At 36.5% G+C, this 57,671-nt stretch carries 39 protein-coding genes (1 of these 39 running past the window's edge); 31 read left to right on the forward strand and 8 right to left on the reverse strand.

Annotation, left to right across the window (positions count from 1 at the left end; all coding sequences use genetic code 11):
* The 11 genes from H9632_RS00005 to H9632_RS00055 form a co-directional block, all read left to right on the forward strand.
* Positions 1 to 427 (forward strand): transposase (locus H9632_RS00005; protein ID WP_191702082.1); only part of this gene is annotated, 427 nt, incomplete at its 5' end.
* Positions 428 to 921: 494 nt separating this feature from the next.
* Positions 922 to 3,630, forward strand: a complete 2,709-nt coding sequence (locus H9632_RS00010; RefSeq protein ID WP_191702083.1) for an S-layer homology domain-containing protein — start codon at positions 922 to 924, stop codon at positions 3,628 to 3,630.
* Positions 3,631 to 3,747: 117 nt separating this feature from the next.
* Positions 3,748 to 3,996, forward strand: a complete 249-nt coding sequence (locus tag H9632_RS00015) for a hypothetical protein (protein ID WP_191702084.1) — start codon at positions 3,748 to 3,750, stop codon at positions 3,994 to 3,996.
* Between the two features lie 34 nt (positions 3,997 to 4,030).
* A complete protein-coding gene (locus H9632_RS00020; protein WP_191702085.1) occupies positions 4,031 to 6,805 on the forward strand; it encodes an S-layer homology domain-containing protein in 2,775 nt (924 codons plus the stop codon).
* Between the two features lie 177 nt (positions 6,806 to 6,982).
* A complete protein-coding gene (locus H9632_RS00025; RefSeq protein ID WP_191702086.1) occupies positions 6,983 to 9,892 on the forward strand; it encodes an S-layer homology domain-containing protein in 2,910 nt (969 codons plus the stop codon).
* A gap of 102 nt (positions 9,893 to 9,994) precedes the next feature.
* Positions 9,995 to 10,657 carry an S-layer homology domain-containing protein gene (locus H9632_RS00030; protein WP_191702087.1) on the forward strand — a complete coding sequence of 221 codons (663 nt, stop codon included), beginning with the start codon at positions 9,995 to 9,997 and terminating at the stop codon, positions 10,655 to 10,657.
* A 394-nt stretch (positions 10,658 to 11,051) separates the two neighbouring features.
* Entirely contained in the window at positions 11,052 to 13,613 is a 2,562-nt protein-coding gene (locus tag H9632_RS00035) for an S-layer homology domain-containing protein (protein WP_191702088.1), read from the forward strand.
* Between the two features lie 393 nt (positions 13,614 to 14,006).
* A complete protein-coding gene (locus H9632_RS00040; protein ID WP_191702089.1) occupies positions 14,007 to 18,098 on the forward strand; it encodes a hypothetical protein in 4,092 nt (1,363 codons plus the stop codon).
* A gap of 234 nt (positions 18,099 to 18,332) precedes the next feature.
* Entirely contained in the window at positions 18,333 to 19,394 is a 1,062-nt protein-coding gene (locus tag H9632_RS00045) for a CAP and S-layer homology domain-containing protein (protein ID WP_191702090.1), read from the forward strand.
* Positions 19,395 to 19,676: 282 nt separating this feature from the next.
* The gene (locus H9632_RS00050; protein WP_191702091.1) at positions 19,677 to 20,615 is read left to right on the forward strand and encodes a C40 family peptidase; all 939 of its coding nucleotides are present in this window, start codon (positions 19,677 to 19,679) and stop codon (positions 20,613 to 20,615) included.
* Between the two features lie 250 nt (positions 20,616 to 20,865).
* On the forward strand, positions 20,866 to 22,875 hold the full coding sequence (locus tag H9632_RS00055; RefSeq protein ID WP_191702092.1) for an N-acetylmuramoyl-L-alanine amidase: 2,010 nt from the start codon (positions 20,866 to 20,868) through the stop codon (positions 22,873 to 22,875).
* 292 nt (positions 22,876 to 23,167) lie between these two features.
* On the opposite strand, the gene H9632_RS00060 is transcribed toward H9632_RS00055, so the two are convergent.
* Both H9632_RS00060 and H9632_RS00065 read right to left on the reverse strand, forming a co-directional pair.
* Positions 23,168 to 25,189, reverse strand: coding sequence for an S-layer homology domain-containing protein (locus tag H9632_RS00060; RefSeq protein WP_191702093.1), 2,022 nt, complete (start codon positions 25,187 to 25,189; stop codon positions 23,168 to 23,170).
* Positions 25,190 to 25,485: 296 nt separating this feature from the next.
* Positions 25,486 to 25,752, reverse strand: coding sequence for a multidrug ABC transporter ATPase (locus H9632_RS00065; RefSeq protein ID WP_191702094.1), 267 nt, complete (start codon positions 25,750 to 25,752; stop codon positions 25,486 to 25,488).
* Between the two features lie 333 nt (positions 25,753 to 26,085).
* Between H9632_RS00065 and H9632_RS00070 the strand changes: the two genes are divergently transcribed.
* The 6 genes from H9632_RS00070 to H9632_RS00095 all read left to right on the forward strand — a co-directional run bounded on the left by H9632_RS00070 (position 26,086) and on the right by H9632_RS00095 (position 35,254).
* Positions 26,086 to 27,576, forward strand: coding sequence for an O-antigen ligase family protein (locus H9632_RS00070; protein WP_191702095.1), 1,491 nt, complete (start codon positions 26,086 to 26,088; stop codon positions 27,574 to 27,576).
* Positions 27,577 to 27,786: 210 nt separating this feature from the next.
* Positions 27,787 to 30,057: an S-layer homology domain-containing protein gene (locus H9632_RS00075; protein WP_191702096.1), complete on the forward strand. Its 2,271-nt coding sequence runs from the start codon at positions 27,787 to 27,789 to the stop codon at positions 30,055 to 30,057.
* A 491-nt stretch (positions 30,058 to 30,548) separates the two neighbouring features.
* A complete protein-coding gene (locus H9632_RS00080; protein WP_191702097.1) occupies positions 30,549 to 31,694 on the forward strand; it encodes a polysaccharide pyruvyl transferase family protein in 1,146 nt (381 codons plus the stop codon).
* The gene (locus H9632_RS00085; RefSeq protein ID WP_191702098.1) at positions 31,691 to 32,779 is read left to right on the forward strand and encodes a glycosyltransferase; all 1,089 of its coding nucleotides are present in this window, start codon (positions 31,691 to 31,693) and stop codon (positions 32,777 to 32,779) included. Before H9632_RS00080 ends, H9632_RS00085 begins: the two co-directional genes overlap by 4 nt.
* A gap of 31 nt (positions 32,780 to 32,810) precedes the next feature.
* Entirely contained in the window at positions 32,811 to 34,328 is a 1,518-nt protein-coding gene (gene murJ, locus H9632_RS00090) for a murein biosynthesis integral membrane protein MurJ (RefSeq protein WP_191702099.1), read from the forward strand.
* Between the two features lie 329 nt (positions 34,329 to 34,657).
* Complete coding sequence (locus H9632_RS00095; RefSeq protein WP_191702100.1) at positions 34,658 to 35,254, forward strand: TetR/AcrR family transcriptional regulator; 597 nt, start codon at positions 34,658 to 34,660, stop codon at positions 35,252 to 35,254.
* 60 nt (positions 35,255 to 35,314) lie between these two features.
* Here the strand turns inward: H9632_RS00095 and H9632_RS00100 are convergent, their stop codons facing one another.
* Positions 35,315 to 36,682, reverse strand: a complete 1,368-nt coding sequence (locus H9632_RS00100; RefSeq protein WP_191702101.1) for a S41 family peptidase — start codon at positions 36,680 to 36,682, stop codon at positions 35,315 to 35,317.
* 144 nt (positions 36,683 to 36,826) lie between these two features.
* Positions 36,827 to 38,143 (reverse strand): branched-chain amino acid transport system II carrier protein, encoded by a 1,317-nt coding sequence (gene brnQ / locus H9632_RS00105; RefSeq protein WP_191702102.1) that lies wholly within the window; start codon positions 38,141 to 38,143, stop codon positions 36,827 to 36,829.
* A gap of 312 nt (positions 38,144 to 38,455) precedes the next feature.
* Here brnQ and H9632_RS00110 point away from each other — a divergent pair, with 312 nt between their 5' ends.
* Positions 38,456 to 39,418, forward strand: a complete 963-nt coding sequence (locus tag H9632_RS00110; protein ID WP_191702103.1) for a C40 family peptidase — start codon at positions 38,456 to 38,458, stop codon at positions 39,416 to 39,418.
* A 317-nt stretch (positions 39,419 to 39,735) separates the two neighbouring features.
* The gene (locus tag H9632_RS00115; protein ID WP_191702104.1) at positions 39,736 to 40,287 is read left to right on the forward strand and encodes a C40 family peptidase; all 552 of its coding nucleotides are present in this window, start codon (positions 39,736 to 39,738) and stop codon (positions 40,285 to 40,287) included.
* Positions 40,288 to 40,587: 300 nt separating this feature from the next.
* Here H9632_RS00115 and H9632_RS00120 read toward each other — a convergent pair whose 3' ends face one another.
* Both H9632_RS00120 and secA2 read right to left on the reverse strand, forming a co-directional pair.
* Positions 40,588 to 41,493 carry an accessory Sec system S-layer assembly protein gene (locus H9632_RS00120; protein ID WP_191702105.1) on the reverse strand — a complete coding sequence of 302 codons (906 nt, stop codon included), beginning with the start codon at positions 41,491 to 41,493 and terminating at the stop codon, positions 40,588 to 40,590.
* A gap of 4 nt (positions 41,494 to 41,497) precedes the next feature.
* Entirely contained in the window at positions 41,498 to 43,858 is a 2,361-nt protein-coding gene (gene secA2, locus H9632_RS00125) for an accessory Sec system translocase SecA2 (RefSeq protein ID WP_191702106.1), read from the reverse strand.
* Between the two features lie 369 nt (positions 43,859 to 44,227).
* Here secA2 and H9632_RS00130 point away from each other — a divergent pair, with 369 nt between their 5' ends.
* The gene (locus H9632_RS00130) at positions 44,228 to 45,283 is read left to right on the forward strand and encodes a glycosyltransferase family 4 protein (protein ID WP_191702107.1); all 1,056 of its coding nucleotides are present in this window, start codon (positions 44,228 to 44,230) and stop codon (positions 45,281 to 45,283) included.
* Between the two features lie 131 nt (positions 45,284 to 45,414).
* On the opposite strand, the gene H9632_RS00135 is transcribed toward H9632_RS00130, so the two are convergent.
* Entirely contained in the window at positions 45,415 to 46,464 is a 1,050-nt protein-coding gene (locus tag H9632_RS00135) for an LCP family protein (RefSeq protein WP_191702108.1), read from the reverse strand.
* Positions 46,465 to 46,599: 135 nt separating this feature from the next.
* The gene (locus H9632_RS00140; RefSeq protein ID WP_191702109.1) at positions 46,600 to 47,235 is read right to left on the reverse strand and encodes a YigZ family protein; all 636 of its coding nucleotides are present in this window, start codon (positions 47,233 to 47,235) and stop codon (positions 46,600 to 46,602) included.
* Positions 47,236 to 47,396: 161 nt separating this feature from the next.
* On the opposite strand from H9632_RS00140, the gene H9632_RS00145 reads away from it, so the two are divergent.
* From H9632_RS00145 to flgL, 11 genes are all read left to right on the forward strand, one after another.
* Complete coding sequence (locus H9632_RS00145; RefSeq protein ID WP_191702110.1) at positions 47,397 to 48,560, forward strand: sensor histidine kinase; 1,164 nt, start codon at positions 47,397 to 47,399, stop codon at positions 48,558 to 48,560.
* A 22-nt stretch (positions 48,561 to 48,582) separates the two neighbouring features.
* Positions 48,583 to 49,257, forward strand: coding sequence for a response regulator transcription factor (locus tag H9632_RS00150; RefSeq protein ID WP_191702111.1), 675 nt, complete (start codon positions 48,583 to 48,585; stop codon positions 49,255 to 49,257).
* Between the two features lie 255 nt (positions 49,258 to 49,512).
* Positions 49,513 to 50,028: a nuclear transport factor 2 family protein gene (locus H9632_RS00155; protein WP_191702112.1), complete on the forward strand. Its 516-nt coding sequence runs from the start codon at positions 49,513 to 49,515 to the stop codon at positions 50,026 to 50,028.
* Between the two features lie 167 nt (positions 50,029 to 50,195).
* On the forward strand, positions 50,196 to 51,038 hold the full coding sequence (locus H9632_RS00160) for a DegV family protein (RefSeq protein ID WP_191702113.1): 843 nt from the start codon (positions 50,196 to 50,198) through the stop codon (positions 51,036 to 51,038).
* 653 nt (positions 51,039 to 51,691) lie between these two features.
* A complete protein-coding gene (locus H9632_RS00165; protein ID WP_318247655.1) occupies positions 51,692 to 52,771 on the forward strand; it encodes a DEAD/DEAH box helicase in 1,080 nt (359 codons plus the stop codon).
* Complete coding sequence (locus H9632_RS00170; RefSeq protein ID WP_191702115.1) at positions 52,764 to 53,369, forward strand: ComF family protein; 606 nt, start codon at positions 52,764 to 52,766, stop codon at positions 53,367 to 53,369. The genes H9632_RS00165 and H9632_RS00170 overlap by 8 nt, the downstream gene beginning before the upstream one ends.
* 98 nt (positions 53,370 to 53,467) lie before the next feature.
* Entirely contained in the window at positions 53,468 to 53,878 is a 411-nt protein-coding gene (locus tag H9632_RS00175; RefSeq protein ID WP_191702116.1) for a TIGR03826 family flagellar region protein, read from the forward strand.
* Between the two features lie 167 nt (positions 53,879 to 54,045).
* Positions 54,046 to 54,306, forward strand: a complete 261-nt coding sequence (gene flgM / locus H9632_RS00180) for a flagellar biosynthesis anti-sigma factor FlgM (RefSeq protein ID WP_191702117.1) — start codon at positions 54,046 to 54,048, stop codon at positions 54,304 to 54,306.
* A gap of 35 nt (positions 54,307 to 54,341) precedes the next feature.
* Complete coding sequence (locus H9632_RS00185; protein ID WP_191702118.1) at positions 54,342 to 54,845, forward strand: flagellar protein FlgN; 504 nt, start codon at positions 54,342 to 54,344, stop codon at positions 54,843 to 54,845.
* A 98-nt stretch (positions 54,846 to 54,943) separates the two neighbouring features.
* The gene (gene flgK, locus H9632_RS00190; protein ID WP_191702119.1) at positions 54,944 to 56,692 is read left to right on the forward strand and encodes a flagellar hook-associated protein FlgK; all 1,749 of its coding nucleotides are present in this window, start codon (positions 54,944 to 54,946) and stop codon (positions 56,690 to 56,692) included.
* A gap of 33 nt (positions 56,693 to 56,725) precedes the next feature.
* On the forward strand, positions 56,726 to 57,671 hold the 5' portion of the coding sequence (gene flgL / locus H9632_RS00195; protein ID WP_191702120.1) for a flagellar hook-associated protein FlgL. Its footprint extends 14 nt past the window's final position; only the first 946 of its 960 coding nucleotides appear in the window; it begins with the start codon at positions 56,726 to 56,728; its stop codon lies beyond the right edge, outside the window.

The raw sequence follows: 57,671 nt of genomic DNA on the forward strand, positions 1-57,671 counted from the left end.
CCGTAAACATGAGTATGTCTATGATGAACATTATGATTGCTATATTTGCCCGAATGACCAGATGTTGCGCTATACAACGACGACGAAAGAAGGCTATCGCCAATACAAATCGAATCCAGCGGTTTGTGCGGATTGCCCATTTTTAGCACGATGTACAGAAAGTAAAAATCATACGAAAATGATTCAGCGACATATTTGGGCAGATTATCTGGAAGAAGCCGAACATCTTCGTCATCATCATGAAATTAAATCCATTTATGCAAAACGGAAAGAGACGGTTGAACGTGTCTTTGCGGATGCGAAAGAGAAGCATGGTATGCGATGGACAACGCTAAGAGGCCTTAAAAAATTGTCCATGCAGGCGATGCTTACTTTTGCTGCCATGAACTTGAAGAAACTTGCCACATGGACTTGGCAAGGGGCTTAATAGAGGGCATATTCCCTCGAAGAGGAGAACTTTTACAGAACTTCGGGACCTAATTTGATAAAAGAAATGACAAAAGGCATCGAGAGACGAGCTCTCGATGCCTTTTGTCGACAATCTGAGCTGTCTCTAATTTTATAGAGACAGCTTTTTTGTGATTCAAATTCTCAATAATAAAGTAAGGAGGGACTAATTTTCCCAATTAACCCCTTTAAAGGAAATCAAAAAAATGACATAATTATATAAATTGAATATTTTATATAATTATACTAAGAAACTAATTATTACCACAAGAAATAATTAATGGTAAATAATATTACTCGCAAGTTATAAATGTTAGCCCTTGTTTTTCCAATGTTTATTAGGAATTGTTGATATTTAGTAAAATAGCATTGACATAAAAAAAACTTACTAATATACTTAAAATTGTTATCGTAATATACGAGACAACATTTTTAAAATGATAAAAAATTGTTTTTATTGGAGGAAATCATTCTATGGCTAACCAACCAAAGAAATATACAAAATTCGTAGCAGCTGCTGCTACAGCTACTCTAGTAGCATCTGCAATCGTTCCTGTAGCTTCTGCTGCATCATTCAAGGACGTTGCTGACACTAACTCACATGCTGTAAACATTGAAGCATTAGTTGAAGCAGGTATCATTAAAGGATTTGAAGATGGCACATTCAAGCCAGGTCAAGAATTAACTCGTGGCCATGTTGTTAAAATGTTAGGTAAATGGGTAGAAAATCAAGGTATTGAAATCCCAGCTGACTTCGCTACTAAAGCTCGTTTCACTGACGTAGCTGTAGATGCTAAAGACCAAGAATTAGTAAAGTATGCTGCATTAGTAGCTGATACTGGCGTATTCAACGGTTCTAACGGTGCATTAAATGCTTCAGGCAAAATCACTCGTGAAAACATGGCTTTAGTTTTAGACCGTGCTTTCAAAGCAATCAACGACACTACTTTAGTAGAATTAGCTACTAAAATCGAAGACGTTAAAGTTGCTGACTTAGCTACTGCTAAAGCAGAAGCTCGTGAAGCAATCCAAGCTTTACGTGACTTAGGTATTTCTGTAGTTGAAAACTTCAACCCAAAAAACACTGTAACTCGCGGTCAATTCGCTTCATTCTTAAACAAAACAATCAACACTTCTGTTGAGTTAACTGTTAAAGAAGTAGTAGCTGTAGATACAAAAACTTTAAATGTAACTTTATCTGATGATTCTACTCATGTAGTAACTTTAGAAAAAGCTTTAGAAGCTAACGAAGCAACTGAAGTAACTTTCACTATTGACGGTAAAGAATATACTGCTACAGTAACATTCAAAGTTGAAGCTCCAAAAGTAATGTCAGTTAACATTGTTGACGGCGTAACTGTAGAAGTTAAATTCAGCGAAGCAGTATTAAAAACTGATATTAACAACAAAGTATCGATCCAAGGTACAACTTTAGATACAGCTTCTTTATCTGAAGATGGCAAAACTTTAACATTAAACTCAGATTCAGCAATCAACGTTAAAGATGCTGCTGTAGTAGTTGAACCAATCCGTACTGCTAAAGATCGTTTAGTAAAAACTGCTAAATTCGTTTCTGTAGTAACTTACAAAGATGAAGTTGCTCCATCAATCGTTTCAGTTAAAGCTGTAACAAAAGGTAAAGCTACTGAAACTGTAGTAGTTACTTTATCTGAAAAAGCAACAATCGGTTCTGCAAAAATTAATGGTACAAATGTAGCTGCTGATAAAATTAAAGTAGAAGGTAAAACTGTTACTTTAGAAGGCGTTACTGTTGAAGCTGGTAAAGCTCACACTGTTGAATTATTTAATGTAGTAGATACTGCTGGTAACAAATCAGTTAAAGCTTCAAAAGCATTTGAAGTAACTGTAGATACTGTAGCTCCAACAGCAACAATTGAAGCTGCTGGCGACAACGCTATTTTAGTAACTTTCGACAAAGCAATGAACGTTGATTCTGTAAAAGCTGCATTAGTTAACGGTATTGTTAAAGATGAATTACTAGGTGCTGTAACAAGTGATACTGCAACAGTTGTAGAAAAATCTGACAACAAACAATTCTTAGTAGAATTAAAAGACAACGCAGTTTTTGCTAACAAAGACTCTCGTACATTCACTGTAGTATTAGGTGGTACAATGACTGATGCTTTAGGCAACAAGTTTGCTGCTACTACAAAATCTGTAACATTAACAAAAGACGCTGTTAAACCAGTTGCTACTGGCTATGACATCATTGTTGATGAAAACGGTAAAGTAGAAGAAATCGTTGTAGAATTCAACGAAGCATTAGCTGCTAAATCTGCTATTAACTTCGGTACAATCGCAACTGTTGTTAACGCTGAAGGTAAAGTAGATTCTACATTAGACACTTTAACTGGTTCAGTTGAAAAGGGTTCTAAGAAAGTATCATTCAAGTTTGCTGCTCCAGTATTAGTTGAAGGTAAATTAGCTGTAACATTCAACAAAGATTTAGTAACAGACTTAGCATTAGCTGCTAACAAATCAGAAGCATTCAACATGACATTTGACTTCGGTACTGCTAAAACTTCAACTGAATTTAAAATGGCTGCAGGTGCATTTGATACAACTTCTGCTGACACAATTAAAGTTACTTTCCCAGAAGCAGTTAAAGGTGGCGCAGTAGCAGGTTCTGCAACTGATTTAGCTAACTACACATTAGACGGTAAAGCATTAACAGGTGCTACTATTACTATCTCTGCTGACAATAAAGTAGCGACAATCAAATTAGCTGAAGGTACAATTACTGCTGATAACAACACAGCTGTTATGAAAGTATCTAATGTTCAAAACTTAGCAGGTACAAAAACAGTTAAAGCTTATGAGGAAACAATTGCTGTACAAGATACTAAAGCTCCAGAATTAACTTCTGCAGTAATTATCGATAACCAAACAATTGAATTAACTTATAATGAAGCAGTTCAATTTGGCGGTACTTTCGCTTCTGACTTCTCATTAATCGTTGATGGTGAAGCTTCAACTGTAGCATTATCTAATGCTGCTGTAGTAGCAGGCAAAGACAACACATTACGTGTAACTCTTTCTGCTCCAGTAAACTTCTCATTAGTAGATACTGTAGCTGTAAAAGTTATCGGTAACGCATCTGTTACAGATAAAGGCGCACGCGCTAACGCTCAAAAATTAAACATCGAAGTAAAAGCTAAGTAATATTAGCAGTTTCGATTTTCGGCTCCCTCTATTTTTAATAGAGGGAGCTTTTTTTATGTGAGAAAATTTGTAAAATATAGTATAATTCTATACAATATTTACTATGGAGGGATTAGTATGCATTTTTTTAGTCAATTGAAAATAAATGGGCTGTTACTGGAAGTTCAAGGTTATTTTCAAACAAAAATGAATGTGCTAGAAATTCATTGTAAAGAAGTAATATCACTGTTTAAAAATTGGAAATATGAAGAAGTCGTTGTGGTAGAGTTTGCTTTAATCGACAAAGATCGAACTGTTTATTTGGACAATTCAAATCTAGTAATAAGTGAAGTTAGTCATAATCAAATAAAGTTACTACATATATAAAACTATAAACTAAATTAAATTGGAGGAGTTACATATGAAAAAAAATACTAGATTTCTAGCATCTGCAACAGCTGTTGTACTAGCATCCACTGCAATTGTTCCAGTAGCTAGTGCAGCTTCATTTACAGATATTAAAGGCAGTGGACATGAAAATGCGATTACCTCATTGGCAGAACAAGGGATTATTGGTGGTTATCCGGATGGGACATTCAAGCCGAATCAAAATCTAACACGCTCGGATGTTGTGAAGCTTTTAGGTAAATATTTGGTATCTTTAGGACATAAGGTTCCAACTGATTATAAAACGAAAATGCGTTTTACCGATTTAACAGCAAATTCTCAGGATGAATTGCTGCAATATGCTGCATTAGTAAAGGATGTAGGTGTATTCCAGGGTAGTAATGGTGCGCTTATGCATCGTGATCAATTGCGTCGTGACCAAATGGCGACTGTTTTAGTGCGTGCTTTTAAAGTTATTAATGAATATGACTATGTAAAACCAATGATTGATTCAGAATATAGATCAAATATTAGTGATTTAACACGTACATCAGATGAGCATCAGGAATCGATTAAAACGCTTGCTTATCATGGTGTGACGAAACAATCAACGTTTAATCCGAAAGATCCAACAAAGCGCGGGCAATTTGCTTCCTTCCTATATAATATGTTGTTAGTGGAAGTACCTCAGCCAGAGCCGGAAAAGCCTGTATTAACGATTAAGACAGTAGAAGTGCAGGCAGCCGATAAGCTGCGTGTTGTATTATCGGATGATAAAGCTTATATTGTAACGTTAAAAACACCATTAGTAGAAAATGTTGAAACTGAAGTAACATTTGAAGTTGGGGAACAAAGCTTTACAGCAAAAGTGAAATTTGAGGTACCTGATTTAAAAATATCTTCTGTTACAAATCCGAATGGCGGGCAAATCGCGATAGCGTTTAATCAGCCGGTGAAGCTGGATGCGGAGTTAAATACAGCGGCTATTAATAAGCTTGTTGCAGTAACAGGCGTTGACCGACTTGGACAAGTTCAATTATTAAAAGGACAGTTAAGTGAAGACAAACGTACATTAACTGTGACAATTAATGCGACGACAGGGCTTGAAGGTCGCTATCGTGTAGTAGTGGATGGGATAGAGTCTGCAACAGCGAAAAAGCTGAGTAAATATGATGATATTGCGACGTTTGTAGCGGATAAAACAGCTCCTGCAGTATTAAAAGTAGAAAATGTAGCTGCTACTAAGGTAAAAGTAATTTTTACAGAGCCGGTTACAAATCCGATTGGTATTACACAATTTAAATTAGCAGATGGTTCGGTTGTTTCCGGAATTCAGGGAACAATTGAAAAAAATGCAACGGAAGTTATTTATGATTTATCTGCAGCTACAGCTCGTGGCCAGCTGTTGGCGCCTGGTACTTCAATTACGGTTACATTTGGAACAATTGTTGATATTGCGAATAATTTGTCGTCGCCAAACCCTTTAACAACGTACATTACAAAAGGGGATAAAGACGGTGTTGTACCAAATTTAGTGAATGTTACACAACTTGGAGCGAAAAAGTTTAAGTTAACATTCTCAGAGGAAGTTCGCACAATCGTACCAGCAGATATTTCAATTGCCCAGAATACTTACTCACCAGGGATTTCAAGTATCGTTTTAGATAAAGAAGATCCGAAATCATTTATTGTAACGACGAATGGTTCTTTAAATGGCTATACGACAATTTCGACTACACCTGGACGTAACATTACAGATTTATCTGGTGAAGTGAACGTATTTTCAACAGCATATAATTTTGTAGCGGATACGACTGTACCTTCTATTGTAAGTACAAATGTAGTAAAAGATAAAGGGATTGAATATTTGGAGTTTGTATTTGACCGAAATGTAGAGACAGCGGCTTTCGCTCAAGTCAATCTAACAGGCAGCTATATTTTGAATGGCTATACGTATCCGCTCGCAGCGCCTTTAGTAGGTCAGCTGGAAAAATCAACTACTAATGATAAAGTTGTCCGTGTACGTTTAAGTACGCTAACAGGAGTTACAACAAATGCAGGCTACACATATTCGGTAGGCGCTACATTTACAGGTGTGATGAGTGAGTATGGGCAGGCGGTAAACCCTGCATACCAAGTGAACTTTACGCGAGGCGCGGACTTTGCACAAACAGAAGAAAAACTTTCTTTATTAAGTGTTGAAACTGCGTATAATGCAAGACAGGGATCAAGTATTGACAATAAAACTATTGTCCTTACATTTTCTACACATGTGGATGGTGTATCAGCTTCAAACCTTCAAAACTATGCGTTAGATGGGGTAACGATTCAGCGAGCAGTCGTCAATCACAATGAGCCGTATAAAGTGTATTTAACACTTAAAGAAGGCGATATTATTTATGACCGTGGGACAAATTTAACTGTTAGTAACTTACGGGCTTTAAATTCTATTGTGGCGATGGATCCGCAAACAGTACTTGTTTATTTAAAAGAAAATATCGCACCGCAATATTTAAATACGAATGTTTCTGGCTTTGATACAATTACACTGACATTTAATGAAGCAGTGAAAAATGCATTAAACAATTCGTTTGAAGTGAAAGTAAATGGAACTGTAGCTCCAATAGCGCAAGTGTATATGACAGGACAGTCAAGCAATCAGGTTTCCGTACGTCTAGCGCAGGCCTTAACAGCAAATCAAACAGTAGAAGTTACGCAAACTGCAACATCAACAATTAGTGATCTGTCGAATAATAAACTAAATCTCTCACCAGTAAAGTTTACGGTTCCTCAAAATATAAACTTCTAAAATTTGGAGCATATCTATTTCAATAGATATGCTCTTTTTCCTATCATATAATACTTTCGGATTAACTTATTTAAAAATAGTTTATTTTCTAACAATTAGTGGAATCGCATACTTTGTAAGCGTTTTAGGAAATTTACAGTAATTTTACTGTGTTAGAATACTAGGAGGTTAATTACTATGAAGAATAAGTACAAGAAATTTGTAGCATCAGCCGCAACGGCCACTTTAGTTGCCTCAGCAATTGTTCCCGCAGTAAGTGCAGCAAGTTTTTCCGATACAGCAGGAAATACTCATGAATTAGCCATTGAATCCCTTGTCAGTCAAGGAATTATTTCAGGATATCCAGACGGGTCATTTAAGCCTAATCGTACATTAACTAGATCAGATGTAGTGAAATTATTAGGGAAATACTTAGTATCGCAAGGGTATAAGGTACCTACGGATTATAAAACAAATATGCGTTTTACCGATTTACGCAGCACATCACAGGATGAACTCTTACAGTATGCTGCATTAGTAAAAGATAATGGTGTATTCAATGGAAGTAACGGTAATTTACTGCCAAACGACTCTATTACACGTGAAAATATGGCCGTTGTTTTAGTGCGTGCCTATACGAATATTAATGGTTTTGACTATGTAGGTCATGTACAAAAGCAAAATTTCAAAGAGGATGTTGTCGATTATAATGCGGCAAAAGCAGAGGCTCGTTCAGCGATTAGAGTTTTGGATTACTATAATGTGACGGGTGTACCAAACTTTAATCCAAAAGGCTCCACTACGCGTGGACAATTTTCTTCATTCTTATTTAAATTACTGCAGGTGGAAGCACCAGGAGCAAATTTCAAAGCGGTTGAAGTAGTAGATGCCTCGACATTAAGAGTTACACTAGAAGATGATACTGTTCATACAGTGAAATTGGATACGGCTCTAGAGGAAGGAAAGGAGACATCCGTTACTTTTGATATTGGAGGAAAAAAATATACAGCCACTGTAACTTACAAAGCAAACCTTACAGTAAAAACTGCTGAAGTGACAGGTGCCAACATATTAAAAGTAACATTAAGTGACAATTCCGAGCATAACGTTACGCTAGAAAATAACCTCCCTGAAAATGAGGAAACAACAGTCTCGTTTAAAATTGATGGAAAAGATTATACAGCAAAAGTAACATATAACGTGACAGAAGTAAAAGTAGCTTCAGCCAAAGCGCTAAATGGCGGTCAGGTTGAAATAAAATTTAATCAAAGAGTAAATCTTCCAGCAAACTTAACACAAGCACAAATAGCAAACTACATCACTATAACAGGTGTCGATAATTCAACTCCGATATCATTTACACAGGGCCAATTAAGTGAGGATGGCAGGACCTTAACGATTTCAACAAATGGAATAGCAGCATTATCGGGTCGCTATGTCGTAAAAGTAAAAGATGTGAAAAATTCAGCAGGTACATCGGTTACACCGTATGATCAAATAATCAACTTCGGAACAGATACGGTTGCACCTACATTGTTAAGCACGGTCAATAGAGATGCAAAAACGGTTCGGGTAACATTCTCGGAACCACTACGTTCATTTAGTAACAGCAGTATTACATTTAGACTGGCTAATGGAACGAATGTAACGGGTATTACGGGAGAGATTGGAACAGGAAACTGGTATGCAGATTTTGATTTATCAAATGCAACTGTTAACGGTCAACCATTAGCAGCTAACACTCCGATTACTGTAACATTTGCAGGTTTGCGTGATATTGCAGGAAACTTTAGTTCACCAAACCCATTAACAACAAGCTTTACAATGGGTGGTGCAGATGGTGTAAAGCCGACACTTACAAGCATTTCACAAACAGGACCAAGAACGTTCAAGCTGACATTTTCTGAGCGTATACAAAAGCCGGCAATTGCAGATTTAGAATTACGCTTAGGTACTTCAGTTAATCCGATTACTGCTATTGAAGAAGTGTCGGGTGACAATCGTTCATTTATGATTACTGCGACAAATGATTTGAATGGTGTATACAATATTGGAACAGCTCCTGGAAGAACAATTACGGATATCTCAGGAGAAACGAATACATTTGCCAATACACATTCCTTTACAATTGATAATGCTGCACCGGAAGTAACAGCTACCACGGTTACTCGGGATGGAAATTTTGAATATCTGGATATAACATTGACTAAGGATGTGAGTTTAGTTGCAGCATCACGTGTAACTGCTTCAGGTAACTACGTAAAAGGTGGCGTTACACATACATTCAACGGAACAGCAACAAACCTTGCATATAGGGACAATAATAATCGTTCAGTATTGCGTGTAAAGTTAGATGATTTATTAGGGACAGGCGATGTAGATAATGCTACTTATAATGTGACGTTATCCTTTACAGAATTAAAAAGTGCGTACGGGGTCAATGCAGGAAATAAAGCTGTATCCTTCCAACGTACTACGGATTACGCAAACAATAATAATGTACTTGAAACACCAGACGTCACAACATCAACGTCTGATCCGTCATTAACAAACGATCAAGTAAGGTTAGTGTTTAATCACGAGCTTGATGCGACAACTGCAGCTGTAGCAAGTAATTATTCTATTCCAAATGCGAGAGTAACACATGCTCAAGTATCAAGCGGGGCATTAAATACGGTCACTTTAACATTAGCGCCTAATGAGACAACAGCAACAGGTCCACGTAATTTACTTATTACAGGTGTCAAAGCAAAGGATTCTATCGCAACACAACAAAACTTAACAGCAGAAGTGAACTTAAAAGAAAATATTCGCCCAGTGTTAAATGCGGCAACATTCCGATCTGCCAATGAAATTGAGCTGACATTTAGCGAAAATGTAAGTGGGCTTGGTACCGATTCATTTGTAATTGGAAACGCTGCGGGAACACCACTCTCCATTGCATCAGTGCTTTCATCAACAACAGGCAATAAAGTTACACTCACGCTCACAGATCCCCTTACAGCAGGTGAGACTGTATTTATTAAAAAGGGTGCAGGTATAGAGGGAGTAAAGGATGAAGCGGGCAATCCGTTAGTGGATACTTTTAATTTACAAACATCTTTATAAAGACTGTCTATATTTAGTAGTAATGAGTATTACAAATATACATTTGCAGGAAAATGTATTGTATAATTGCGCTAATGTCTTAATGGAAAGGAATTAATTGAGATGAAAAAACTTTTGTATACTTCCTTTATTATTTTAGCGCTCTTCGTTACTGCAATGTTGCCGGTAAATGATTTATCTGTAGAAGCGGCGGCTGTAAATCCCTTTACTGATGTAAAAGATTCAAACTCGCATGCGAAAGCTATTTTATCATTATATAATGATGGGATTATTACAGGTACCTCGACTACTACCTATGAACCTGGAAAATCAGCAACTCGTGGAGAAGCGGCTTTGTTTCTGGCAAATGCACTGGGGTTACAAGAAAATACCGAAAAGAATGGAACGTTTAAAGATGTCCCTTCATCCAGCATATATTATCAAGCCGTGACTGCATTAACAAAAGCTGGGATTGTCAATGGATATGGCGATGAATTTAAGCCAAATACGACATTAACACGTGCCCAGCTATCTAAGATGTTAACAATTGGTTTTGAACTGCATCAATCAACTCAGACAAAAACGAAATTTACGGATGTCAACAAATTGACTGATGGAGCGACAAAACAATATATTCAAACTTTAGTAGATTACGGGATTACAAAAGGCACGACAGCAACAACTTTTAGCCCGAATATGAAACTGACGCGCGGTCAATTGGCAACATTTTTATTTAATGCTATCAATGTTGCATCAGATGAATTAACTGTAATCAGTGTTGAATAGATTTTGAAAAATACACTTGAGAGAAAATAGACTCAAGTGTATTTTATATTTTGGAAAACATTATTTAGGGTAGAGGGAATTAAAAACTCTGCGCAAAAGGTAGAAATTATGCTTGGAAATGGAACTTTTATGGATAAAAGGAGAAACAAAAATAGTGGAAAGTAGAACCAATATTCCTTAAGTAGAATTCCCCCCGGAAATTAGTCCCGCATGGTTCAAACTAAGAAAATCATAGAAATCGATTCAACTATTACCATCGCACTATATTAGCCTTCATGCTACACTTAAAATGAAATATTACTATTCTATTAAAAGTTGTATTTTTCAATGAAATAAGAGGAAAAATTCGGTATAATTTATAACGTTATTGAAAAAAAGGAGGGAATTCGTTCTAATGTCAAAAATAAAATCAGCACTGTTAGCCTCGCTGTTATTTTTTTCTACTGCATTACCAGGTGCAACCTTTGCAAACGTAGAAGGAACAGCCGAAGCTGAAAATCCAACAGTACAAATTCCACAAACTACTACAAATCAAACGACAAGTTCCGTTGAAAATACTGTAGAGCAACCGGGAACAGTGACGGCTGAAAAAGATCCAACATCAAATTCCGGTGAAGTACAGGCTGAACCATCGAACAGTACAGCACCGGCTCAGCCAGAAGCAACACCTGAAAAAACAGAAATAACGGAAGAAGAGCAGGGTACTTCCGAAGATACTGAATTAACACCAGAGGCAGAGCAAGACAATACAACAGAACAACCTGTTAAAGAACAACAAACAGGCTCTCATTTAACGGTTAAGCAAAAACTTGCAGATGTCCCGAATAGCTTTTGGGCAAAAAATGAAGTAATGCAACTTGTTGAAATGGGTGTTATCGGCGGTTATCCAGATGCAGAGTTCCGACCGAACTTAAATATAAACCGTGGTCAGGCTGCGAACCTTTTTAAAGGCGCACTAAAGCTTCCTGACGCAAAATATCAAAATAAGTTTTCGGATGTTAGTAATAAATCGAGTTTTTTGCAAGGGGTATTCTCTACATATAATGCAGGAATTTTCGGTGGTAAACCAGATGGTCGCTTCGGTGTATCGGATGCGTTAACACGTGAACAGATGGCCACTACTTTAGTAAGGGCATTTGACTTAAAAGATACTGGAACAACTCTAACATTCAAAGACTGGAACAAAATTAGTGAATCACATCGTGAAAATGTAAAAATCCTTGCCCAACATGGTATTACTACAGGCCGTGAAGACGGTTCATTCGATCCGAAGGCAACTGTAAACCGCGTGACATTTTCTGTTATGCTTCACCGCGCACTAGTTGCAACAAATAAAATAACTAAAAATGAATATACAGTACAAGCTGCTGATGTTTCAAAGAACTTTAAAATCAACCGTACAGAAATGAATTTTGTGCAAGTAACTTCTGATACAAATCCTCTATATCTACGTTCAACAGCACCGATTGCGTTTAAAGGCACAACGACTGAAACATACGGTGTTGCAAAAGATACGATTTATAATTATGCTGTCGGCAATCAAGGAGCGACTGTGAAGGTAACAGTACGTGCGCTGGAAAACGGGGATGACTTTGTATTTACAACATTAACAAACAAAGGGACTTCAAAGTTAACAGTAGACTTGTTCCATAAAGCGTCGAATGTAACCAATTATCGATTATATCGATATGATCGTTTCCCGATTGAGAAGAATATAAATGATGTATTTGGTTATGATTCATCATCGTACCCAACAGGTTTATTACGTATTATGTCGAATGAAAAGCTCGCAACAGATCGTATGGTTGGACAAGCTTATCGTTCAAAGCAATTGACACAAAGCTATAAAGATACAGGCGGCACGAGCTATATGCGTGATCTGCAATCAGAGTATGAGGCATACTCACACGCGTTGCTAGGTGAAGAGTTATTTAACTTCTATACATTAGTATCAAACGGAAATGACATTGTTGATACGTGGTATATGGATTCAAATGAGCGATTATTTAAAACAGATGAAAATATGAATGGTTGGATGCTTGAAACAGCCCTAAACTATAAAAAGCGTAATAGCTGGTATACTGCAGAAGGTCCATTCAATAAAATGGCTACAACAACAGAGCCAATGCCAAAATCATATCAAGGTTTTGGACGTAATCTATTACTAGTAAAAGAGGATCGAGCGCTCGTATTATTTAAAGAGCAAGGCGATCGTTATTTTGCAAACGTAGTGAAAAACTCGTTCATTAGCTTAGATAAATTTAAAGGCGATGCACCTTATTGGAAAACAGAAGTAACAAGTACGTATTTGAAAAATTTATACGATATAACGGCACCATTTATCGATACTCGCTTCAATGAGCAAATTGCGTTATTCTATTATAATTCTGGTGCAGAGTTTAATATTCCTAACTATAAAGAACCGTTACGCAATTACGCTGACCTTTTAGCATCTCGTAAAGCAGCAGGTCATGTAATAAATATTGCTAATGATGCTTATTATATTTCGGATTACTTCCCGGTTAATCAGCAAGTAACAACACATGCTTCCATGAACCATTTACTTGGTGGAATGAATATTTTACTATTAGCTTATCAGGAATTCCAAGATGTAAAATATTTAGAAGCTGCAACAGCAGTTAGCCGTGCTTTACAAATCGAGAAAAATAAATGGATCCGTGCAAACGGTGATATTTGGTATCGGGTAAATGCAAAAGGCGAATTTGCAGGTGACGATTATCAGCATTTAACACTTGAGGATTTAATTAACTCGTACAAATATTGGAAAGATGTGGATCCTTCACAATTACCATTATTTGAAGAAATGATTATTTCAAAAGCTAATTATTTATCGGTTAACCGATACGGCTATACGATGAAAATCAAAAATGGTCTTGAAGAAATTGGCATGTCTGATTATTTACCAGAAGGCCAATTATATACAGACGCATTATAAAGAAGGATCACCTATTCTTAATTGAATAGGTGATTTTTTTGTTTATAAGTGCTTATCTGCTTTAAATTGGCGATTATGTTCTAGAAGGCGACGAATAAAATTTTAAATTATCGATTAAATGTTAAATTGTCGAATATAGCATGTGGAGTGGCGATTAAGGAGATCAGATTGACTAATATGTAAGTAAAGTTGACTATTAAGTGACATCCATTGGCGAATAAAGCAAATTAAGTGTCGAATATATTATCATCCTCATAATTCGTTACCGAAAGTCCCTTCTCTTAACCCCTATTTCCGTCTATATTAACTAAAAAAATGTGAAAATTTGCCGATAGTTAAACTAGGATTATGAACAAGTATCGGAGAAATACCTGAGAAGGAAGGGATTACACGATGAAGAAAAATTTAAAAGTGGGATTAATGGCAGGTCTACTAATCACACCGGCAATCGTCGCGCAAACTGGTGAAGTACAGGCAAGTGAAACTTCAACACCATTTAATGTAGTAGCTTCCATTACTGCAGAAGGTTTATTAAATAGTTTTAAGGAATCGAATGAAGGATTGCCAAGTGAAAATATTGAACAGATTGAACAGGTTATTAAAGCGGAGAGAACTAAATTTAATACGATGTCTGATAATGAAAGAACTATTTTAGGTGATTCTAATGTTAAATTAATTGATTCAAAAATTAAGTATTTAGAAGGTTATATAGTAGCTAGAAAAGACGCCGTATCTTTATCTAATTTAGTAGGAAAATTAACAACGACAAACAAGAATTTAGTTGCAGATACAAATCAAGCTTTAGTAGAACTTCAAGACTTAAAGGATAAATTTAGTGAATTATCAATAGATTTAAGTACGGCAGCCTCTGGAGCTGGGATTACTTCTACTGATTTTCTTTCTACCCTTAAATATTACGATGGTAATGGAGAGGACAAATTTATTGAACAATTTGTTACTCAAGAATTGATTGGGAAATTAGATGATAAAAAAGAAGATGTAGAAAAGATCGATACTTTTATCAAGGATTCAATTACGCCAATAATAATTGCTTCACAAGCAAACATTATAATTAAGGATACGTATGTGAGCGCTGTTGAAGTTGCACGAAAAGCATTTAGTGAAATACCGGATACAGATATATTTAAAGAAACCTTAAAAATTCAAATAGTAAAAGACACTGTAGGAATCGAGCAGTTTATTAAGGATGCAGAATTAGATATTACAAAAGCCAAATCTGTAGAAGATAAAATAGAGGATATTAAAGTAAATCCACCAACTTCAACAACATTTAATTCAAAAGTAACGGCGATTGTTACGGAATATGGAAAATTGTCGGACTTACAAAAAGCGCTTGTTACCAATTACGATGCAATGGAAAGTTACAATAAAGCACTAAATATTGTAACTGATATTACAAAATTAACGAAACTTACACCAAACTCTGAGAAATTCCGCGAAGATATACATACTATTTGGGAAAGTTATGTAAAGTTAAATACTATTGAAAAAACGTTTGTAACAAATGCTTTAAAATTAGAAGAAATGAAAAGTGCAGTAGATAATGCAACTGGGGTAGAAGTGCAAATTACGGGAATTAATATAGCAAATGCAGGAATGAAAGTAGCTGAAGCACGAAAAGCATACAACGATTTATTTGGAAATCGCAAATATGTATTAAAAGAAGCATTGGAATTACTCAATTCATGGGAAAAATCTTCTTCAACTGCAGCAAACGTTATAAAATTAATTGATGGAATTAAAACAGATGTCCTCGTGAATCTGGATGATAAGAATTTAGCGGATACGAAGAAGTTATCGAGTGTAACAGGCTTTGTAACGAAAGTGCGTTCAGCTGAATCTTCATATATGAAAGTTAAAGCAGGAGAAGGAGAACCTGAAACAAACGAACAAAAGCTTATCACAAACCGAGCACGTCTCGAAGCGTTAATGCCAATTGCCAATATTGCTGATCAAGTAGCAAAATTAAAAGTAACAAGTGCAACATATGCGGATGATTTAATTACAGCACAAAATGCATTGAACGGATGGGATACATTTAAAAGTGCAATTCCATCAAATGATGCACAAAATATCGAAAAGCTTCACGGATTTTTGAAGACATACTTACAAGCACTACAAGATGAGCAAGCATTAGCAGTTAAAATGGATGCCGATATTTTAACATTAAAAAATGCGACTTCTATTGATTTACAACAAATTGTTATAACACGCGAAACGTATAATTCTTTATCATCAAATGGTAAACGCTTAGTAAAAAATGTGAAAATATTAAATGATTTAGAGCGAGCGAACAAAGCTGCCCTAGATACAATTAAAGCAATAGATGCAATTGATGTAAAAGCCAAAGATTTTGCCCGTAAAACAACTACAGTTGAAACGTCTTACAGTAAATTAACAGAGCCGATGAAAGCAGTTGTCTACAACTATGCAAAACTAGAAGAGTTATTACCAATCGCAAAATTAATGCAAGAAATCGATGTAATTCGTCCAACGGCAAAGGATTTCAAAGAAAAGTTATCAACTGCTAAAAATAAGTTCGATGAATTATTGAGAGGATATACAGAACTTACAAATCCATCAACGAATTTAGATATTATTAAAGCAAAACTTCATACAGACTATGGCTATAAATTAACAAAATTCCAAGCGGTAGTCACATCTGCTTCTATAATTGAGCAAAGAATTGATGCTTTGCAAACGAAGTCTGGGGAAGGGTTTATAACAGATTTAGCAGAAGTATCTGCTTTGTATAAGGGGCTTGATTCGACAACAAAACGCAATGTAAGTAATGCAAAGCAGCTAACAGACCTAGAGCGCGATTATAAAGCGTCACTACGAGTAATTGAGCAAATTAACAAACTTCCTGTTCACACAGATCGCTCATACTCAAATAAGGTTTCGGCTGCTCAAAAAGCTTATGACCGTTTAACCGACAAGCAAAAGAGAGATGTATTTAACTATGATTCAAAGTTGAAAAATATTTTAAAAGCAGCTGATTTGATTGCCCGCATTGAAAAATTACGTGTAGGCTCTAAAACATATGAAACAGATGTAGCTGCAATACGTGGAGAATACTCAGTGCTATCAACGACAGAGCAGGGATTAGTGCATAATATTACAAAACTCGCAACGGCTGAATCTGGTGTTTCAAGTGCAAAAGAAGTCATGGCATTAATCGAGATCGCGATTCCAACAGCAGAAAACTATATTCAAAAGTTAATCGATGCACGAAATAGTTATGATAGTTTATCAAAATCAGATCAAAAGCTCGTTATGAACTATAAAGATTTAACAACTCGCGAACGTACAGTGAAGCCTGTATTAAAATTAGATGCCGATATTTTAGCTTTAGACCCATCTAATGCGCGTACCTTTATATCAAAATATAATGCGATTGGTAAAGCGTATGAAAAATTGTCTATGTCAGAGCGTGCATTGCTTTTAAATACCGAGAAGTTTTTAGGCGATTTCACTTCAATATTTAAAGTAATGAATGCTATTAACTCGATTAAACCTTCAAGCAAAACATTTGTTGAAGAAACTCAGGCTGCAAGAGCTTTATTTAATGCATTACCAGTGAATTTGGCAGCCCAAATTTCGAATTTGGCAACATTGCAAGAGCATGAATTGAACGTTGAAGGCGGCGCCAGAGTAGACGCGATGATTCGTGCGTTAAATACCGTATCACCAAATGAGTTTATCTCAAAAGTAAAAGAAGCACGCGAAGCCTTTAAATCGTTAAACTCTGCAAACAAAAAAGGTGTTACTTTAGAATCGGAATTAAAAGAGCAAGAAAAGTATATTAAGCCAATTGAAGCGGCGATTAAGGCTATCGACGGTCTAAGCAATCCAAGAAATGATTTAAGCCGTCAATTTAATACGGTAAATAATGCATTGAAAAAATTGGATGACAAACAAAAGCAATATGTCACTAACATGGACCAGTATTCAAATTTATCAAATGTTATTCATGTTTACACATTAATTGAAGGATTAAAGCCGAATGATAAGTACTTCCAAGGAAATATGGAGGCCGCTAAGCTGGCGTATGACAGACTATCGGAAGAAGAAAAACTAAAGGTTACAAACTATTATAAGTTACAGCAGTCCGTACTTGATATGACAGAAGTCCAAAAAGTGACGACAATCATTGCGTCATTAAATTCTTCTTCAAGTAACTTCGAAACAGATGTAACAAATGCATTAGCAGCATATAAAGCTCTTCCTGCTGGATCAAAGCGACAAGTATTGAACTATTCGAACCTTCAGCAAGCTGAAAGAGATTTAAAGGCAGCGCAACGCGTCATAAAACAAATTGATGAGTTGGATGCAACATTAAGAACTTATGCCTCAAGAGCAAACTCAGCAAAAACGGCTTACGAACGCTTAACAGTCGATCAAAAAGCATTAGTGAAAAATTATAATAAACTTCAGGCGGCAATTTTTGAATTAGGATTATAGGAAGTTTTCTGGAATTGATCACTTGTAATTTTAAAAAAAATTGATAATATAAAAAAGAACTATATTCTGTTTGGCAATTTTTAAAAATACCTTTTGCGTTATTCGTAAAAGGTATATTTTTTATTCTTTGAGGATGAAAAGTAATAATATAATTGCATTGCGAATAATTGTGAGTCTAGCAAATTTATCATAGTATAATTGTAAGAAATGACACATTAAGGGGGCTTTTTTGGGTTGAAACGATTTTTAGTAGTGGGGTTTATTATCGCTTGTCTATTACAAATACAAACTCCAGCGTCTTATGCACAAACAGCTCCAAACTTTACTGATGTGAAAAGTAGTTATTGGGCAGCACCGGTAATTTACGAACTAGCTGGAAAAGGCTATATGGAAGGATATGCAGATGGCACTTTCAAGCCGAATAGTATGACTACTCGTGCGGAGGCGGCTAGTATAATAGCACGGACTATGGGGATAGATTTGACAACCGATTTTGTTCCAAACTTTAGCGACGTTCCGAGCAATCATTCATATTATAAGGAAATTACTAAGCTCGCTGAATTAGGGATTATTCAAAATGAAAGCAAATTTAATCCTGAAGCGCCTTTAAAGCGCGCACATATTTCGAAAATGATTGCCCTTGCCTATTCGGTTGAAGTTGATTCAAAAAATAAAGCGAAATTTAAAGATTTACCGAAAGTCTATTGGGCAAAGGACTATATCGAATCATTGGCGGATGTAGGAATTGTAAAAGGGAAGACAGCTACAACTTTTGAACCAAACGAATTTGTGACACGTGCCCATGTGGCCGCATTAACAAAGCGCGGTATGAAATTTAGGCAAGATGTCGTAAGTTTAGAAGTAGTGTATGACCTTTTACAGAAAGACTATATTGATACAGTCAATCACTATAAGCAATGGGAAAAGAAAATACTGGATCTAGTTAATAAGGAACGTATAAATGCGGGGTATTCATCGGTCAATCAAGATTTAAAGTTAACACAAATCGCCATTATAAAGGCTAAGGATATGGTGAAGCGAAATTACTTCGAGCATTACTCGACGTTTTACGGCAACCCATGGGATTTGGCAACATTGTTTGATTATGAATATACAAGCTATGGAGAAAATTTAGCCCGTAATTTCAAAACACCTGAAACGACTGTTGCGGGATGGATGTCTTCGCCGAAACATCGGGAAAATATATTAAAGAGTACTTTTACTCATATGGGCATTGGTATCGAGAAAGATAAAAAAGGAAAATATTATGTAGTTCAGCATTTTTCTAGTAAATAATATGGTAAATTCTAGTGTTCTACATTACAGTAATATTACAATAGGAGTTTAGTATTAATAGATTTTCTATTTAAAACACGTAATTCTCGCTTAAACGCAGGGATTACGTGTTTTTTGTTTTTATATTAAAAATGCTAGAACTGTTACACAAGTGAAAAATAATATCACAACAATATATGTTACCCTGTTATTAGGTTAAATAAACATGAACTAAAAGATTTTCTGTTATGTTATACCTCGAATTTTAGTATCGAGGCCTAGTTGAAGGGAGTTTCAAGTTAAGTGAAAAAGAAAATTTTATTACCGATCTTTGCAACTTTCATGATTTTTTCAGGTGTAGGGACGGGTTCGAATACAGTACAAGCATCATCAGTTTCAGAATTAACAGCAACAGCTTCTAAATATATCGGTGTACCATACGTTTATGGAGGAACAACAGCAAGCGGGTTAGATTGTTCTGGCTTTACTAAATTAGTGTTCAGTCAATTAGGACATGATTTAAGCCGTACAGCAGCTGCTCAATATAAACAAGGGAAAGCCATTTCAAAATCAGATTTACAACCAGGCGATTTAGTATTTTTCAATACAAGCGGTGGCGTTTCCCATGTGGGTATTTCATTAGGTGGTAACAAGTTTATCCATGCTGGTACAAGCACAGGCGTAACTGAATCTAGTTTAACTTCTTCTTATTGGGGGAAAAGATATGTTGGCGCAAAACGTGTAGCGAGCTTTGGAGAAAGTGAAAAAGTAGTTGCAGCAGCATCTTCTATTGAAAAAGAAGAAGTAAAGAACTCAGCAATCGATTTCACTGTTTATGCATCTCGTGGTGAAGTAGCAATTCAATTAGCAGAAACTTTAGGCTTAGACACATCTGATACAAATTCATCGTTTACGGATATTAAATCATCATCAAAATATGCAGGTGCAACAACAGCACTTTATAAACTAGGCATTTTCACAGGTGATGAAAATGGTAAATTCAATGCTGGTTCACCATTAACTCGTGCTCAAATGGCAAAAGTATTAGTAAAAGCATTTGATTTAACAATGTCAACAGACAATTTAAAGTTTACAGATGTCCCAGCATCACATTGGGCACATGACGACATTTCGATTTTAGCATCAAACGGCATCACAGTTGGTAAAGGTGATGGCACATTCGGTACAAACGATAATGTTATGTTAAAACATTTAACGGCTTTCATTAACCGTTTACAGTAATTTTATATAAAATTTAGTAACTTCTACATATATCAACAGATATACCTTGCAGGGAAGTACTTACTTATGAGAAACACAAACGAAAATTGTTTGTGTTTCTTTTTTATTTGCCTTAATTAGAACCCGGCCTTTATCGTGTATAAGAGTAACATAAAGTAGAAAAATATCAATTTACTAACTTTACTGCATATTAATTTTATGAATTATTTGGTAAAATGGTAAATATCTAATAGAAGGGAGGATTTAAACATTGTCTATACGTAGTTTCATCATGACGGTGACAATCATCTTCATGTCAATGTTCCCATTAAATATGGTAGATGCCAGCACAAGCTTTGCCGATGTCCCTTCTACAAACGGGGCATACGGAGAGATTTCTTATTTAGTAAATGCAGGTGTCATCAAGGGGTACACTGAAAAGGGGAAAACCCTGTACAAGCCAAATGCACAAGTAACGCGTGGACAGGCGGCGAAAATGGTGGTTGTTGCAACGAAGAACAAACCGTTAACTGTACAAAATTCTTCGTTTTCTGATGTGACAATAGGAACAGAGCTTTCAGGATATGTAGAAAGTGCAGTAAAATTAGGATTTTTCTCAGAGCAATCAAAAGGGAAATTCGCACCAAATACACCTTTAACACGTGAAGAAATGAGTAAAGTTTTAGCGATTGCTTTTAACTTAAATACGAACGAAACAGGTAAGCTGGAAGTACCTTTTAAAGATATAAATCCAACCTACAGCTATTATCCGTATGTAGCGGCAATTTACTTTAATGGAATTACAGTCGATGCAGAAAAGTATAATCCAAAAAATTCAGTAACTCGTGCACAGTTTGCTTCATTTATCGCACGTGCATCTTCAGAAAAGTATCGTCTACCTCTGCCTATTCAAGGAGTTAGCGTACCTGATGCTTCCGCTGCGATTGCATCTGCTAAAGCAAAAGTTGATAACCTGAATGTACGATTATCTGCTTCTTCTGCTAATACCTCGAATGTTTTAACAAAGGTAAACTCAGGAACTTCATTTAAAGTATTTGAAGTACAGCAGGATGGTTGGCTGAAAGTTTCACATGAAGGGCGATATGCCTATGTTTATAAAGATTATGTTGATTTTACTGATGAATCAGGGCAGCTAATAAATAAAGTACAAAAAAATGTTTACGCACTAAACGATATTCAAGTCTATCAAAAGCGTGATGTGAGTTCAGATATTGTTAGTTCCGTAGCAGATAAAGAAAAAATTGCCGTTTATGGCACGGTTGGTAATTGGTATGTCACTTTAATTAATGGTTTACCAGGCTATGTCCGTATTTCGCAAACACAGGATACGTTGCCGGTAGAAGAGGTTGTGACACCACCTGTAGTAGAGCAGGACAAGCCAGCTACTGAAGCTCCTCCAACAGTAGTGGAAGAGGAACAAAATACACCAGAATCTCCTACTGAAATTGAAGGGGATATTGGCGAACAGGAAATACCAGTGACACCTCCACAACTGCTTTTAACGAATACGATTGGTAAAGCGACAGTTGATGCATTACATATTCGTGAATCAGCTTTAGGCACATCTCGTTCACTTGGCCAAATTAAACGAGGAACACTTGTAGAAGTACATTCGTTATCGGGAAATTGGGCGGAAATATCTTATAACGGTATTAATGGCTATATTAATAAAACTTATTTACAGCTGCTTAACCAAAAAGGTACCGCTGTAAAAGACCGTATTATCGTGCTAGACCCGGGGCATGGCGGGAAAGATCCTGGAGCAGTTAAAAAAAATGCACGTGAAAAGGAAATCGTTTTAAAAGTTGCCAACTTAGTTAAGCAAAAGCTAGAAAAAGACGGTGCAACGGTAAAAATGACTCGTATAGGTGATACGTACCCGAGCTTGGAAGAACGTGTTAAATATGCGAAAAATGAAAACGGTGAGATTTTCGTCAGTCTACATGCAAATGCAGCTTCAAAAGAAACGGCAAAAGGGACAGAAACATTTTACAGTGTCACATCTAATGCAAATGAAAAAGAAGATTTCGCATTAGCAACTGCCATCAATAATGAAATTGTTAAAAATGCTAAAATGTACAATCGTGGTGTAAAGCGTGCAGATTATGTTGTCATTAAGGGACAAGTCATGCCGGCTGTATTAGTAGAACTAGGTTTCTTAACAAATGACGATGATTACAATAAATTAGTATCTGATGACTACATCGAAATTTTCGCTCAATCTATATACAACGGAATTGTCGAATATTACACGAAATAGTTTTTAAAATCTGAGTTGCTTTCTTTATTATAAGGGAAGGGGCTCGGATTTTTTTTATTAGGAGATCCTTTTGCTTGAAGTGGCGATTAAATTTGGAAAATGGACATTATAAAATGAAATTGGCGAATATCTACTTGAAAATGTCTAATATAGGATAGAAAGTAGATATTAAGTAAAGGTAAATGGCGATTATCTTTAAATTTTTGTCTATTAAAAGTCGTGAAGTGGCGAATATAATATTTATACAAAAAATCCAGTACCTCGATTAAAACCGAGGCACTGGATTTTTAAGTTAATTTCCTGGAATTAGCTGAACTAAATCGGCACGTACCCAACCATGTTTGGCAGGTGGGTTATTATCAGAAAGAATTTTGTACCATACATAGCCGTCTGAACCTGTTGTTTCTTCAACGATCACGACTGGGTAACCGAATACCCCGGTTTCACCTACATATTTTGCTTTATAAGTGAATTGAACTGGTGCGTTTGTTGTTGGCTCAGTACGGATATTTACTAAATGACCGTTTTCATATGATACAAACCCTAATTTAGCTTGTTTGTAATCCTTTTTACCGAATCGATTGTCCATACGATACATATGACCGGCAATTTTACTGCCCCAGAATGGATCGGATGCGTAGTGAACGTTCATACCTGACGTTTTATTGCCAGGTGCTGCTCCTTTTGCATAACCGCCTGATTGTGGTGCATAGTTTAAGTTCACATAGCGATTTATAAAGGCCAACACACTATCATCACGAGATGCATAAGTTTCGCCTAATGTAGGGTCAGTGTCAAAAACTTTTATACCGAAAATATTATTTTTTGATAAGGCATTTTTACTTACCCCGTAATCACCTTCGTGCATTGATGCCGCTAAAATAAATAATGCATTTACATTATACTGTGCTTCCACCTGCTTCAATAACTGGCCCATACCGATTAAACGAGATTCAATCGGTGCTTTAGCGTATTGAGGAGAAGTTGGAATCGCCTGACGCTCCAATAATAGTGTCATAATCATATTATCTAACTCTTCAGCAGTATAGTTGGAAGGCTGACGAATTGATTGGAATTGGAAGTAAGGATAATGTGTCCCTACTTTTTTCGTTAAGAATACATCAGAATAGAAGTTTACACCATCCTGGCTGTAATATTGCATGCCGCGTTGCATAAATGCTGGTGCTTCACTAATTACATAATCCCAATTATATTTTTGCAAAATATGATTGTACGTACGATGTGTTAAGTAACCGCCATCAACAAAATAGAAGTCTTGTCCCTTAATCAGACTTGTAGGTGTTAATGTTACTTCATCGATTTTCACATAGCCTTTTGTGTCGGCTAATTGAACGATTGCGTATTGATCATTACTGCCGATATACTTAAATTGCGAGCCCTCAACAGCATAGGATAAGGACTTTTTGAAATCTTTATCTGCATAAACTGTTGTCGTATTCGCTTTGGTATCAGCTGCAGAAGCAATACCTGCAGACATTTTAATAATTTTGTCGCCTTTTAATATAAGGTTTGAACCAGAAGTAGTTAATGCTGCTTCTGCTTGGTCATAGTTAAAGTAAACAGTAGAATTTTTGTCAATAACACCTTTTGAAATTTTACCTACATAATAAACATTCGGATTTGGAGCAGGTGGTGTTACAACAGGACCTGCATTACTGTCATCTTCTTTTACAGCAAAACTTTCAATAGTGCTATTCATCCGGAATAAAAACGCAGCGGCATGACCAATTGTCGCATTTCCTTGTGGGTCAAAAAATACACCATTTTTTGTATGTGATCCGCGGATAATGTTGTAATAAACATTTGTAGCTACTGCAGGTTTGAACTGGTCGCTTATTTTGTTATTGTCTTTAAATGTTAAAGGTTGTCCATCAAGCGGAACGTTAGAATAGCGAAGCGCTTTTTGTAAAAAGCCTGCCATATGCTGGCGCGTAATCTTTTCATTTGGACGGAATGTGCCATCAGGATAACCACTTAAAATATTTGCCCCCGCAGCAGCCTGAATATCAAGTGTAAGTCCATTGCCAGCTTTTAAATCTTTAAAAGTATATGTAGAAGAAGCTGGTAACTGAAGTGCACGCGTTATATATGAAGCGAATTCTCCACGAGTAACAGCGCGGTTCGGGTTATAGTTACCTTTACTGTCAGGTTGTATAACACCTAGATTTGACCAATATGTTAATTCATTCACCATTTGGTGGCCTTTAATATCATTTGCATGAGATGTTGACTGTGTTGTAAAAGACAAAGCTACGACAAAAGCGAGTGCTAGTCCAATTATTTTTTTAAACACATATTCACGCTCCTTTCCCTATTTGGTTATTTTAACAATTTATGAGAGTGAATAATAGATAAATAGTAATTCTTTATTCGTTTGTAATATAATTGTAATTAAATTGTTTAATGGTGTGTGATAGAGAAAAATGAAGTAGATTTAACAAATATGAAACTAAAAGCTAAATCTACTTAGTAAATGAAGGGAATCGAGCTTAACAATAAAAGGCGCGTAGAAGTAAATGGGAGACATGGAGACAAAGTGTGGAGGATACGATTCATATGAAAGGTGACTTACATATGAAAGATGAATCTTTAAATATTTAAAGCCTTGGAAATTTTTTTCACTTCTTTAGTTAAATAATTTAGCTGTTCTTGAATGCTTTTTATCTCGACGTTATTGTTCGTATTATTAATTGTCAGTTGCTGCGCTTCTTGTATAGCCAGTGCAGTCGCAAACGTAGAAATCCCTTCAGAAAGCGTAGCTAATAAACCTGCTATAACCTCAAGTGAAGCTGCCTGAAGGACTGGTGAGTTCTCCGGTATTGCTTCATTATTTTTTTTGCGGTTATTGTTTTGCATTGCTATGACCTCCAAACTATTGTTATTTACATCTTATGGATATAATTAGCAAATATGAATATAGCTATAAAAATCGGTAGGTACTCCAGTCAAAGAATAGTTGGTGGGCAAGCTCTAAATGGTGGCGTCCTTCGTAAAAAGACCCAATATATTAGGCGCTTCTATTAAACTTCAATCATTTTTTAAATCGGCATTCCTATAATATTAATATGTGTTTTGTACGAACATTGTATTATAATTGTAACCATATTATACTTAAGTTCGTCTTAATCCACATGAGCAAAACTCATCTAAAATAGTGAACTACATAATAAGAAAGGGTTTGGGACATCTATGAAGGACATTTCTGTCAAAATGAATAAAAATGAGTGGCTCGAAATCTTGGGAGCAATGATAGTACTCTGTGCGGCGACACTGCTGCCACCAGCTATAGCACAAATCAGTACTGCTGTATTTTTTGTGTTGTTTGCATTTTTCAAGCCATTTCAAAGTTTAGTGATCTTAGTACCGTACGTTATTTTCCGTACACTTTTTATTGAACTAAACCCTGGACTTAAACTAATAGGAGATTTAATAACAATCGTAGTATTATTGCGAATGTTCCTGCTGAATACAAAGAAATTTAAAACATGGTTTCACTTTAAGCCATTTGAATATTTCTTTTTTGCCTTTTTAATTTTTGGGGCGGTTATCGGTTATAAAAACGGTGTATCACTTGGAGCGATTGTGTTCCAATTACGTACATTTGGCGTAATGTATCTATTGTATTATATTATTAGCCGCAGTGAGTTGCCGAAAAATTTCCTTGTGAAACTTGCATGGGTTACTGTATTTTCAGGTGCGATTATTTTTGTACAAGGTATTGTTGAAAAATTATCAATGCGCCAATTATTAATGCCGGAAGATTGGACACAAAAGATACTTTCATCTACTAACTTTGTGCGGATTTATGGAATGCTTAACAATCCAAACTCATTGGCTTTAGTAATGTTCTTTGCAATCAGCGCAGTATTTTTCCTGCGTTGGGTATATAAAGATACTGAATTTAAATGGAGTCTTCGTATCGCGCAAGTGGCCTTCTTTGGTATGTTATTACTGACATTATCCCGCGGTACTTGGATCGCAGCATTCGTATTCGTCATTTTCTTTATGATAATTGCACGAAATTGGCAGTTGCTGAAAAAAATTGGTGTCACGTTGATTGTATCCATTGTATTAATCTATTTACCAGTCAACTGGGGAGTAACATTATTACAGAATTTTGGTGTGGAAAGCTCAGTAGCACCAGACGACCTTACAGGTGGTATTAGTAACCGATTCACTGAAACATTTTCAGATGATACACTGGAATTAATGCAGGAAAGCGGCCGAATGTTCTATATTAAAAAGGGCATTGAAGTATTAAAAGATTATCCTATTACGGGTGCTGGCTTTGGTACATTTGGTGGCTCTGCAACGTTATCGTATGATTCACCAATTTATGAGGAGTACGGAATTCGTTCTGATATTTATGGCGGGAAGAACTTCTACTCAGATAACCAATATATCCAAGTTATTGCAGAAACAGGCGCTGTAGGTGTTCTTTTATTTGCAGGCTTCCTGCTTGCAATGGTGTGGATGTACTGGAAGGAACGTAAAACAGTATTCGGCCAATATTTATTTGGACTATGGTTTGCAACAGGCGTTGCCGGATTCTTCTATAATATTTGGGAGTTAAAAGTATATGTACTCTTTTACTTTATCCTATTCGGCATATTTGCAAGTACACGTACGATGTATCCGATGCTTAAACTCAGTGATTATGAAAAACAAAAAGCAGAATGATATGATAGAACTACCTTTTGTAAGGTAGTTCTTTTTTTATGAATTTCTACTATTTTTTCTTAAATCATGTATTTTTATGTTGAAAAGGAACATTTTTTGTAAATTGTAACAAAAGATTAATAGTTTCTTTGGCGAAAATTTGTTATGGTAAGATATAGGTTATAAAGAGAGGAAGGTGACTTGCTTCAAATTACACAGGAAGCGCATACTATGAAAACAAAAAAAACCCTAATTTTGGCAATGATGATGGTGTTTGCATTAATTTTCAGTACACCACAATTTGCTAGTGCAGCACAATCGACAAATGACACATATCCGCTATCACCAGGGGTAAAATATTCAAACTACACGCATAAAGGATCAAAAACAAATATAGTAAATCATCTAGAAGTAGATTTAGCTGATTCTTTTACTAAAATAAGTTTAGGTTTACCAACTCCTGTTAATACGTTAATGACGACAACGCAACATGCGAATAGTCATACAAAGGAAGGGAACCGGGTAGTTGGGGCAATCAATTCTAATTTCTATAATATGGGTGATGGCTATCCGTTATATTTAATTTCTCAATATAACACAATCGTAACACCAAGCGTTATATCAAGCTCAAGTTCAAATTATGTAAGTCAACCAATTGCTTTTGGAATTACGAAGGATGGTAATGGTGAAATTGCATATTACAACAGCAAAATTAACGTTACATACAATGGTGAGACAAACGAAGTAAATGGGTTAAACGTTAAGCGCGGAGATAATGAAGCAGTTATTTATACACCACAAAACCATAGTTCAATGACGCCAAATGGTGGAAAAGGTATGGAATTTATTGTGGAGACAGGCAATACAATTGGTTCAACGAAATTCGGCCAAACGTTAACTGGGAAAGTTACAGCAATTCGTGGTTATGATGATGAAGCGAAGGCAAAAATTCCACGTAACGGTTTTGTACTTTCATTTAATGGCTCGACTTGGGGTGATAAGTACAGAGGTATTAAGATTGGTGATGAAATTTCGGTAAATTTCTCAATTGATAACCGCTGGATGGATGCACAGTTTATGATGGCGAGCGGCCCATTACTTGTACTGGATGGCAAGAAGAATGTATCTATGAACGAATCGAGTTCACGTGCAAGAGAGACTGCACCACGTACTGCAATTGCAATTAGTAAAGATAAAAAGAAAGTACATTTAATTACAGTTGATGGTCGTATCAATTCAAGTGCAGGGATGACCTTAACTCAGTTTGCAGATTATTTAGTAAGCCTTGGTGTGGATCGTGCAATCAATTTAGATGGCGGCGGTTCAACGACGATGGGTATACGGAAATATGGAAGTAATACGGTCGTATTAGCGAATACACCGTCTGGGGGCACACAACGTCGCGTCTCAGCAATTATTGAAGCGATTAGTACAGCACCAACAACAAATGCACCAAAACATATTCAAGTAACTCGTGATAAAGTTGGTACATTATTAGTAGGTGCAACAGTAAAACTTACACCAAATTATGTGTTGGATGAGTATTACAATCCACTGCCTATGAATGCAAGTGATTTTACTATAACGTCGCAAAATAACACAGTTTCAGTTAATGGGTTAAGCTATACAGCCGTTTCACCTGGTTCTGAACGTTTAACTGTGACGAATCAAGGTGCCGCACAATCAATTAGCTTCAATGTAGTTGATGCACCAGCTGGACTTACTATTTCAGGAGTATCAGGATCGGTTGAACCAAATGCATCGATTCAATTAAAAGCAAATATTACGGGTGCAAATAATGAACCGTTAATCTATAATGATTCGCAAATTCAATGGTCAATAGATGGAGATATTGGTTCGGTATTTAGTTCGGGCGTATTCAAATCAAATGGTAAAGAAGGTACTGCCCGTGTAACGGCAACATTAGGAACGAAATCAGTTTCTAAAGAAATCGTTGTAAAGGCAGCAGAAAAAGCATTGTTCAAAGATATTTCCGTGAACAATCGATATAAAACTGAAATAAATTATTTAGTTGAAAATAAATTAATCAGTGGTTATCCGGACGGTACTTTTAAGCCGGAATTAGCGTTAAATCGTGGTCAAGCAGCTGTATTATTAACACGTGCATTAGGCTTATCAACAAAAGATGTTGCTAACCCTGGATTTAGTGATTTATCAACTAACAACACATATTATGGTGCAGTTGCTGCCATTGTCCAAGCAGGCATTATGAGTGGTACAGGTAATGGTAAGTTCGAGCCAGGTAAACCATTGACTCGTGCACAAATGTCAAAAATTCTTGTTGAAGCATATGGTTTAACAGGAACAACTGCTGCGAAATTTAAAGATGTAAGCACAAAGCATTGGGCGTATGATTATATTCATACTTTAGCGGCAAACGAAATTACAACAGGTTATGAAGACAATACATTCAAACCAGGTGTAGAAGTATCACGTATGCACTTCAGTTTATTCTTATATCGCACAATCACACAGCAATAAATTTGAGAACCTTTGTAAAGCTGCAGCGAGGAATCGCAGCTTTTACAAAGGTTTTTTTTTTGTGGGGAAACGGAGGACGGTGGGGAGAGAGATGGACTATTGATATGAGCTTAAAGCGAAGAAGGTAGGACGGGGATGTATATAAAAATAAGAGAAGCGAATATTGTCTATAATTGCAATTTATAGTAAAAATATATTTCCTGCAAATAGGGTTATATAGACAATTTACTAAGAAAAAACGACTGAAATCACCAAGTCGCAACCAATACTCATCACAAACCGTCAATTAAACGAAAAAACACATTTTTTTGTATTGAAAAAAGTAATCTCACTTTCGGGAATATCGTTTCAAACGAACATTATGCTATACTTGATATATAAATTATTAAGTGGAAGGGGGTTCCTAAGTGAGTTTTGCACCCCCTTTTTTCAAATGAAAATGAAATAAACCAGGCATACATAAATGCTTGATTCAAAGGATGATTGTATAGATGAAAATTGGAATTGTCGGAAATTACGGAAATGATAACAATGGTGATGAGGCGATTTTATTAAGTATAATTCGCCAACTGCAAAAGGTATTTCAAATAGATACACAAAATATAACGGTGTTTAGTAATAATCCGAAACAAACAGCAGAACGTTATAGTGTACAAAGCGCTCCTTTATATTACAAAAATGGAAATGCAGTAAAAACGTTTGCTAAAACATATAAAGAGAATTCTAAAGTGGTGAAAAACCTTGATTTCGTTGTCATCGGCGGCGGGGGGATTTTAATGGATCTTTATAAACGTGAAGCCCCATTATACGGCTCATATGCGATGATGGCCCATAATAACAATGTACCTTATGTCGTATACGGCTGCGGAGCGGGTCCACTTAATACAGGGTTAGGGAAATGGTTCATACGCTACATGGCAAAGCATGCACAAAATATTTCTGTGCGCGATCCGCAATCCCAAGCTCTTTTAAAATCCATCGGGGTAAAACGAGATGTACCTGTAATTGGGGATCCGGCATTTAGTTTAGAAGTAGAACGTTCAAATTATAGTGAAAAACCAAAATCAGTAGGTGTGACAGCGGTACCTTATTATAATGCTTCGTACTGGCCAACAGGTGATGAAACAAAGTATGAGAATTATATAGACGGTATGGCAAAAAATTTAGACCGTTTAATTGAAGAACAGCAAGTTGAAGTTACGTTTTTTGCTACGAAATATCCACAAGATGCTGACGTAACAAAAGATATTCAGGCGAAAATGAAGCATGCACAAAACACAAAGATCATTGATGAAAATTTACCGCCCCAACGTATTTTGGACCTTACAGCTACATTCGATGTGTTAATTGGCACAAGATTGCACTCACTGATTTTAGCAACAGATGCAAAAACGCCGATTATTGGTGTGTCTTATCATGTAAAAGTAAATGACTTTTTACAAATGGCAGGGTTAGGGAATTATTCTTTACCTATTGAAGAACTTCATAAATCAGACGAAAAATTTGCAATGCTTTTTAACGACATGGCTGTAGATTGGAACGGTGCACAAAAATTAGCCGCTCGTACAAATGCGTCATTTAAAGAAAAATCAGCATTAGGAGAGCAGCTTTTAAAAGAAGGTGCTAAAAGATCATGAAAAAAGTTTTAGTCATTAGCAATATGTATCCATCAAAGGAGCATTTAGCTTACGGCATTTTTGTGAAAAATCAGGTTGAGCAACTTGAACAAGAAGGTATTGAAACATTACTTGCTGTTAATACGAATCCTGCTACAGGAAAGAAAACTGTGCTGCTGAAATATTTGAATTGGGCGCAAAACTTTATGCGTATTTTCCGTGCAAATAAGAGAAATATTTCGCTCACACATAGTCACTATGTCTTTCCGAGCGGATTGTTCAGCTATTATTTAAAAAAGCGCTACAATATTCCTTATATCGTAACTGCTCATGGTGGAGATATTAATAAAATGGCCAAAAAGAGTGGCCAAATTCGCCAATTTACAGAGAAAATTCTGCAAAGGGCAGACCATGTTATTGCTGTAGGGGAAGAGCTTGCGACGACAATTGAAACGAATTTCCATGTTCCAAACGATAAAATTTCTGTGATGAGCATGGGTATTGATCGTACAGTTTTTAAAGAAGCAGATAACAAACAACACTGCGCTGTTGAGCTCGGAATGGACCCGAAAAAGACAAATTTTTTATTTGTCGGCAATATTATTCGTGAAAAAGGTGTTACAGAGCTCGTACAAGCCTTCAATAAAGTTTCTGAAAGCATACCTGGTCAATCTGCACTTTACTGTGTAGGATCAACAAAGGATACGAATTTTACAAGTAAAGTGAAGGAACTTGCAAAAGGTAATGTAGACATTCATTTTATTGAGCCAATGCCACAGACAGAATTAGCCCACTATTTCCAAGCAGCGGACGTTTTTGTACTTCCTTCTTATATCGAGGGGCTTGGTTTAGTAGCGCTGGAGGCGATGAGCTGCGGGACACCGGTAATTGCATCTGATGTCGGAGGATTGCATTACATGTTGGCAGATGGTGCCGGTGTATTAGTTCCGCCGAAAGACGAGATTCTGCTACAGCTTGCACTTGAAAATGCAGTGAAAGAAGGCATTCAAGTAAATGATTCGCGTGTGAACGAGTTGCTTGAACTTCATGATGCGAAAAATATAATTGCTCGTTTAAAAAAGATTTACTCAAAATATGCAAATTAATGTAACTGTAATTAAAGGATTGTGATAAGCGTTGAATGGAATTTTAAAAATTATAGGGGCAGTAGCTGTTATTAATATACTTGCCAGATTAGTCGGCTTTGCCCGGGAGACATATATCGCTACCTACTTCGGAACAACGGTATATTCGGATAGTATTATTAATGCTTATACAATCCCAAATTTTTTGTATTTAGTAATTGGCGGGGCGTTTACGACGGCGTTTATATCGGTTTACCATAAAACTACGTCGAGCATTACGGAATATATTCGACGTACGTTTACAACGATACTCATAACGATTACGCTTGTTGTCATCTTGTTTATAGTTTTGGCCGATCCAATATTAATGCAGTTTTTCCATGTGAAGGACAAAGCGGAATATGAAATATTACGCTCTCTTTACTTTTGGATGATGCCATCGACAATTATGCTCGTGTTATCAACTTGGATGAGCGGTATTTTAAATGTACAGGGCCGCTACCATTTGTCGGCATTTTCAGTACTTATTTATAATGGTGCATTTTTAATCGTATCGGTTGTATTGTCTATTATGATGGGACCAATTGGAATGGGAATTGGGGCATTGGTTGGTGCCGTTTGTATGTTCTTGTTCTTAGTATACGGTGTACGCAATGTGAAGGAAATGTCATTTAAACCGAGTATAAAAGGCGCAGAAGACCAAAAAATGCTATGGAAAATAGCATTACCAATTTTACTTGGTGGTGCTACGGCACAGCTTTATATACTAATTCAGAGTTTCTTTTCAGCGATGCTTGAAGAGGGGGTTCGGTCAGCAATGAACTATGCGACCAAAATGTCACAGTTCCCACAAGCAATTTTAATGACTGCCGTAACGACGGTAATTTTTCCGCTGCTCAGCAGAAAAGAGGGAGAAGGGGATACAGAGTCTGTAAAAGCACTTTACGTGCGTGGTATGCGGTTATTATACATACTCGTTTTACCGGTTTCCGTGTTCTTCTATTTCCAGGCAGAGGCAATTATACGGATAATATTTGAATATAACAAATTTGGTGCTGAATCAACAGCGATTACAGCACCGTTACTGCAAGTATTTAGTACGACAATGTTCTTCCTTGCTGCGAACACGTATATTACACGTTTCTATTATGCAAAGGGGAATTCTGTACTACCGATGATTTTTAGTATTTTAACGGTCTTCGGTGTGAATATCGCTGTTGTATTAGCGACAATTGATGTTTTAGGTGCAAATGCGGTAGCACTAGGTACATTAGTTAGTGCGATTGTGAACTTCCTTTTACTTATAATCGTTTTACATAGTAAGTATCAATTAAAGCTTGTAAACAAGAATATTGGACAGTTCATAAAACTTGCAGCAATTGGATTATTGTTTATTGTAGTTAACTGGGCGATTGCAGAATGGATTGTTCTGGATCAAAAGTGGATGCATATAATACTCACATTTGTAATTGCTTCAATTAGTTACTTCATAATACTTTTTGTCTTTAAAATACAGGAGCTTCAGCAAATTGTAGGTAAAGTATCAGGGAAAATTTCCAGGAAAAAATAGAAAAATGCGTATCCGAAACAGGATGCGCTTTTTTGAGGTATATGCCATGTTGAGGGGTGTAAACAACAAACTTTATCCTAATATGTATAAGCCAATTCACTGCTGTTTTAAAAAAAGCTATATTTGGTTTTGAAGGATAATATAAGGATAGCCTACAAGGAAAATATTTAAAAGTAATGTTAATAGACTGCATAATATGCAATGATATCTTATATTTATGACAGATACCTTTATTTTAAGAAATATTTAATATATAATTGTATTTGGAATAATTGGAATTAATTATATGATGTACTAATCATCTAAAATAGAGATAAGGGTGGAGAGGTATGGCAAGAGGACGTCGTGTAAATTCAAGCGGTGAAAAAAGCAAAAAACTATTACTGGAAAAGGCAATTGAATTATTTTCTACATACGGTTATCATCAAACAAAAATTAGTGACATAGTAAAAGCAGCAAATTTAACACAGCCTACATTTTATTTATATTTCCAAAGCAAAGAAACATTATTTAATGATTTAAATGAACAGTTTCAAAATGAATTAGTTGAACTATTTTCCAACTCAACAAATGAAGCAACTAATGAAAACTATGCAACAGAAATTATTAAAAATAATTTAAAAAACATGTTTGATTATTTTATGAAAAATCCTAATTTAACAAAAATAGGATTTTTTGATGCAGAACATTCAATGGCTGTTAAGCAAATGCTTGTTTCGAAATTGGAAAATGTCATTAATCATAGTTTAAACGAGTATCCGGTAGTGAAACGTGTTAATGCGACGGTTCTTGCAGAAAGCTTGGTCGGATCGATGGAACGTTTAACACTAACAAACTTATTAACAAATAAATCAAATCCTGAGCAACTAGCCCAAGATATTAGTATGATTTATTTTGCAAATGAGAAAAGCTTAGTTCACCAATAATTAAATTAGAGACGATTCGCAACTACATACGAATCGTCTCTTTTCTTTTATTAGGCTTCATTATTTTGTTGTAACGTGCAAATAGATACCTTTTTTTAATTTATTGCCTTTTTCTCCTTTAACTTTTGGATGGATAATTAAGGCATACTCTTTTCCGGATGTTAACTCATTTTTAGGTGTGACTAGAAGCTGTCGACCGGACACCTTAAAGGATGTTTCAACAATATTTCCACCAAGTTCGACTAATTCTATTGAAGCCGTATCAATTGTTTTTGCAAGATTGTTGGAAAAGTTGATTTTAAATGTTTTATCTAATGATATATTTTTTAAGGCTGAGATTTCTTTATAATTGCTTAAGTTTGATGCAATTGTATCGTAATGTGCTTTGAAAAGTGGATTACTCACAGTGTTAATATGCGGTTTTACCCCAACTTCATTAATTTTCGTACCATTTGGACCGTAGAAATGGCCAACCGTTAATTTTAGGAAGCTTCCATCTTCAAGCTCATAAAAGGCCTGCATCGAGCCCTTTCCGTATGTTGCTTGCCCGTATAATATGGCGGATTTTTGATCTGATAGTGCTGCTGCTGTCATTTCAGAGGAGCTGGCACTAAATTTATTTATGAGTAATTTCGTATCGACAGGAAATGTACTGGACTGTTTAATAGCGCGAACATTGGAAGTTCCAGTAGCTTCAGTAATTTTGTATGCATAAATTGCATTTGGGAACATGCCAATGAGCTGCTCTGCTGCGGTTACATAACCCCCACCATTATTTTGTAAATCAAATATAAATGATTTGGCCCCTTTATTTTTCAAATCGCGAATCGCCTTTGATACTAGGCTGGCCGTGTCATTGGAAAACGAGTTTAAAGAAATATAGCCGGTATTACCATATAAAATTTTAGTCTCTACATTCGGCATTGAAAAGGCTTTTCGTGTTAAATCCTTTTTTATAATCGTACCATCTTCACGTGAAATCGTTAAGGAGACTGTAGTATTTTCCGCTCCTTTAATACGGGAAGAGGCTTGATCGATTGTAAGGGGGGGAGTTGATACGCCATCGACTTCAGTAATAATGTCGCCTGCTTTTAAGCCAGCACTTTTCGCACTGCCTCCCTCAATAACCTCTGTAATTAGAATACCTTTTTCCACTTTTTCAATGACTACGCCTATTCCGACTGAAGTAAGCTCAACGCCATTAATGAATTCTTCAAATTCTTCTACGGTAAAATAAGTTGAATATGGATCCAGCATATTCATTAATTGCTCGACACTTGTTGCGCGGTTTATATCGCCATTAATAGTGCCAACATAATTTTCCTTCACGATTTGCTTTGCTTCGTCTAATGGCGCAGCGAGCACGGTAAATGGAATTGTTAAGCACAGGATGAAAAATAGTAGTGCTGACAAATGCTTTTTGATCATGAGTCCACCTCATTATTTTTATTTTCTGGAATTATGGGAAGCGAATAACTTCCATATTATTGTATTTCTATTATACGCCATAGTTAAAGAGGGTACATTAAAAGTTTTCACTTTTAATGTACCCTCTTCATCGTCAAACACTTATTATCGTTTTACTAAGTACAGAATGTAGCCGATGATACCGCCGACCAATGCTGGGACAACCCATGCGATACCTTGATCGTATAATGGGAATATTGATAGGAATTTATCATAGGCTTCAATTTCAAAACCAGCTTGTTTTATGCCATCATAAATCGCAACAATTCCTGTAAATATTAATGCCATGCCATAAACGCTCGGTGCATGGTTAAATAAGTTACCGAATAGTGCGAATAACATAAGCACAATGGCAAACGGATAAATCGCTACTAATACTGGTAATGATAAGTTAATTAAATCTTCTAGTCCAAAGTTTGAAACACCGAAACTGAAAACCGCAAAAATAACTAAATACACTTGATAAGAAACTTTAGGGAAAATTTTATGGAAAAAAGTCGCATTTGCTGATAACAAACCTACTGAAGTTGTTAAACATGCTAAAATTATGACTGCCGATAAAATAATATTACCTGCTTGGCCGTAAAGTTGTTCCGCAGCTAACGAGATAATAGTTCCGCCATCCTTATGGAAGCCGATAGCCGAAGTGCTTGTTACTCCGATATAACCTAATGATACGTACACAAATGCTAAACCAAGTGCAGCGACAATGCCTGCAAAGATAGTGATTTTAATTTGTTGTGCTTTTTCTGTTACGCCTCGAGCTACTAAAGATTGAATGATTACAATACCAAATACTAATGATGCAAGTACATCCATTGTTAAATAGCCTTGTATGAATGATTCACCGAAAGCATTATTTATGTATGCTCCTTGTGATTCACCAATCTCACCCATTGGAGTAATGACTGCTTTAATCGCAAGTAAACAAATAACGATTAAAAGAGCCGGTGTTAAAATTTTTCCTACACGATCGACTAACTTTGTCGGATTGTATGCTAAGTAGAATGTTAATCCGAAAAATAAGAGGGTTGTGATAAATAATGGGACCCAGCTTTCTTGCATTGTATTAGATAAAAACGGTGCAACGCCGATTGAATATGATACTGCACCTGTTCGAGGTATCGCAAAGAATGGTCCAATAGATAAATAAATAATAGAAGTAAAGATAATTCCGAAATATGGATTAATACGCCCTGCTAATACTTCCAAATCGCCGCCGTTTTTAGCGACAGCAATTATTCCCAAAAGAGGCAATCCTACTCCTGTTATTAAAAACCCAATCATGGAGATTAGTATATTTTCCCCAGCCATTTGGCCTAACTGTGGCGGGAATATGATATTACCTGCACCTAGAAACAGCGCAAATAACATAAAACCTACCGCGATATTCTCGCGGAAAAAACCTGACTTGTTACTCATGTTGACTGAACTCCTTTTAATTTGAAAATACAAAACTTTCTAAAAATTTAAATCTTTTCACAGAAATTAATTCTATCATAAAAATAGTAAAAAACAAGTACATCAAGCAAGGTAAAATTACCCTATACTTTAATTTCCGCAATTTGGACAAAATTCAATTAACACTAAATAGGTAATGAAGTATAATAATATTCATAATCTGTTAATATTTTAACTGACATTCTATCTATTGGCATGTTGTTTCATCTATTGAAAATTAAGTAAAATAGAATTAAATAATAATGGATTCATAGAGAAGGAGGAGTTTTCCAAATGAATATTAAATGGAAGGTAATGCTAACGGGAATAGTATTTTCAACTGCTGTACTAGTAGCACCAACTGTAGAAGCCGCACCTTCTTATTCGGTAAAAAAGGGCGATACTTTAACAAAAATTGCGAAGGCTCACAATACAACGATAAACCATTTGAAACAATGGAATAAACTATCTGAAGACCGGATTTACATAGCGCAAAAACTAGTAGTGACTCCTATTAAGAATACAGTTACAACATCGGGCACTAGTAAAGTTACGGCAATTTCTGTTGTAGAAGAGAAAGTGGAAGTGCCGCAAAAATCATTCCACACCGTAGTTAAAGGTGATAACTTAACAAAAATTGCTAAAAAATATAATATTTCCGTTGGCAACTTAAAGCAGTGGAATCAGCTTAATTCCGATGCTATTAAAGTAGGGCAAAAGCTTGCAATAGAGGTGGCAGCCAATAAAGATTTAGCTGTGGAAGCACCTACTGCCACTAACGTAGAAGCTGTAATTAACTTCAAACAAACGGCAGATGAAGCAATTGAGAAACAATTAAGCAGAGAAGTTGCCTTACCTAGTACTGTTTCGCATCATACAGAAGCTTTATATACACAGGCCATTGCTATTGCAAATGGAACATTAGGTACACCGTATAAATATGGTGGGACAACTATTGAAGGTTTTGACTGCAGTGGCTTCGTAAACTTTGTATTCAATTCTGTTGGTATTCCAATGGATCGAAAAAGTAGTCTCATGTATTTCGAGCAGGATACAAGTAAAGTAGTGCAACCCGTTCCAGGAGATTTAGTATTCTTCAAAAATACCTTTATACCGACTATTTCTCATATGGGGATTTATCTGGGGAATGACGAATTTATACATGCGGGTTCTAAAGGGATTACGATTTCAAATATAAATGAAAAGTACTGGTCAGAACGCTTTGTTGCTTATAAACGACTAAATAATTTAAAATAATTTAGAAAAAGAACTAATAAAAACACGCAGTATGTCGTTTACTAGTTCTTTTTCTATTACAAAACAGAAGCTCTATGTTACAAATATTACGATACACAGGTTAATTACGGCTAATTATTACAATTAATTGCATTTATTTTCAGGTATATAGTTCCAAACCTCTATTATAAATAGGTTTTTATTACGAGTTTAAAGAATAGTGAAATAGGGTAAATGTAACCTTATTGTTACATAACTGTAATGTTATATTCTGTAATATCGTGTTAACCTAATATCAATTAAGTTTTCAGAAAATTAATTGATGTTGGGGGAACACGATGGATTACTTTAAATTAATACGCAATTCGGTACTAACTTTGGCAGCAGCCTTCGTCATTTTCTTCACACCATTGAATGAAAACGAAGCTTCTGCGGAAACGGCATACTCTGTTGAAGAGTTAAAAGAAATCTCTTCCAAGTATTTAGGGGTACGCTATTCATATGGCGGTACGTCAGCTAAAGGTTTTGATTGTTCAGGCTATGTTCGTCACGTATTTAAAGAACTTGGTATTACTTCCCTAGAACGTACATCTTCAGATATGTATAATCAAGGATCTTCAGTAAAGAAAAGTGAACTGGAGCCTGGGGATTTGGTGTTTTTCAACACATCTGGAAAACGTATTTCTCATGTAGGGATTTACATTGGTTCAGGTAAATTCATCCATGCATCGACAAGCAAGGGTGTTATTAAAACAAGCATAAATGACAAATATTACTGGGGTAACAAATATGTAGGCGCAAAACGCGTTGCTAACTTCGCTACAGCAGATGCAATCGCAGCAGCTGCAGAAGATGATTCAGACGTTGATAACACTCCAGAAGCAGAATAATACATAGCTTATACACACTACATACTGCATATAAAATCTCTCACTCTTTTAACAGGGTGGGAGATTTTTTAATAGGAATTTTAAATCTACTTTTATGAGGCGATGTTCTACATTAGGAACTATCCTTCTACATTACAGACAATAGCTTCAACATCCAGTAAAAAAGTTTCTACATAATAAGCTAACAAATAGCGGTCGCATAAATTTCTACGACACATATTGCTTATTAAATCCTCACGCACTAAAAAACAGCATTCGGAGTGAATATGAATTCCGAATGCTGTATATGAAAGTTAACTTCTATTGTGGTACACGAGCTGTCCAGCGGGAAAGATCGATCCCTTTAACAGTAACTAATTCTTTCGGGAAAATAAATGTCCAAGGCTTTGTCGTATTCGGCTGTACAGATAAGACAGGATCTAATTTGAATGAGCCTTTTGCAACAACAACATTACGGGCATCCATTATTTCAAGCGGTAATTGCTCCAGATTAATTGCTTTATCATGGCCATTACGGATAAAGATTGATGCATGTAAGCTACCGTCATTGTTCATCTTAGCTTGTAATCCTGTGAAGTTTACTTCGGTTTTGCCTAGTTTAGGTAAAGTTTTCACGATTTCTTCAAGTTTTTCTTGCTGATCTTTTGGCAATTGTTTTTTCCATGTATCATCTAAGTCTAATTGGTGACCACGTAATGATAGTAAGTTGAATGAAATCTTCCAGCCTTCTTCTGGTACTTTGTCTGCTGTAATGGAAGAAGCAGGGAAAGTGAAGATCCATGGACGTGCACTTTCTGCCGGGATTACACCTAGCTCTTTGAAGTCAAAGTATTGTGCAGCTAAACGGTTGTCGTCTTTATCTAAAATTAATAATTCGATATCGCCTAATTCGATTGCTTCGGATAATGAAGAACGGAAAAATGCTTTTACATTCCATGAACCGTTAGACTGTGAAGGTTCAATATTAATTGCCGATAATGATAATTGATTTGGCTTTAATGGTGCTAAATCGTTCGCTAAGAAATTGAATACATATTTTTGTTCTTGTGGTACATCCCATTCAGGATGGAAAGATAAATTTGTAATAACATCACGATTTTCATCTTTTTTTGAAGATTTACCAGATGTTTCTACGACTGATGATGAATCAACAGCACTATCTTTACCTACTTTGTCACTTTTTTTAAATAAATCAAATAAACCCATTCTGTTATTCCTCCACATTCATCGTAATATTTTTCATAAATGCAACAAGTTCTTCTACAATTGTACGACGAAGTTCTTGATAGTTTTTACCGAATAATTCTAAACCTTCACGTTGGTAAATTCTCATTGGGTCTTCTTGTTGGTAATGACGTAAGCCAATACCTTCTTTTAAGTGCGTCATTTGCTCTAAATGCTTTACCCACATATGGTCGATATAGCTTAGCATTACCTTTGGGATAACTGACATAATTTGTTCGTTTTCCTCAAAGCTTTCGATTACAGCCTTTAATTGTTTTACAGGAGGATCCATCGCATCAAGTAAATTTTTCACCTTATTTTCATCGCGATTAACTTTGACAGGCTCAATAAATAGGGAGTTTACTGTTTTCTCCATCTTATCGAAATCCCATTCAATAACATCTTTATCTTCTGGGGCATTTTCACGAACTGCAAAGTCCACTGTTTCATACATCATACGAATCAGTAAAGGAATAATATCTTCATTCTTTAATACTTTATCGCGTAAATCATAGACAATTCGACGCTGATCATTAATAACATCATCCAGCTTTAAGTTGTATTCACGCATAGAGAAATGTGCACCCTCAACGATACGCTGTGTACGTTCAATTAGCTCTGTCACTTCTTTATTCTGTACGACACCAATGTCGTTAGTAGTCATTTTTTTACGGAATTTTTCTACATCATCTTTCGCGAAACGCTTGAACATATCGTCTTCAATGGATAGGATGAATTGAGTTTCGCCTAAGTCACCCTGACGACCGGAACGTCCGCGTAACTGGTTATCAACACGACGGCTTTCGTGCTTTTCCGTTCCGATAACAAACAGACCGCCTAGCTCTTCAACGCCATCTCCCAATACGATATCCGTACCACGACCGGCCATGTTAGTGGCAACTGTAATTCGGCTTCTTTGCCCCGCCTCTGAGATTAATTCAACCTCTTGCTCGACTGTTTTTGCGTTTAATAATTGGAAATCCAATCCGTATTTCTTTAAGTAGCTAGCCACTTTTTCGGATTGTAGTATAGAAGTTGTTCCGATTAATATCGGTTGGCCTTTTTCATGGCGGCGTAATGCTTCCTGGGCAACATATTCGTATTTTTGCTCAATCTTTTCAAATACTAGATCGGGTTGGTCAAGACGGCGGCGCGGGCGATTCGTTGGAATTTGAATAACGCGCATGCCGTAAACTTCCAAAATCTCTTTTTCTTGTGTTTTCGCAGTACCAGTCATCCCTGATAGTTTCGGGTACATACGGAAGTAGTTTTGAATTGTAACTTGTGCTTGTGCTTTATTCTCATCAGTAATCGTTACGCCTTCTTTTGCTTCGATTGCCTGGTGTAAACCGTCTGAAAGTGAACGACCTTCCATAATACGACCTGTGAACATATCCACTAGCTCGATTTTGTCATCACGTACGATGTAATCGACATCAAGCTCAAACATTACGTGTGCACGGACAGCCTGAATCACATAGTGATACAAAGTTTGATGCTCTAAGTCATACAAATTGTCGACCCCGAATGCAGCTTCAACTTTTTCAATACCTTGATCCGTTAATGAAGTTGCTTTCGTTTCATCGTCGAAATCATAATCTTCTTCAGGTTTGAAACGTTTTGCCAGCATTGCTGCAATGCGGTGCAATTCTTCATTGGCACCCATTTTACCTGCAATAATCAACGGCGTTTTCGCTTCGTCGATTAAAACAGAGTCCACTTCATCAATAATGGCGAAGTGGTAAGGTCGCTGAACTTTATCACCAATAGTATGAGCCATATTATCACGTAAGTAATCGAAACCGAATTCCGTCCCAACACCATATGTAATATCAGCATTATACGCTTCCTTTTTATCTGCCGGTTCCATCATCGGTACGTTAAGACCAACTGTTAGACCAAGGAAACGGTGAATTTGTCCGATTAATTCGAAGTCACGTTTTGCCAAGTAATCATTTACTGTAATAACGTGAACTCCTTTACCTTCTAATGCACGTACATAGGAAGGGAGTGAGGCAACCAATGTTTTACCTTCGCCAGTTGGCATTTCGGCAATATTACCTTCAGTTAATACTAGACCACCAATCAGCTGGACATCGAAATGGCGCATGTTTAATACACGTTTGGAAGCTTCACGGACAACAGCAAATGCATCCGGGATAATGTCGACAAGCTGTTCGCCGTTTTCTAAACGTTCCTTAAATGTAAATGTCATATTTCGAAGCTCATCATCTGACATTGGACTATATATGGCTTCGAGTTTATTAATTTGCTCTACAGTTTTGTAGTATTTTTTTAGCTCTCGAGCACTAGTTTGCTCTTTACTGCGTTTGAAAATTGAGAACATTATTTTACTCTCCTTTAAAATTGGCTACTTTAATATAGTAGACACTCAATTATTTTATCAAATTTTGCTTAAAAAGACTACCAATCAAAAGGGTATTCACAGGAATAGCAGAAATAATATGGAAAATTATACGGTAAAGAGTAATGTTTTTTTTAATAATAATCCTTTTATATTACAAAATATTTGGTATATAAAACATAGTTAAACAATTTATGGCATACGAGTAAAAAGAGTGGAAGGAAATATATCTATATTTTATGAAGTAATCATGCTATACTAATCATGAAAAATAATGTAGAGTTTTACGGAATTTTAAACGCTGCGATTAATCGTATTGTTTTGACCCTACAAAAATTAAGGAGGAGAGACATGATTTACGTGTCTTTAATCGTAGCTTTTATTGCTGCAATTATACTAACTCCGCTTGTGAAGCGATTGGCTTTTCGCCTTGGAGCTGTAGATGCACCAAACTATCGTAAAGTGCATGCGCGCATTATGCCGAGACTTGGTGGCTTAGCAATTTTTGGTGCGTTTATGATTGGGATTTTACTTTTAAAATTTGTTACGAACTTTCAAAGTGATTATTTATATGCGATCTTAATCGCTGCGACAATTATCGTAATTACAGGTATTGTGGATGATATGCGGGAGATTTCCGCAAAGGCTAAATTGCTTGGCCAAATAATAGCAGCCTGTATTGTTGTATTTGGCGGTGGCATTCAAATCGATAATATTAACTTACCATTTGGTGGAGAACTTGAATTTGGTTGGTTAGGTATTCCTTTTACTATTATTTGGATTGTCGGCATTACTAATGCAATTAATTTAATCGATGGATTAGATGGACTTGCTGCGGGTGTATCGACAATAGCCTTAATCACATTGGCGGTTATGGCAATGATTATGGGGAATGGTATTGTAATTGCAATGGCAGCCATCTTAGCTGCAGCGACAATTGGTTTCCTGTTTTTCAATTTCCACCCTGCGAAAATTTTCATGGGGGATACAGGCGCGTTATTTTTAGGATTTATGATTGCAGTACTTGCACTTTTAGGTTTTAAAAATGTAGCAGTTATTTCATTCGTTATTCCTGTTATTATGTTGGGTGTTCCAATTTCTGATACATTCTTCGCTATTGTGCGTCGTTTGCGCAGTGGTAAAAAATGGTCGGATCCAGACAAATCCCATTTACATCACCGTTTATTGGATGTAGGTTTTTCTCATTCTCAAACAGTAATGATTATTTATGCGATGGCAGCTATGTTTGGTCTCGCAGCCGTAATTTTCTCAATGGCAAAAGTATGGGGCGCAATTTTACTAATTGCTGTTATTTTAGTGGCGATTGAGTTATTTGTTGAAATTATTGGCCTAGCAGGGAAAAACTATAAACCATTGCTCAATCTAGTAAGGATATTCAACAAATGAAAAGATCGAAACAAGTAAATGGCTAACGGCTGTTTACTTGTTTTTTATTTGGGGAATAGTTCATTTTGCAATATTATTACGCTATAAAAGAATAAAAAACCAACCTCCGAATGAACGGAGATTGGTTTGGTTTATTGTGTATCTGTATTAGATTTTGTTGTATATGCAGAATTCGTTTGGGAGCTAGTACCTGAAATATTAGTAGATTCAGGGTTTAGACCTAAATGACTTTGCAAAATATGGCTTACTTCATCCAGTGCATCTTCATCTAATTTGTAGTAGTATACACCAGTTGACATATCGTCATATCCTTCTAACGTCAATGTATCAATTCGAGGCATACCATTTGTTAAGTAGCTGAAGAAAGACTTCATTTCAGTGAAAGTCATGTCTGTTTTCATATTGTTACCAACTGCTGAAATAACATCGTCATATTTTGTAAGCGATGTAAATGAGGAAGCTTTTGTAGCGATTGCTTTAATAATTTCCTGCTGGCGTTTTCCGCGTTCAATATCATTATCCTGCTTACGTGTACGGGCAAGTGCAAGTGCTTCACGCCCACCTAAAGTCTGTATACCTGGTTTTAAGTTTACCGTATTACGATCGAATTCATCCTTTTCGAGCATTGCGTAAGGTACTTCTGCTTCAATACCGCCTAATGCATCAACAATATCGATAAATGCGTTAAAGTTTAAACGTACGTAGTAATCAATTGGGATATCAAATAATTCCTCAACCGTTTCAATAGAAGCGAGTGTGCCACCACGAGCATGGGCATGGTTGATTTTATCCTTGTACCCAATATGCGGAATGTATACGTAGGAGTCACGTGGAATACTAACTAGCTTAACAGTTTTAGTTTTATTGTTTAAAGTGGCAAGCAAAAGTGCATCTGTACGGGAACTATCCGCGCCTTGACCACGCTTTTCACTATCGTCGACACCAAGCATTAAAATCGAAACATTGTCTTGTGCCGGCTCTACTTTTACTTCGCGATTTTCTGAAACTTTCCGGTCTTCTATCACTTCGTATGCGTTATTAGCAGCATGTTCCGCCTGCTTTGTTAAATAAACACCGTATGCAGTCGCACAAATTGCAAGCGATAAGGTAAGGAGCATCGTTACTTTGAAAAACAGTTTGATTTTCGACGAGCCCTTCTTTTTAGTTTGCCTTGTTTTCATAAATATTCTCCTCTAGGTTAGGGATAGGTTACTATATTAAAACGAGTATTATAAGTGTTTTCAATCTAATATAATATACTACAATCTACTTTTGTCGTAAAGTAACGATGTCATTCTTAAGCAGTAGAAGCATCATTACTCCTGGGGAAACTCGATAAACACTGCGTTCTCGTTTGTTATCGTTGCCTGGCCGTTCGTTAATTCCGTTATCCAATCGACAAAAATCTGCTCTTCCTCTTTTAGAACGTGCACACAAACTTCGACATTTTCTGCATAGTGAATATCTTGTAACATATAGTGCGAACTACGAATCTCATTTTCTATTTTCCCCAACCACACATAATCAATCCTAATTTTCAATAAATAATGTAATTTACGCTCGACAACTTGAGCAGCGGTAATCCCTTCAGTCGTAGCTTTACCATATGCGCGGATTAAGCCGCCTCCACCAAGCTTTATGCCACCGAAATAGCGGGTTACGACAACAACCGTATCTTTTAAACCTTGTTTTTTTAAAACTTCTAACATAGGAACGCCTGCAGTACCACTTGGTTCCCCATCATCATTTGCTTTTTGGATTTGATCATGCTCACCAACCATATAGCAAGAGCAGTTATGAGTAGCTCCGGCATGTATTTTTTTTATTTTTTCTATAAAAAGCAGAGCTTCCTCTTCCGTCTCTGCACGATTGACATATGTCAAAAACCGTGATTTTGATATAATTATTTCCGATTCTCCGTAACTTTTTACGGTTAAATAGTTGTTTCTCATTATATATTCCCCTTATTTTACCATATGGATTTAGAATTTGTGGTCATAATTTAACTTAAAAAATATTTGAATAATGCTATAATATTTATGTACTATAATAGTTGTAAATATAATAAAAAGATAGAGTAGTTCGCATTCTTAGGAAGTAAGGTGGGGGAAAAGTGCTTGAAAATAATCAAATAGATGTTGCCTCGCTGGATGTAATATTTAATCGAATGTTAGAAACTATTACAAATTCTAAAGATGATATATTTATAATAAGTGAACAAAGCCGAAGAAGCTTCGAAGATATGCAACAAGAGTTGGAGATTGTTCGTCAAGAAATAAAGATTATCATCGATGAAAGTGATGATTTAGAAAGAAAGTTACAATTATCTAGACAACGGTTAGTCGTTGTTAGCAGGAATTTCAATGAACATTCCGAACAACAAATTCGTGAGGCTTATGAAAATACAAGTAAGCTCCAATTAGAAGTTACCATTTGCCGTGAGCGCGAAAAACAACTAAGAGATAAGCGAGACGATTTAGAAAGACGATTGCGTACACTTTATGATACGATTGAAAGAGCGGATCATATTGTGAACCAGGTAAATGTTGTCATTAATTTTTTGACGACCGATTTAAAAAACGTTGGGGCAGCACTGGAACAAGCAAAAATAAAGCAAGACTTTGGTATTCGTATTATTGCTGCTCAGGAAGAAGAGCGCAAGCGATTGTCACGCGAAATTCATGATGGGCCAGCACAAATGATGGCAAATGTACTCATGCGCTCAAATTTGATTGACCGTACATACCGAGAAAAGGGAGTAGAGGCTGCATTAAACGAAATAAATGATTTAAAAGTCAGTGTTCGTAATGCTTTATCTGAAGTACGACGTATTATTTATGATTTACGTCCAATGGCACTTGATGACTTAGGGATTGGCCCGACACTAAAGAAGTACTTATCTACACTGATGGAATACAATCCGAATACCGACATTCAATTCATCTCGTACAATAATGAGCGCAGAATTCCTTCTAATTATGAGGTAGCGATCTTCCGGTTAGTGCAGGAAAGTGTAAATAATGCAATAAAACACGGAAAATCCAACTTGATTATTGTAAAAATTGAGTGGCTGGAAGCCGAAATAAATGTTGTCGTGAAAGATAATGGAGCCGGATTTGATACGGAAAATGTTCGACAGGGAGCATTTGGTATAATAGGAATGAAAGAAAGAATTGAGTTATTAAAAGGCTCTATAAAAATTAGTAGTGATATTGGTAACGGTTCTACCATTTTAATGAAAATTCCATTACCATCAAAAAATGAAGAGATATATTAAAAAGTTTCCAGGGGGTTTCTTAATGACGAAAATTATTATTATTGATGATCATCAACTATTCCGTGAAGGGGTAAAACGAATTTTAGACTTTGAAGATACATTTGAGGTTGTTGCTGAAGGTGATGATGGAACAGATGTAGTAAGTCTATATGAAAAAAATGAACCTGATGTTGTGTTAATGGATATTAACATGCCTCGCAAAAACGGTGTAGAAGCGACAGCTGACTTACTCGCAGTATACCCGGATGCAAAAGTAATGGTTTTATCTATTCACGACGATGAATCATACGTAACGCATGCATTAAAATCAGGTGCTTTAGGCTATATGCTTAAAGAGATGGATGCCGATGAAATCGTTGAAGCTATTAAAGTTGTTTCAAATGGTGGTTCATACTTGCATCCAAAAGTAACGAAAAACCTGGTTGCGGAATTCCGCCGCTTATCTGAGCACGAAAATAAAGGGAATTTCCACCAAACGGAAATTCGCCGTCCATTCCACTTATTAACAAAGCGTGAATGTGAAGTGCTTCAATTACTTACGGATGGTCAATCAAACCGTACAATTGGCGAGACACTTTTCATCTCGGAAAAAACGGTTAAAAACCATGTTTCAAGCATTTTACAAAAAATGAATGTAAACGACCGTACACAAGCCGTTGTAACAGCAATTAAAAATGGCTGGGTAGAGGTTCGATAATACTATTTAATGTTAAAAGCAGAGAGCCGATTTGGTATCTCTGTTTTTTATTTGCAATAGTGATGCTTCCAGGTTAGTTATCGTCTTATATATTCTCATAATTTCCCAGCTATATTTAATTCGATTAGCTACAATATAAGAAACATCTGTGAACAAGTTTCGTCTATATGTGTTATAGATGCTTAAGAGAATGTTCGGGACATCGAAGTTTAGATAGTTGTATGCTAAAATGTTTTGCGGGAGGTTTGAAAAATTATGAAAAAGTGGTTAATAGCTGTCCTGTCGATAATTGTACTTGCAGCTTGTGGGGACGAAAAAGACGCATCACCAGAAAAACTGCAAAAAACGATCGATGAAGGTACGGTTGGTTTTGAAATTTTAGGTGATTCAATTCAGGAAGCTACTGGAGTTCCTGAGGAAGAAAAAAAGAAAATTATATCTGCCTTTGATGAATATATTAAAGCCTTCAATGAAAAAGATTTAGAACGTTATAAAAATATTATTTCAAAAAATGCTAAAGGCTTCAATTATGAAGAAGATATCCAAGCCGTATCCGCAGTATTTGATCAATATGATGTGAAGCGTACCGCAGAAGATATAACAATTGTAAAATATAGTGGAGAAGAAGCGCAGGTTTTTTCAAATTTAAAGACAGAAACAAAAGAAATGGAAACAGGTGCTGAGCTTTCCGGTGTGGGTCGACAAGTAACCGTATTTATGAAAGAAGACGGTTGGAAAGTTTCGAGCATTTATTATATTGGCAGTGAATAATACTTTTAATATACATGAAAAGCATCTTGCGAAAATAATCGTTGAGATGTTTTTTCGTATAACAAACTTTTGATGGAAGAGGGAAGTTCTCTACAGAAAAGGCATTTTTTCGTTCACAATTACATAGAGTTCATGTAAACTAGTGAACATAGGAGAGTGGGAGAGCAATGAAAACAGCAATTGTGACAGATAGTACAGCCTATTTAACACTTGAAGAACGAAAAACGTACAATATTCATATGATTCCATTGAGTGTGAACATTGAAGGAACATTTTATGATGAGGAAATTGATATTACAGCTTCAGAGTTTTATGACCGAGTGCGTGGTGCTAAGGAATTTCCTAAAACAACACAGCCATCTGTCGGAAAATTCGTCGAGCTTTTTGAAACAATAGAAAAAGAATATGATGAGATCGTAACAATCCATTTATCAAGCGGCATTAGCGGAACTTTCCAAGGTGCTGTACAAGCGAGCGGTATGGTGGAAGGGACTAACATATACGCATTTGATTCAGAAGTTGCGGCATATTTGCAGGGGATGTACGTGAAGGAAGCGGCTAAACTAGCTTTGGAAGGTGCATCAGGGGAACAGATTATGGCCCACTTAAACGAATTGAAACATACTATGGATGAATATATTATTGTCGATGATTTACAGCATTTACAACGCGGTGGTCGATTATCGGCGGCAGCGGCATTAATTGGTGGCTTACTGCAAGTAAAACCAATTTTAACGTTTGAGAACAAAGTAATTGTCCCATTCGAAAAAATTCGTACACGCAAAAAAGCAATACGTCGTGTAGAAGAGCAATTAGCATCAGCGGTCGAAAAACATGGTGCACTTCAAGCGGTAGTAATTCACGCCAACTGTGAGGATGAAGCACGTGAATGGATGGGTTCACTCGCGGCTGCTTATCCAACAGTCGATTTCACGCTTAGCTATTTCGGTCCGGTGATCGGTACACACTTAGGTGAAGGTGCCATTGCAATCGGCTGGATGAAAAAGTAATACAACCATGCGCAAACAGTCACTACTAACTTATTAGTAGAGTGGCTGTTTTTTTGTTTATTGAGGGTGAGAATGTTGTGCCGAAAAAGGATTGTGAACAGGGTAAGTGGGAATTGGTGTTTCACACTAGATATTAGAAAGTCTCATTTAGAAAATGGAACGTGAACAGAGGATAGTAGAAACTGCCGCACGAAAAATAACCCTGGTACTAAACCTTATAGGTTATTTCAAAATATAAACAAAACAAAGGAGCGAAAACTATGTCCACAACAACTATATCAATAATTAAAAAGCATTACCGATTATTCCGGCCCATTTCCACCTCCAAATCAACAGCATCATCCTCCTCTCAAAAACATACCCGCTACTATGGCTTCATCCCTGAACCTGCTATCAAAAATTTCTTCACTGGTCGTATTTGGTCGCGCATGAACACGCCATATCCACAGTCTAAAATTGAAACTTATATCAAACGGGGGTATTTTGATATCACTCCAGCTGTTATTACAGAGCCCAAGCTAAAATGTCGCCGCTGTCTAAATGAACAACGGCCAAAATTTATTTCCTTTCACTGTGCTAAGTGCCAGAAAACGTGTCATTATTGCCGTCACTGTATTACGATGGGACGCATGTGCAGCTGTGATGAGCTAATAATGTGGAAAAAAGAACAACCTCGCTCCCGCATGCAGAAATCCCAAGTTGATTTTACTTGGACGGGAAAGCTTACTGTTCATCAGCAAAAAGCGGCTGATGAACTCCTAACTAGCTTGAAGCAAAACCGCAACCACCTCATTCATGCTGTCTGTGGTGCTGGAAAAACAGAGATCCTTTTTGCTCCTATCTACGCGTCACTTAAAGCTGGGAAAAGAGTTTGTGTAGCAACGCCGAGAACGGATGTGGTGCTCGAGCTTTATCCCCGCTTTCAACAAGTCTTTCAGCAAATTACGATTCATGCACTATATGGCGGCGCACAAAATGATACACAATTTGCACAGCTAATTCTTGCAACAACACATCAGCTTTACCGGTTTGAAAATGCGTTTGACGTGATGATTGTGGATGAAGCTGATGCATTTCCTTATACGTATGACGAAGCATTGCAGCGTGCAGTAATGAAAGCTAGAAAAGCCAAAGCACCAATAGCCTTTGTTACCGCCACGCCTTCAACAAAACTACTCATTCAGCAAAGAAATGAGAAATGGGGATACTCCTTTATTGCGCGGAGATTTCACGGACAGTTACTTCCTGTCCCGCGATATCAGGCACTATGGAATTATGAAAAAGTATTTTACAAAGAAAAAATCCCTCAAAAACTCAAAAACTGGGTGGAACAAAGGCTCCAAAATCAACAGCCCTTCCTTATTTTTTTTCCGACCATTGAATTAATGGAACAAGCGACGCCCCTATTTCAGCATATCGAACCAACAATTGAAAGTGTCCATTCCGAAGACCCTGACCGAAAAGAGAAAGTAATGCAATTGCGCAATGAAGAAAGGAAAGGCTTATTGACGACAACAATATTAGAGCGCGGTATAACGATAAAAAATGTACAAGTAGCAGTTGTTGGAGCAGATAATCCTGTTTTTACATCCAGTGCGCTAATCCAAATTAGCGGAAGAGTTGGACGGAATATGCACTATCCATCAGGTGATATTGTATTTTTCCATCACGGCATCACGATGGAAATGGATCAGGCACGTAAGAAAATACTGGAGATGAATTATTATGAATAAGCCTATCCAGCATTGCTTGCTTTGTGAACGGGAGCTAAACCAAAGTTTCGGGTGGGAAGAGCTTCTAAGAAAAACATTGCCTCAAACAATTTGCCCACGCTGTGAACAACGCTTCCATCGAGTTGAACAACAACAGGAAGAAGGAGTCGTGTCTTTATACCATTATAATGAAGCGATGAAAGATTTTTTGCATCGCTATAAATTCCTTCATGATATAGTTCTCGCCCATGTATTCAACCGTATTCTTCATGAACAGCTCAAAAATGAAAAGCGGCTCGTTATTCCCATACCGATGCACCTCGAAAATTTAAAAACAAGAACTTTTGCTCATATTGACGAATTATTGAAGGCAGCCAGTATTCCCTTTGCCCATCATTTAATAAAGCTGTCAAATGAGCAGCAAGCGTTAAAAACGAGAGAACAGCGATTACAAACGCCACAGCTCTTTGAAGTAGTGAACGTAACGGAAATAAAAGGTGGAAATTTACTCTTAGTGGACGATATTTATACGACAGGTACTACTTTAAACCATGCGAAAAGAGCGTTACTGCAGGCTGGTGCAAAAACGGTGAAAGGCTTTACGCTCATACATGGCTAAAACGGCCACCTTAGAGAGTTTGGAAAGTTGTCAATAAAAATACCTATGGATTATGTATAATTGACTATGAGGAATTGTAAGGAAAAAGGGGGATGTATATGGCGGAATTACGGAATTGTCCAGTATGCGAGGGTTTTTTCAATTATACAGGCGTGAGAGAAGTATGCCATAATTGTGCACAAAAAGAAGAGGACATGTATCAAGTCGTCTATCGTTTTTTACGTAAGCGGGAAAACCGTGCAGCGAATGTGGACCGTATCGTAGAAGCGACAGGAGTCGAGCGTGACATGTTATATAAATGGGTGAGAAAAGGTCGTTTACACCCAGCCGTATTCCCAAGTTTAGGCTATCCATGTGATAATTGCGGACATTTAACAAACAAAGGTAAACTATGTGATAATTGCCAAGGTGAACTAAAATCAGAATTACGTACATTCGAAGCAGCTCAAGAGTTTCGCAATGATATTAAGCGCCGCGATCGTAGCACATACCTATCAGAAAAAAAATAGGGTCTTAAAACGAAGTCTTTTTCATGGGACTTCGTTTTTATTTTTCATAAAATAAGCTTATAATTTCAATATAGGTAGTGTTTTTTCGAATTAAAGCATAAACAATTGAATGAAGCAGTCGAAATAAAGAATAGACAATGCTTTTATTAAAAGGGAGGTCTTTAAAAATGAAAATTAATCCAATTAATGTACAGGCGATCAATACTTATAATAAGCAAGCACGCCCTGTGAAAAATGCAGAGACTCCAAAATCATTTGCAGATCATATCGAAATTTCCACAAAAGCAAAAGAAATGCAGGCCAATTCAACGTATTCTAACGAACGTGCAGAACGTGTGAAAAAGATTAAAGAAGATATTGATGCAGGGAATTACAAAGTAGACGCGAAACAAGTTGCAGAAGATATGCTTAAATTTTTCCGAGGATAACCGAAATATATTAGAAGTAAGGAGCGCTTAATTACATGTCAATTGCCAACATTGTCGTCACGCTGGAGAAGCTAGAGAAAATGCATAAAAGTTTACTGGAGCTAGCACTTGCGAAAACGGAATATATTAAGCAAGGTGATATGGAAAAGCTTGATCAGCTCATCAAAAATGAACAGGCACATGTAGCAGCAATTAATAAACTGGAACAACAGCGTCAGTCGATGGTAACGGATTACCTCCGAGCAAATGGAATTGCTCTCACTGACACACCGTCTGTTGCCGATGTGATTAATGCTGCTGAAAACATCGAATCAAAAGAATCATTAGTAAATGTACGCGAACGTTTAGTCACACTATTAAATCAACTGAAAATCCAAAACGAATTAAATCAAAAAATGGTACTTAATTCGTTGCAATTTATAAATGTGACATTAGATGCAATGCGTCCGCAACGTACAGAGCAGTTTAATTACTCAGGTGCTCAAATACGTGGGAATTCAGAAATCACAAAACGATCGTTCAATGAATTTAAAGCCTAATCGCATGTAAGTTTCCGCATGCAGCGGGAGCGATAAATGCGTTTTTTTGTAGAAATTTAACAAAATCCAAAACACTACCTTAAAAGGAGGCCCTTTACATGCGCTCAACATTTATGGGACTTGAAGCAAGCAAACGTGGTCTATACACGCAGCAATCAGCACTTTATACAACAGGACATAATATTTCAAATGCCAATACAATAGGCTATTCTCGTCAACGAGTTAATATGGAGACAACACCAGGATTTCCAGGTACTGGCTTAAATACTGGGAAAACAGCTGGGCATATCGGAACAGGTGTGCAGGCAAGCTCTGTTCAGCGGATTCGAGATGAGTTTGTAGACCGACAATATCGTCAAGAAACTAATAAGTTGGGTTATTGGCAATCGACTACAAAGTCAATTTCGCAAATGGAAGATATTATGGCCGAACCTTCAGAGTTTGGAATTAACAAAGCGTTTACAGAATTTTGGAAGTCGATGGAGGATGTTATTGACGACCCTAAAGATACAGCAGCGCGTAAAGTAATGATTTCAAAAGGACAATCATTAACTGATTCGTTCAACTATATGGACACCCAGCTGAAGCAAATTCAAGGGAATATTGGGAATGAGATTAATGTTGTAACGGATCAAGTAAACAGCTTACTGAAGCAAATTGCAGATATTAATAAGCAAATTCAAACAGTAGAGCCAAATGGATATATGCCAAATGATCTTTACGATACGCGTGATGTGTTAGTCGATCAATTAAACGATATTATTCCTGTATCTATATCTTTGGAAAAATCAGGCGGTAATGCACTAGCAATCGCTGAAGGAAGTATGACAATAACGTATAAAGATGCGAGTGGCAAGTCAATTGATTTAGTGCGAGGAAAAGAGTTTGGGAGTTTGTCATCGGTAGGACCAGAACTAGATGCTACAGGCAATCCGGTTCTTGATGGTGCAGGTAATCCCGTTTATAAGGAAATCGATGGTGACGTGGACAATTCACAAACAGCAGGCTATTCACCATTTTCTCATATTGTGATGACAAGTGTGCCTATTAAAACTTTAAATCCAGCATATAATCCAAATGCTAAAGATCCGAATCATGGTGATTATGATCCAAACTATAGTGTTCCGGAATTTGTTTATCCACGCAATGAAGAGAACGTGAGTCATAATGCTCTTGAGCCAAGTAAAGGCAGATTAGCTGCTTTAATCGATGCGTATGGTTATGAAGATGCGGCTAAAAATGTGCAAGGGACTTACCCTGAAATGATGAAAAAAATTGATGGCTTAGCAAAAGAAATCATTGATCAATTTAATTCAGTCCACTCAAATGGGGTAGATCTTGCAGGACTCCAAGGAGTTAACTTTTTTGGTGGAACAACTGCTAGAGACATGAAGGTTGCAATTACTGATCCAAAACAAGTTGCCGCAGCAGGGGGACTGGAACCAATAATTGATCAAACTACCAATACCCAAGCCGTTGATCCTGTAACAGGATTACTAATGTTTAAAATAGAAGAAGGTAACAATAAAAACATACTCGGCCTTTCCGCATTGCAATCAGCTGTTTTAGGTAATTTACAAGGTGGCACATTCCAATCCTATTACAAATCGCTAATAGGAGAACTTGGTGTAAAAGGAAAGCAAGCAATAACAAATGAATACAACTCAACAACGTTACATCTACAAATCGAAAACAATCGTGCATCTCATAACTCGGTTTCACTAGATGAAGAAATGACAAATATGATTACATTCCAGCAAGCATACAATGCGAATGCACGTATGATTACTGTGATTGACGAAACATTGGACAAGATTATAAACGGCATGGGCCGCGTAGGTCTATAATATAAAATTTGCTAGGAAGAAGGGAATAATACGATGCGCGTAACACAATCGATGCTCTCTAGTAATATGCTTCGTAACTTAAATAATAGTTATAATAAAATGGCGAAATATCAAGAACAATTAAATTCGGGTAGTATTATTAACCGCCCGTCTGATGATCCAGTAGTTGCGGTTAAAGGAATGGGATATCGTGTTGATTTAGATAAAAATCAGCAATATCAACGAAACTTGAACCAAGCTAATACCTGGTTGGACGGCACTGATGAAGCCTTAGATCAAGTAGGAACATCATTAATTCGTGTCAAAGAGCTAATCGTTCAAGCAGCAAATGATACAAATACACCTGAGGATCGTCAGAAAATTAATGAGGAAATTAGTCAAATAAGACAGCATCTTAAAGATTTGGGGAATACAAAGGTTGGAGAAAACTATATCTTCTCGGGAACCCATACAAACGATCCCCTATTTGTAAATGATGCAATTAATACAAAGTTTACTCCAGTTCCTGATAGAATAGCTGTCCCTAACGCACCTTTAGTAGCAACTGAAAAATCAATTGATATTAATGTTTTTGACGGAATCAAGATGCAAATCAATACTGAAGGTGTTGGACTGTTTAAAGAAATAAACACATTCATGACTGAGGTAGAAAACCTTTTAAAAGACAATACGACAACAGGTAAAGATATTGGAGACTCACTAGGAGTTAACTTAATTGCGGGAGGTAATCCAGCTATTCCAGGCCTTGATGCATTAAATGAAAAAGTGCTAGTTAAGCGAGCTGAAGTTGGTGCAAAGCAAAATCGTGTTGAATTAATGGAAAGTCGACTTCAGATGCAGGAAGTCAATGTAACAAAGCAAAAGTCATTAAATGAAGATACAGATTATGCTAAAACAATTACAGAGATGGTAACGGCCGAATCTATCCACCAAGCGTCTTTATCTGTTGGAGCTAAAATTATCCAACAAACTTTAGTAG

This window comes from Solibacillus merdavium (genome assembly GCF_014836935.1).
Taxonomy (GTDB): domain Bacteria; phylum Bacillota; class Bacilli; order Bacillales_A; family Planococcaceae; genus Solibacillus; species Solibacillus ferritrahens.

Coding starts and splice junctions, on each gene's coding strand:
- secA2 (WP_191702106.1), bottom strand. CDS start 43,858: ATGTTCTCAATTTTCAAACGCAGTAAAGAGCAAACTAGTGCTCGAGAG.
- H9632_RS00075 (WP_191702096.1), top strand. CDS start 27,787: ATGAAAACAAAAAAAACCCTAATTTTGGCAATGATGATGGTGTTTGCA.
- H9632_RS00100 (WP_191702101.1), bottom strand. CDS start 36,682: ATGATCAAAAAGCATTTGTCAGCACTACTATTTTTCATCCTGTGCTTA.
- H9632_RS00040 (WP_191702089.1), top strand. CDS start 14,007: ATGAAGAAAAATTTAAAAGTGGGATTAATGGCAGGTCTACTAATCACA.
- brnQ (WP_191702102.1), bottom strand. CDS start 38,143: ATGAGTAACAAGTCAGGTTTTTTCCGCGAGAATATCGCGGTAGGTTTT.
- H9632_RS00020 (WP_191702085.1), top strand. CDS start 4,031: ATGAAAAAAAATACTAGATTTCTAGCATCTGCAACAGCTGTTGTACTA.
- flgM (WP_191702117.1), top strand. CDS start 54,046: ATGAAAATTAATCCAATTAATGTACAGGCGATCAATACTTATAATAAG.
- H9632_RS00130 (WP_191702107.1), top strand. CDS start 44,228: ATGATTTACGTGTCTTTAATCGTAGCTTTTATTGCTGCAATTATACTA.
- H9632_RS00015 (WP_191702084.1), top strand. CDS start 3,748: ATGCATTTTTTTAGTCAATTGAAAATAAATGGGCTGTTACTGGAAGTT.
- H9632_RS00070 (WP_191702095.1), top strand. CDS start 26,086: ATGAAGGACATTTCTGTCAAAATGAATAAAAATGAGTGGCTCGAAATC.
- H9632_RS00065 (WP_191702094.1), bottom strand. CDS start 25,752: ATGCAAAACAATAACCGCAAAAAAAATAATGAAGCAATACCGGAGAAC.
- H9632_RS00030 (WP_191702087.1), top strand. CDS start 9,995: ATGAAAAAACTTTTGTATACTTCCTTTATTATTTTAGCGCTCTTCGTT.
- H9632_RS00110 (WP_191702103.1), top strand. CDS start 38,456: ATGAATATTAAATGGAAGGTAATGCTAACGGGAATAGTATTTTCAACT.
- H9632_RS00095 (WP_191702100.1), top strand. CDS start 34,658: ATGGCAAGAGGACGTCGTGTAAATTCAAGCGGTGAAAAAAGCAAAAAA.
- H9632_RS00115 (WP_191702104.1), top strand. CDS start 39,736: ATGGATTACTTTAAATTAATACGCAATTCGGTACTAACTTTGGCAGCA.
- H9632_RS00135 (WP_191702108.1), bottom strand. CDS start 46,464: ATGAAAACAAGGCAAACTAAAAAGAAGGGCTCGTCGAAAATCAAACTG.
- flgK (WP_191702119.1), top strand. CDS start 54,944: ATGCGCTCAACATTTATGGGACTTGAAGCAAGCAAACGTGGTCTATAC.
- H9632_RS00035 (WP_191702088.1), top strand. CDS start 11,052: ATGTCAAAAATAAAATCAGCACTGTTAGCCTCGCTGTTATTTTTTTCT.
- H9632_RS00175 (WP_191702116.1), top strand. CDS start 53,468: ATGGCGGAATTACGGAATTGTCCAGTATGCGAGGGTTTTTTCAATTAT.
- H9632_RS00080 (WP_191702097.1), top strand. CDS start 30,549: ATGAAAATTGGAATTGTCGGAAATTACGGAAATGATAACAATGGTGAT.
- H9632_RS00150 (WP_191702111.1), top strand. CDS start 48,583: ATGACGAAAATTATTATTATTGATGATCATCAACTATTCCGTGAAGGG.
- H9632_RS00155 (WP_191702112.1), top strand. CDS start 49,513: ATGAAAAAGTGGTTAATAGCTGTCCTGTCGATAATTGTACTTGCAGCT.
- H9632_RS00010 (WP_191702083.1), top strand. CDS start 922: ATGGCTAACCAACCAAAGAAATATACAAAATTCGTAGCAGCTGCTGCT.
- H9632_RS00140 (WP_191702109.1), bottom strand. CDS start 47,235: ATGAGAAACAACTATTTAACCGTAAAAAGTTACGGAGAATCGGAAATA.
- H9632_RS00120 (WP_191702105.1), bottom strand. CDS start 41,493: ATGGGTTTATTTGATTTATTTAAAAAAAGTGACAAAGTAGGTAAAGAT.
- H9632_RS00025 (WP_191702086.1), top strand. CDS start 6,983: ATGAAGAATAAGTACAAGAAATTTGTAGCATCAGCCGCAACGGCCACT.
- H9632_RS00170 (WP_191702115.1), top strand. CDS start 52,764: ATGAATAAGCCTATCCAGCATTGCTTGCTTTGTGAACGGGAGCTAAAC.
- H9632_RS00085 (WP_191702098.1), top strand. CDS start 31,691: ATGAAAAAAGTTTTAGTCATTAGCAATATGTATCCATCAAAGGAGCAT.
- H9632_RS00165 (WP_318247655.1), top strand. CDS start 51,692: ATGTGGAAAAAAGAACAACCTCGCTCCCGCATGCAGAAATCCCAAGTT.
- H9632_RS00185 (WP_191702118.1), top strand. CDS start 54,342: ATGTCAATTGCCAACATTGTCGTCACGCTGGAGAAGCTAGAGAAAATG.
- H9632_RS00160 (WP_191702113.1), top strand. CDS start 50,196: ATGAAAACAGCAATTGTGACAGATAGTACAGCCTATTTAACACTTGAA.